Here is a 57,671-nt window from a genome sequence, read left to right on the forward strand (position 1 = left end):
GTGAATATTCATAATCGGCTGGCGGAAGCAACGACACTGCACTGGCACGGTCTGGAAATTCCCGGCGATGTCGATGGTGGGCCGCAAGCACTGATTGCGCCCGGTGCTTCACGTCAGGTGACCTTTACGCCCGATCAACCGGCTGCCACCTGTTGGTTCCATCCGCATCAGCATGGCAAAACCGGCTATCAGGTGGCGCAGGGGCTGGCGGGATTGGTGCTGTTAGAGGACGAGGATTCCGGCAAATTGCGTCTGCCGATGCAGTGGGGCGAAGATGACGTGCCGCTGATCTTCCAGGATAAACAGCTGACCCAGGACGGCACAAAAATCGATTACCAACTCGACATCATGCGCGCGGCGGTGGGCTGGTTTGGTGACATGATGTTAACCAACGGCGTGCAGTATCCGCAGCAAGCGGTGCCACGCGGTTGGCTGCGACTGCGTCTGTTGAACGGCTGCAATGCCCGCTCGCTGGATATCGCCACCAGTGATAAGCGCCCGATGTACGTGATTGCCAGCGATGGCGGTTTGCTGGCCGAGCCGGTAAAAGTGGATAGCCTGCCGCTGCTGCCTGGCGAGCGTTTCGAAGTGATGATTGATACCTCAGACGGCAAAACCTTCGACATGGTGACGCTGCCAGTCACGCAGATGGGCATGACGCTGGCCCCCTTTGATCAACCCTTGCCGCTGGTGCAAATTCTGCCACTGCGCGTGATGGCGAGTGGTTCTATGCCGGATAAGCTGGTGGATCTGCCGCCGTTACCATCAGTGGAAGGCGTGCAAAGCCGCTGGCTACAACTGATGATGGATCCGCAACTGGATCAACAAGGCATGCAGGTGCTGATGGATCGTTACGGTCATCAAGCCATGGCCGAGATGAAAATGGATCACGGCAGCATGGACTCGAAGGACGGGGCGATGCAGATGGATCATGGCAGCATGAAAATGAGCGGCGGCGCCATGACGATGGACCATGGCAGCATGCCGATGGTTCACGGAAAAACGGCGGCTTATGATTTCCATAACGGCAATAAAATCAACGGCCAGGCGTTTAATATGACTAAGCCAATGTTCAATGCCGAACTGGGTAAGCTGGAAAAATGGACCATTTCTGGTGAGGGTGACGCCATGCTGCATCCGTTCCACATTCATGGCACCCAGTTCCGCATCCTGTCAGAAAACGGCAAGCCGCCAGCGCCGCATCGTGCTGGCTGGAAAGATATGGTGAGCGTGAACGGCTGGCGCAGTGAAGTGCTGGTGCGCTTTAACTACGTTGCCAATGCGGAGAACGCCTATATGGCGCATTGTCATCTGCTGGAGCATGAAGATACCGGCATGATGCTGGGCTTTACCGTCAGCTAAGTGATTGCCGTACTGCAGCGAAGCGAAAACAGCTTCGCTGCAGGGGATTGAGCAACACAAGGGCATAAGCGGCGTATTTTAATGCTCAGCATCAGGGTGCAAACGTGGACATCGGGCAGCCTTATCCTGCTGTCCGATGTGTAATCAACGCCGCCATTCACTCAATGAGCGTGCCGGGCAAGGGATTAGGCCTGAGCCGCTTCCAGTGCCAGCCGGATATCCTCAATCAAATCATCAGCATGTTCGATACCAATCGATAAACGTACCGTGGCATCGGTAATGCCAATACGCTGGCGTACCTCCTGCGGCACGCCGGAATGGGTGGTGCTGCCCGGATGGCTGGCGAGTGATTCGGTACCGCCCAGGCTCACGGCCAGTTTAAACAACGCAAGGGCATTGAGAAAACGAAACGCTGCCGGCTGGCCACCTTTGATATCAAAAGAGAACGTGGAACCTGCGCCGCTGCATTGTCGCTGGAAGGTTTCTCCCGCGGAGCTGTCCGCATCGAGATAGGGCAGCCAGTGCAGTTTTTCCACCTGCGGGTTATCGCGTAAAAACGCGGCGACTTTTTCTGCATTGCTGGCGGCTTTCTCCATCCTCAACGACAGCGTTTCCAGCGATCGTCCAATCATCCAACTGGAGTGCGGATCAAGCTGGGTGCCGATGGCACTGCGCAGCGATCGCACCTTGCTCACCAGCGCTTTGCTACCCAGCACCGCACCGGCAATCAGATCCGAATGGCCGCCGACATATTTGGTGAGCGAGTAGAGCGACAAGTCTGCACCGTGCTGCAAAGGGCGTTGAAACAGCGGGCCGAGCAAGGTGTTATCGCAGGCGAGAATTGGGCGCGAACCTTGCTGCTGGGTGATCACATCTGCCACCTGCTTCATCAGCTGAATATCCACCAGGCTGTTGGTCGGGTTGGCCGGCGTCTCAATCAGAATCAGGGCTACACGACCGCGCTGCCACGCCAGTTTGGCTGCTTCATACACTTTGTCTTCATCGGTGCCATCGCTGAAGCCCACGGCTTTAATCTCTAAATCGTGCAGCGTTTTGCTTAGCAACGTTTCAGTGCCGCCGTACAGCGGTTGCGAATGCAAAATCACTTCACCTGGCCGCGCAAACGCCAGCAGCGTGGTCGCAATGGCCGACATTCCGGAGGAGAACAGCGCGGCACTTTCTGCCTGTTCATAGATGGCCAATCGATCTTCCACAATCTCGCTGTTGGGATGGTTAAAGCGTGAGTAAACCAGCCCACCGCTCTTGCCCTCCGGCGGCTGCTTGCGTCCGGCAACGAAATCAAAAAAGTCCTGTCCCTCTTCGGCGCTGTTGAACACAAAGGTCGAAGTCAGGAATACAGGAGGTTTGACTGCGCCCTCCGATAGCCGCGGATCGTAACCGTAGTTAAGCATCTGCGTTTCCGGATGCAGATCGTGGGTGCCGATCTGTGTTTTTTTACTGGATGAAGCGGCCATAGGATCTCCAGAGATTACCGGTGAGAGTGCGGGAGGGTTTTCTGTAGTTAAGGTCAGCGCAATAAATTTTGCCACGGTATCGTTTGCGTTCTGTGCGCGGCGTTAGAGGTTGGTTCGACTATGATAGACTTCGTGGCTTTCTGAAAACCTTAACCAGGCGAATGCAATGAAACACACCGTCGACGTGATGATCTCTGAGCAGGAGATTGCAACCCGTATTGCCGAACTGGGCAAGCAGATTAGCGAACACTACCGCAGCAGCGGCAGCGAAATGGTGTTGGTGGGTCTGCTGCGTGGCTCCTTTATGTTTATGGCCGATCTTTGCCGTGCCATCGATGTCCCGCATGAAGTCGACTTTATGACCGCCTCCAGCTATGGCAGCGGTATGTCATCGACCCGCGACGTGAAAATCCTGAAAGATCTGGATGAGGACATTCGCGGCAAAGACGTGCTGATCGTGGAAGACATCATCGATTCCGGCAATACGCTGAGCAAAGTGCGCGAGATCCTGCGCCTGCGCGAGCCAAAATCACTGGCCATCTGCACCTTGCTGGATAAGCCAGAGCGCCGTGAAGTGGACGTCACCGTGGAATACGTTGGCTTCACCATTCCCGATGAGTTCGTGGTCGGCTTTGGTATCGACTACGCGCAGCGCTATCGTCATCTGCCGTATATTGGCAAAGTTATCCCGACCGGTGAATAACCGCACAATCTTCCAAGGCTAATCCCGCCAGCCTGCGATAAGATGCGCAGCCCGCGAGTCATTGACTAACGGGCTGCGCTTGCGTTCCCCTGCCGCATGCAGAGTGGTAAAGTGTCGCGGGTTATCGCTCAGCGCTTCATCTTTGATTTTTCACTCGTTATCTCTGAATAACCCCGCATGCTCGGCGTGAGCGCACTATCATTTCATAGGGCTTTGATGTCACTACAACAGGGTATGGATTCGCAATGACTTATGCACTGGAACTTTCCGGGCTCACCAAAACCTATCCCGGCGGCGTTCAGGCGCTGAAGAAGCTTGATCTCAACGTTGAGGCAGGCGATTTTTACGCACTGCTCGGGCCAAACGGCGCGGGTAAATCGACCACTATCGGCATCATCAGTTCGCTGGTGAATAAATCCGGCGGCAGCGTGCGGGTGTTTGGCTATGACCTGGAAAAAGACGTGGTCAATGCGAAACGCCAGCTGGGTCTGGTTCCGCAAGAGTTCAACTTTAACCCGTTTGAAACCGTGATGCAGATTGTGGTCAATCAGGCAGGTTATTACGGCGTGGAGCGAGCTGAAGCCAACAAGCGCGCGGAAAAATACCTTAACCAGCTCGACCTATGGGGCAAACGCAACGAGCGTGCACGCATGCTGTCGGGCGGGATGAAACGCCGTTTGATGATCGCCCGTGCGCTGATGCACGAGCCAAAACTGCTGATTCTGGATGAACCGACCGCAGGCGTCGATATCGAACTACGTCGTTCAATGTGGACCTTCCTAAAAGATCTCAACATCAAAGGCACCACCATTATTCTCACCACGCACTACCTGGAAGAGGCAGAAATGCTGTGCCGCAATATCGGCATTATTCAGAGCGGTGAGCTGGTGGAAAACACCTCGATGAAAGGCCTGCTGTCGAAGCTGCAATCGGAAACCTTCATCCTCGATCTGGCGCCGCGCAGCCCGCTGCCGCAGCTGGAAGGCTTCCAGTATCGTCTGGTGGATACCTCTACGCTGGAAGTGGAAGTGATGCGTGAGCAGGGGCTCAACAGCGTGTTCAGCCAGCTGAGTGCGCAGGGCGTGCAGGTGCTGAGTATGCGTAACAAAGCGAACCGCCTTGAAGAGCTGTTCGTCAGCCTGACCCAGGGTAAAGGAGTGAAAGCATGACACATTTATACTGGGTGGCGCTCAAGAGTATCTGGGCCAAGGAGATCAACCGTTTTGCCCGCATCTGGATTCAGACGCTGGTGCCACCGGTGATCACCATGACGCTCTATTTCATCATCTTCGGTAATCTGATTGGTTCACGCATCGGCGATATGCATGGCTTCAGCTATATGCAGTTCATCGTGCCGGGCCTGATCATGATGGCGGTGATCACTAACGCTTACGCCAACGTGGCCTCTTCGTTCTTCAGCGCTAAATTCCAGCGTAATATTGAAGAGCTGCTGGTGGCGCCGGTGCCCACGCACATCATTATCGCTGGTTATGTCGGTGGTGGTGTGGCGCGTGGTGTGTGCGTCGGCATTCTGGTGACGGCAATTTCACTGTTCTTTGTGCCGTTCCACGTGCATTCCTGGTCAATGGTGGCCCTGACGCTGTTGCTGACTGCGATTCTGTTCTCGCTGGCTGGCCTGCTGAATGCGGTGTTTGCGCGTACCTTTGACGATATCAGCTTGATCCCCACCTTCGTGCTGACGCCGTTAACCTATCTCGGAGGCGTGTTCTATTCGCTGACGCTGCTGCCGCCGTTCTGGCAGGCGGTGTCGAAATTGAACCCGGTGGTATATATGATCAGTGGATTCCGCTACGGTTTCCTCGGCATCAATGATGTGCCGCTGGTGTTTACCCTGTCAGTGCTGATTGCCTTTATCGTGGTGTTTTACGTACTGGTGTATGCGTTGATTCAGCGCGGTCGCGGATTGCGTACTTAAGTTTTACGGGGGCGGCTAATGGCCGCCCCCGTTGTATCAAGCCACCTGAACCGGCAACGCTTTGGCGATGCGTTTCATGTCGTTGTCGCCTTCGAAATAAGCGACTTTCGGCTGCCAGCTACGGGCGACTTCATCTTCCACCTGCACATACGAGCAGATGATCATGATGTCACCTTCACAGGCACAACGGGCGGCGGCACCGTTGACGGAGATGATCTTCGACCCACGCTCAGCGGCAATCGCGTAGGTCGAGAAGCGCTGACCGTTGGTGACGTTATAAATGTCGATGGCTTCGTATTGCAGAATGCCGGACGCATCAAGAAAATCCTGGTCGATGGCGCAGGAGCCTTCGTAGTGCAAATCTGCCTGAGTGACTTTCACGCGGTGCAGTTTGCCCTGTAACACGGTACGAATCATAACGAATAACCTTGTTAAGCTGCGATTAAACGACGGAGATTACTCCGTCAGATCCACTTGCTGATTATCGATCAGGCGCGCATTGCCCAGCCAGGCGGCCATCAGAATGACGGCGCGCTGGCTATCAACCGTCAGCGGCTGCAGATTGTCGGCATCGCAAATGGCCAGGCCATCAGGGCGGAAACCTTTCTCACGCAATGCGGCCTCGGCCGTTTCGATAATCTCTTCAACATGGCGCTCGCCGTTATTCAGACGCTCGGCCATGCTGTTCATCACCTGGCTCAGACCGGCGGCGATCGCGCGCTCTTCGCTGGTGAGGTAGCCGTTACGTGAACTCAATGCCAAACCATCTTGCGCGCGCACGGTCGGTACACCAACAATCTCGATATCGAAGCCCATATCAGCCACCATCTTGCGAATAATGGCTAGCTGCTGGAAATCCTTCTCGCCAAAACAGGCGATATCGGGCTGCACCAAATTGAACAGTTTACTCACGATGGTGGAAACACCGCGGAAGTGACCAGGGCGGCTGGCACCTTCCAGCAGTGATGATAACCCGGGGACTTCAACGAAGGTTTGGCTATCCAGCCCTTTGGGATAAACATCCGCTGGCGCTGGGGCAAATACCAAATCGACGCTGTGGCGATTAAGCTTTTCGCAATCATCCTGCAAGGTGCGAGGATAGCGCGCCAGGTCATCGGCGCGTTCAAACTGCATCGGGTTGACGAAAATCGAGACCACCACGATATCGGCTCGCTCGCGCGCTTCATCCACCAACGTCAAGTGGCCGTCATGCAGGTTACCCATGGTGGGCACCAGCGCGATACGTTTGCCTTCCTGCCGCCAGCGACGAATTTCTCGGCGCAGCATCGGCAGCGATTCAATAATCAGCACTGCAAATCTCCTGATTTACTGGAAACTGTGTTCGGCGGCAGGGTAGATGCCCGCCTCAACGTCGGCAATATACTGGCGAATTGCCGCGCGAATGTCGCCGGTTTCCGCGAGGAAATTTTTGGCAAATTTTGGAATATGACCGCCGGTAATACCAAAGGCATCGTGCATCACCAGAATCTGTCCATCGGTGACGTTGCCCGCACCAATACCGATGACCGGAATGCTCAACGCTTTGGTGATACGCTCTGCCAGCGCCACCGGCACACACTCCAGCACCATCAATTGTGCTCCAGCGGCTTCCAGCGCCAGTGCATCGGCCAGCAAACGCTCAGCGCCCGCTTCATCACGGCCCTGCACCTTGTAGCCGCCAAAGATGTTCACTGACTGCGGCGTCAGGCCCAGATGACCACAGACCGGCACGGCGCGCTCGGTGAGCATACGCACGGTGTCTGCCAGCCATTCACCGCCTTCCAGCTTCACCATGTTGGCACCGGCACGCATCAGTTGAGCGGCGTTATCGAAGGTTTGCTGCGGAGTGGCGTAACTCATAAACGGCAGGTCAGCCATCACCAGCGCATTCGGCGCGCCACGGCGCACGGCAGCGGTGTGATAAGCGATATCCGCCACGGTGACAGGTAATGTGGATTCATGGCCTTGCACGGTCATGCCAAGGGAGTCGCCAATCAGCATCACCTGAATGCCTTCATCGGCAAACAGGCGGGCAAAGCTAAAATCGTAGGCCGTCAGGGTGGCAAATTTGCGGCCACTGGCTTTGAGCTGGCGTAGATGGGTGATGGTTGTCGGTTTCATCGCACACTCCAGAGTTTTCTGATGCGCGCAGTGTACTGGATTGATTGAAAAGGCGATACGACCGTAGTGCGATTATTGCCGCCTACTCAGACCACAAGCGGATGGTGCTGCGATCCAGCGTGGCGAGGATGCCGGTCAGTGGCTGACCGTTGGGCAAGCGCAGGCCTGGCGCGATTTCCAGCAGCGGTACCAGCATAAACGCGCGGTTGTGCATGTCGTAGTGCGGCACGGTGAGGCGTGGGGTGTGAATCGTCTGCTGACCAAACAGCATGATGTCGATATCGAGGGTGCGTGGTCCCCAGCGCTCCGCTTTGCGCACGCGCCCATGCTCCAGCTCGATACGTTGCGTATGATCGAGCAAGGCTTCAGCTTCCAGCGTGGTGTCCAGTGCGACCACCGCATTCAGGTAATCAGGCTGGTCTGGCGGGCCATACGGTGGCGTGCGGTACAGTGAAGACGTTGCAACGCGCGAGGTGTGTGGTATCGCATCAAGTGCGGCCAGCGCTGCATCAACTTGATGCAGCGGATCGGCCAGATTACTGCCTAATGCGAGGTAAACACGAATCATGATGCGCTATTGGTATCGCGGCGTGGGCCGGTTGGACGACGGCGCGGGCGACGCGGTTTGCGACGCGGTGCCACTGGATCATCGCCCAGCGTGTTCATCATGGTTTTCTGCTCGACCGGAGCCGCCGCCTGGAACTCGCCCCACCAATGGGTCAGGCTTTGCAGTTCGCGGTTGTTTTCCACATCGGCTCGCAGCGCCAGCAGATCATAAGCGGCACGGAATTTAGGATGCTCCATCAGCTTCCAGGCGCGTTTGCCATGACGACGCGACATGCGCAGCTGCAGCTGCCAGATATCGCGAATCAGGGTAGTGATACGCTTAGGAATCGCCAGCGCACGGCAGGCTTCATCCAGCGTTTCATTCATCGAGAGCGCAAAGGCGTCGTAATAGGTCAGTCCGCTTTCCTGCGCAATGCGTTGGGCCGATTCCAGCTGCGGATACCAGAACATCGCGGCAAACAGGAAGGCCGGATTGACGCGCATATCGTTCTGAATGCGGTTGTCGGTGTTCTTCAGCACCTGCGCCAGCATTTTCTCCATCAGGCTGTCGCTCTCGGCAGTGAAGCCACGCGTCAGGGTAGGGAACAGCGGCTGGAACAGATGGTACTCGCGCATCATCTGATAGGTACGGAATCCGTAACCGGCTTGCAGTAGTTTGAGGGATTCTTCGAACAGACGCGCAGGCGGGATGTCATTAAGCAGCGTCGCCAGGCGCGGAATCGGCTCGGCAGTTTCCGCGGCAATGCGCATCTCCAGCTTGGCGGCAAAACGCACCACGCGCAGCATACGTACCGGATCTTCGCGGTAACGCGTTTCCGGATCGCCAATCAGTCGGATCACGCCGTCTTCCAGATCCTGCAACCCACCCACGTAATCACGTACGGAGAAATCCGCCACGCTGTAATACAGACTATTGATGGTGAGATCGCGGCGCTGCGCATCATCTTCGATGCTGCCAAAAATGTTATCACGCAGCAGCATGCCGTTCTGGCCGCGCTGTGAATTGTTGCGATCGTCTTCCGCTTCTTCCTGGTGATGACCACGGAAGGTCGCGACTTCGATCACTTCAGGACCGAACATCACATGCGCCAGGCGGAAACGACGGCCCACGAGGCGGCAGTTGCGGAATAGTTTACGCATCTGCTCAGGCGTGGCGTTAGTGGTGATATCAAAGTCTTTTGGCTTCTTACCCAGCAGCAAATCGCGCACGCCGCCGCCTACCAGGTAAGCTTCGAAACCGGCTTTATTCAGGCGATACAGCACTTTAAGGGCGTTTTCGCTGATATCTTTGCGTGAGATGTTATGGCTTTCACGGGGAATGACGGTCATCAGACTTTCAGTTTCCACCTCTTCAGGCGCTTCCTCGTCACGCTTGAGGACTCTCCGGCAAAAATTTGCGACTCGGGTAAAAATGGGACACCTCGACAGTGATAAAAAGGGTGTTAATAAATCAGCGGCTAATCATAGCCTGTTGCGAACCATTTAGGAATGGCGATGTCGCCTCATCCGCTATTCGCGCGTTCTGTTGTGGGATCAGTTGGATACTCCACCGAGCCACTGCGTGCTTCAGTAATTGCTCCGTGGTGGCATCTTGCCAACCCTCCAGTACCGGTTGACCCAACAAACGCAACGCGTGCACCAGCAATGGACGTGCATCCCCCGCGGGTAAAGCGGGCGCATGATTCTGTTTTGAGAGTTTATTACCGTCGTCATTGATGGCCAGCGGCAGGTGCAGATAAGCCGGCACCGGCCAGCCGAACTGCTGGTAGAGCGCGATTTGACGCACCGTGGGTTCGATCAAATCTGCCCCACGAACGATTTCCGTTACACCCTGAAAATGGTCATCCACCACCACCGCCAGGTTGTAAGCAAACAGCCCATCCCGACGATGGATAATAGAGTCCTCTTCCGCCAGCGAGGGTTCGGCGGCTAAGTGACCACGCAGGCGATCGTCAAAGCCATACACCGGCCGATGCTGACGCAAACGCAGCGCGGCGTTTTCTGCGGGGAGATGCAATTCCCGGCAGTGGCCGTCATAGAATCCCCCGAGCTGCTGAATACGACTGCGCGTGCAGGTGCAGAAGTAGCTTTGACGATGCTGTTGCAGCCAGCTCAGCGCTTCCCGGTAGGCATCATGGCGCTGCGACTGCCATAACACGTCGCCATCCCAATGCAGGCCATAGTGTTCCAGCTGTTGCAGGATGCGCGTGGCTGCGCCTGCCACTTCCCGTGGTGGATCGATATCTTCAATGCGCACCAGCCAGCGGCCTTGTTGCGCACGTGCGCTCAGATAGCTGCCTAATGCGGCTATCAGCGAACCAAAATGCAGATCACCAGAAGGAGAGGGGGCGAAGCGCCCAACACAGGAGGAGAGGAGTGCGGTCATTTTGAGGTGCACCGCACGTCGGGAAAACAGTGGTTTTCCCGGCAGTGCGGCGACAGTCTGCTCACGGCCATTAGCCTGCCATCTGCTTCTCGCGGATTTCAGCCAGCGTTTTGCAGTCAATGCAGAGATCGGCGGTCGGACGCGCTTCAAGGCGACGAATACCAATTTCTACACCACAAGAATCACAGTAGCCGAAATCGTCGTCATCCACTTTCTTCAGCGTTTTTTCGATCTTTTTGATCAGTTTACGCTCACGATCGCGGTTACGTAATTCCAGGCTGAACTCTTCTTCCTGTGCGGCACGGTCTACCGGATCCGGGAAGTTAGCAGCTTCGTCCTGCATATGTGACACAGTGCGGTCTACTTCATCCCGAAGTTGGTTGCGCCAGGCTTCCAGAATCTTGCGGAAATGGCTCAGTTGGGCGTCGTTCATATACTCTTCGCCCGGTTTCACCTGATACGGCTCCACACCAGCGATGGCGAGGATACTCAGGGACGATGTTTTACGGTTTTGCCCTTCTTGCATGTTGTTTCTCCTGGATAACACGCCCTTCCCGTCATACTTCAGGTTGCATGTGCATTGGCTAAATGACCACCGACTGCCTGCAACGCGAATTATTAAGGGGTATATCGATTCCCATCAGGGAAAAAACAGGCCGCTATAAATAGCAGAAGCAGTCAAGGTTGGCAATTATTCATATTCGCACCTTGACAAGCCTGTGAGGAACAGCGTATTTAGCGCACCGCCCAGAACATTCCTATCACAGCAAATTGCTATAAATATTACAACTCTGCGTTAATCGTCACGGCGACGGGCTGAGTGAGTAACATTTGAGCAGGTGAAATCTGAGCCTGATACGCCAACACTTCCACTCCACAGCGTTGAGCCTGTCCCAGTAGTTCTGCGTAGTGTGCGTCGATATGGCGCGCCGGGGAGACGTCCTCAATCCCCGTATGCAGAACGGCGAACAACAAAACAGCTCGATGACCCTCTGCCGCGATAGTACTGAGTTCGCGCAGATGCTTCTGTCCCCGAGCCGTCACCGCATCCGGAAAAAAGCCTTTACCCTGCTGTAAAAGGGTGACGGACTTGACTTCAATATAGCAGTTTGATCTGCCCTCCGCTTGCAGCAGGAAGTCAATTCGGCTTTTTTCCGTACCGTATTTCACTTCAGGTTGGCAGTGGCTGTAAGCGGACAATTCTGGAATCGCGTCAAGGGTTAAGGCTTCACGCACCAGTTGATTGGCTCTGAGGGTGTTCACACAGATCCAGTGGCCTTGTTGCGTCTCGGTCAGTTCCCAGCTGTGCGGATACTTGCGCGTGGTGCTGTCTGAAGTGGAATACCACACGGTATCACCCGGTGTGGCGCAGCCGGTCATCGCGCCGGTGTTGGCGCAGTGAATGGTCAGTGTCTCACCCTCTGGTGTCACGACATCGGCAAGAAAGCGCTTATAGCGCGCGATAAGACGAGCGGGTTTTAGCGGTGGATCAAACTGCATTCAGGCTCCTGACGAAGGGGGCAATGGCCAGCGCGCCAGCCGCCGATAGCGGGTGCGTCCCTGACTAAAAGTCGATGAGAACAGCGCAAAGTCACTGACATCGTAGCGCCAGTGAAAGCCGCGCGGTGGTAAGGCCACTTTTTGTGTGGCGTGGCGCAACAGGGTGATATGCGGATGAAAAGGCTGCGCACTCTGCGCGCAGCCGTGTCGTGCCGCCTGAGCACGCAGCAAGCTGGCTAACTGCAACAAGCCACGCGGCGCACGTTGGCAGCCAAGCCACACGACGCCAGGACGCGGCCAGTGTCCCGCATCATCCAAATCCAGGCTAAAACCGGGCTGGACAATGCGCGAAGCTAACTGCTGTAACTGCTGCGAGGTCTCAGCACTGACATCCCCCAGAAACGCCAGCGTCAGATGTAGATTGGCGGCGGCCACCGGTTTTCCTGCCTCCTCTGCAAAGTGATCTGCGCGCCACTGTACCAGCTGTTGCTGGAGCGGCGCGGGCAGTTCGAGGGCAAAAAACAGACGTTGTATCGACATGGTGACGTGGCCGTTGAGTGCTACAATGCGCGCCATGTTAGCACAGGCAGAGTGGGAGTTAAGTGTGAGTGAATTACCGGTAAGTGAGGTGCTGCCTGCATTGATCGATGCATTGTCTCAGTCATCACAAGTTTTACTGGCGGCACCCACCGGCGCGGGAAAATCGACCTGGCTGCCGCTGCAATTGCTACAGCAGTCGGTGCTGCCGGGGCGCATCATTATGCTTGAGCCGCGTCGTCTGGCGGCACGTAATGTGGCGCAGCGCCTGGCGGATCAGTTGGGTGAACAGCCCGGAGCCACCGTGGGATATCGTATGCGCGGCGAAAACTGCTGCGGCCCCCATACGCGACTGGAAGTGGTGACCGAAGGCATTCTGACACGCATGCTGCAGCGCGATCCCATGCTTGAAGGCGTGTCGCTGGTGATCCTCGATGAGTTTCATGAGCGTAGTCTGCAGGCCGATTTAGCACTGGCGCTGCTGCTGGATGTCCAACAGGGGCTGCGCGATGACCTGAAAATTCTGCTGATGTCCGCAACGCTGGATAACGATCGGTTGCGTCAGCTGCTGCCTGCTGCGCCTTTTATTGTCTCTGAAGGACGCAGCTTTCCGGTGACACGCCGTTATGCCTCTCTCAACCCGCAACAGCGTTTTGACGAAGCGGTGGCGCGAGAAGTGGCGCAGTTGCTGCGTGAGGAGTCGGGCTCGCTGCTGTTGTTCCTGCCTGGCGTGGCAGAGATTGAGCGCGTGAAGCGCGAGCTGGAATCCCGCGTCGGTGAAGACGTGGATCTCTCTCCTTTATATGGTGCGCTCTCATTGGATGCGCAGCGTCGCGCGATTCTGCCTGCGCCCGCCGGTCGCCGCAAAGTGGTGCTCGCCACTAACATTGCCGAAACCAGTCTCACCATTGAAGGTATCCGCTTAGTGGTGGATAGCGCACTGGAGCGTTCGGCACAGTTTGATGTGCGTAGCGGCGTAACGCGCCTGCAAACGCAACGCATCAGCCAGGCTTCCATGACCCAGCGTGCAGGGCGAGCCGGGCGTCTTGAACCCGGCATTTGCCTGCATTTGCTGCCGCAGGAGCAGGCGATGCGTGCAGCGGCGCAAAGTGAACCCGAAATCCTCAATAGCGATTTGGCCGCGCTGCAGATCGATTTGCTGCAATGGGGTTGCCAGGATGCGTCACAGCTCTGCTGGCTGGACGCGCCACCGCCACGCAGCTTGCGAGCGGCACAGGCTTTGCTCACGCGCTTAGGCGCATTAGAAAACGGCAGGCTTAACGCGCGCGGCCGTAAAATGGCGACGCTTGGCAGCGATCCGCGTTTGACGGCGATTCTGTGTGCGGCACAGAGCCACGATGCCATCGCCAGTGCCGCTCTGCTGGTGGCGATACTGGAAGATCCACCGCGCAACGGTAGTGCAGATTTGCGCGACGCCCTTAATCGACCACAGCCGCATTGGCAAAGGCGCGCGCGTCAATGGCAGCAACGGTTGAATGCCAGCGATGGCCGCGTCAATCCCGATCTCTTCCCCGCATTATTGGTGGCAGGCTTTGCCGATCGTCTGGCGCAGCGGCGAGGCGACAGCGCACGCTATCAGCTGGCTAACGGTATTGGCGCCATGCTGGATGAACAGGATGGCCTGAGCCGCTATGAGTGGTTAATCGCGCCGACCCTGTTACAGGGCGCCAGTGCCGCCGAAGCCCGCATGTTACTGGCGCTGCCGGTAGAGATAAGTGCGTTACGCCAGCAATGTCCTGAACTGGTGTCGCAGCGCATTGATGTGGAATGGGATGAAGAGAAAGGGACATTGCGCGCCTGGAAACGGGAACTCGTGGGTGCGCTGGTCCTAAAAGCACAGCCGCAGGCGCGGCCGGAACCGGAGATTTTACACCCGGCGATGTTGCGCTGGATCCGCGAAAAAGGGCTCTCGGTACTCGGCTGGACCCCCGAAGCCGAACAGCTGCGCTTGCGCTTGCACTGTGCCGCGGCCTGGCTGCCGGAAGAGGCGTGGCCAGCGCTGGATGATGAGAGTTTGCTCGATTCGCTTGAACGCTGGCTGTTACCCGAGATGGGATCCGTGCGCGATCTCAGGAGTCTGCAGGGCGTCAATCTTGTCAGCGCATTATTACATTTGCTGACATGGTCACAACGTCAGCGGCTGGATACTGTGCTGCCAACTCATTACACTGTGCCGACCGGAAGTCGCCTGCCTATTCGTTACGATGCTGAAAAGCCTCCGGCGTTGGCAGTGCGTATGCAGGAGATGTTTGGGGAAGCGCAAAATCCCGCGGTGGCCGAAGGCCGCATTCCGCTGGTGCTGGAGTTGCTCTCACCCGCGCACCGGCCGTTGCAGATCACCCGTGACCTTGCAGCGTTCTGGCGGGGAGCGTATCCAGAAGTGCAAAAAGAGATGAAAGGACGCTATCCCAAACATCCCTGGCCCGACGATCCGGCCAGCGCCTTACCGACAGGCGCACCAAGAAATTTTCATCGTGACACGCTGTGGATCGAATTCAGAGGGTTCTGCCATGCGCAGCACGAGAAAGCAGTTAGAGTAACGGCCGCAGCCGTAGCTATGCCTGGAGAATAAAAGCATGTCTGGGAACGATCGCGAACCTATTGGGCGTAAAGGAAAAGCGCCAAAGCCGCCGCGCACCACTGCGCGCCGGGGTCGCCGCAGGGAGCTTGATGATGATATCGATCAGGACGATTTTGACGAAGATGATGAGGAGAGCACACCGGTGCCACCAAAAGGGAAAGGGAAAGGAAAACGTCCGCCACGCGGCAAACGTCGTTGGTTAGGCTGGTTAATTAAGCTTTTCCTGGTCTTTGTGTTAGTGATGGTTGCCTGGGGCATCTATCTCGACTCTGAAATCCGCAGCCGCATCGACGGTAAAGTGTGGCAGTTGCCTGCCGCTGTTTACGGCCGCATGGTGAGCCTTGAGCCGGGGATGTCGTACGACAAAAAAGAGATGATTGCGCTGCTGGAAGGCACGCAGTATCGCGAAGTGTCGCGCATTACCCGTCCGGGCGAATTTAGCGTCAAAGGCAACACCATCGATCTGCTGCGTCGTCCGTTTGATTTCCCGGACAGCAAAGAGGGGCAGATCAACGCCCGTCTGACGTTTAGCAACAACGAACTGAGCGAGATCAAAAACCTCGATACCGGGCGTGATTTTGGCTTCTTCCGCCTCGATCCACGCTTGATCACCATGCTGCAATCGCCGAACGGTGAGCAGCGTCTGTTCGTGCCGCGCGCGGGCTTCCCGGATCTGCTGGTCAGCACGCTGATCGCGACCGAAGACCGCCACTTCTACGAACACGACGGCATAAGCCCGTACTCGATTGGTCGTGCATTCCTTGCCAATATCACCGCCGGTAAAGCGGTGCAGGGCGGCAGTACCTTGACCCAGCAGCTGGTGAAAAACCTGTTCCTGACCAACGAGCGTTCACTCTGGCGTAAAGCGCGTGAAGCTTACATGGCGGTGATCATGGATGCGCGCTACAGCAAAGATCGCATCCTTGAGCTGTATCTCAACGAGGTGTACCTCGGTCAGGCAGGCAACGATCAGATCCGTGGCTTCCCGCTGGCGAGTTTGTATTACTTCGGTCGTCCGGTGGATGAGCTGAGCCTCGATCAGCAGGCGATGTTGGTCGGCATGGTGAAAGGGGCGTCACTCTATAACCCATGGCGCAACCCGAAACTGGCGCTGGAGCGTCGTAACCTGGTCCTGCGTCTGCTGCAACAGCAGAATGTCATCGATCAGGAGCTGTACGACATGCTGTCAGCGCGTCCGTTGGGCGTGCAGCCGAAAGGCGGGGTGATTACGCCGCAGCCTGCCTTTATGCAGATGGTGCGTAACGAATTGCAGGCCAAACTGGGCGACAAGGTGAAAGATCTCTCTGGCGTGAAGATCTTCACTACGCTGGATCCGATTTCGCAGGATGCTGCAGAAAAAGCGGTGGAAGATGGCATTCCGGCACTGAAGAAACAGCGCGGTCTGAAGGATTTGGAAACCGCGATGGTGGTGGTTGACCGCTTCAGCGGCGAAGTGCGTGCGATGGTGGGCGGTGCCGATCCGCAGTTTGCCGGTTACAACCGTGCGCTGCAGGCGCGTCGTTCCATCGGCTCACTGGCTAAACCGGCGACTTATCTCACGGCCTTAGGCCAACCCAATACCTATCGTCTGAACAGTTGGATTGCTGACGAACCGATTGCGCTGAAACAGCCTAATGGATCGATCTGGAAACCGATGAATGACGACAAGCGCTTCAGTGGCAAAGTGATGTTAGTGGATGCGCTGACCAACTCAATGAACGTGCCAACGGTTAATCTGGGTATGACGTTAGGGCTGAATTCCGTGGTTGATACCTGGACGAAACTCGGCGTACCGAAGGATCAGCTGAATCCGGTGCCAGCGATGCTGCTGGGTGCCCTGAACCTGACACCGATTGAAGTCGCTCAGGCATTCCAGTCGATTGCCAGTGGCGGTAACCGCGCAGATCTCTCTGCGGTGCGCTCGGTGATTGCGGAAGATGGGACTGTGCTGTATCAGAGCTTCCCGCAGGCGCAGCGTGTCGAACCGGCACAGGCGGCTTATCTGACGTTGTACAGCATGCAGCAGGTCGCCGATCACGGTACGGCGCGCGCGCTGGGCGCGCGTTATCCTAATGCCCATCTGGCAGGTAAAACGGGTACCACCAATGACCTGATTGACAGCTGGTTTGCGGGCGTTGATGGCAAAGAAGTGGCTATCACCTGGGTGGGCCGAGACAATAACCAAACCTCGAAGCTGTATGGTGCGAGCGGGGCGATGCAAATTTATCGTCGCTATCTCGATAACCAGGCCCCGATGCCGCTGCAGTTGACACCGCCGGAAGATATTACGCAGATGAATGTCGATTCTGCCGGTAACTTCGTCTGTGGTTCGGGCAGCAGCACCTGGCGTTCGCTGCCAGTGTGGACGTTGGATCCAGCCTCGCTGTGCCAGCAACAGCAGCAGATCCAGCAGCAGCAGCAGATCCAACAGCAGCAAGAGTCGCAACCGCAGCAGCAGTCACCTCAGCAGCAACAGGGTGAGCAGAAAGATGCTGACGGCGTGGCGGGCTGGATTAAGGATATGTTTGGCAGCAAATAGTTAGCTTCAGAAAACAGAGGGCGCTACGGCGCCCTTTTTCATGCCTGTGATTTATTAATCGCGATCATGGACATGCACGATCTGGTCGCAAACGCACCGCCATCAGGCATTACATCTTGCGGATCTCGCCAAACTTCGCCTAAAATTCGTGCGTCTAATAATCATTCTCGTTTTCATTCGCCTGCATCGTTTCCTTTTTGAGAGATCCTTTTTTATGAATGCGCGAAATTTCAATCCTTGTTCTGCGCGTGCTGCGACCTCCCGTCGTCCGCTCGCTTTATTGATTTCTTTAACACTGGGTACGCTGAGCGCGCAGGCGCTGGCAGAAGATACCGTGGTGGTGACCGCCAATGGCGGTAACACCGTTGCGCAGGAAAGCGCCTGGGGCCCGGCTCCTACCATTGCCGCCAAGCACAGTGCCACCGGCACGAAAACGGATACGCCCATTGAGAAAAACCCGCAGTCGGTATCGGTGGTGACGCAGGAAGAGATGGCGATGCACGCGGTGACCAGCGTGAAAGGGGCGTTCAATTACACGGCGGGTGTGCTGACCGGTAACCGCGGTAGCTCCAGTGTGATCGATGCGCTGTCGATTCGTGGCTTTAGTGAAACCAACACCAACCAGTATCTCGATGGTTTGAAACTGCAGGGTGACAACTACTCCGAGTTTGCCATCGATCCTTACTTCCTTGAGCGTGCTGAACTGCTGCGTGGCCCGGTTTCAGTGTTGTACGGCAAGAGCAACCCAGGCGGCGTGGTGTCACTGGTCAGCAAGCGCCCGACGCAGGAAACACTGCGTGAAGTGCAGTTCCAGATGGGCACCGATAACCTGTTCTCTACCGGCTTCGATTTCGGCGGATCGCTGGATGATGACGGCGTGTACAGCTATCGCCTGACCGGTCTGGCTCGCAGTGCAGACGCGCAGCAGGATATGAACAAAGAGAAGCGTTATACCATCGCGCCTTCGTTCAGCTGGCGTCCGGATGCCAATACCCGCTTTGATTTGCTGACCTACTTCCAGAACGAGCCGGAAACCGGTTATTACGGCTGGTTGCCGCGTCAGGGCACCGTGGTCGGCATTACCCGCCCGGACGGCAGCAGCTACAAACTGCCCACCAACTTTGATGAGGGCGAAGACAGCAATAAGATTTCGCGTAACACCAAAATGGTGGGCTACAACTTCGAACACAGCTTCAACGATACCTGGACGGTGCGCCAGAATCTGCGTTATGCGGATATGCGTACCGGATATCGCAGTATTTACGGTAATGGCTTCAGCGCGGCCGCCAATGAAATTACCCGTGGTTCTGCAGTTTCAGATGAGAAGTTGAATGAGTTCGCCGTAGATACCCAAGCGCAGGCGAAATTCGCGACGGGTGCACTGGATCACACCTTGCTGATGGGTGTGGATTATCAGCAGATGCGTAATGATGTTAATGCGCAGTTTGGCTCAGCCAGCAATTTGAGTGCCACCAACCCGCAATACGGCAACGATTTGGTCACACCGTTTGACTCTCCTTATCAGCACCTGAATAAACAGCGTCAAACGGGTCTGTATGCACAGGACCAAATGGAGTGGGATCGCTGGGTACTCACCTTAGGGGGTCGCTACGACTACGCGATGACCTCGGTGTATGACCGTGTCGCCAGTTCACTGGATCGTCAAAACGATCAAGCTTTTACCTGGCGTGGCGGCCTGAACTATGTGTTCGATAACGGCATCGCACCTTATTTCAGTTACAGCGAAGCCTTTATTCCAAACTCAGGCTCAACGTTTGAAGGGCAGGCTTTCGATCCTTCGCGCGCCAAACAGTATGAAGCGGGCGTGAAATACGTACCGAAAGATCGTCCAATTGTGATGACGGCTGCCGTTTATCAATTGACCAAAACCAAAAACCTGACCGCAGATCCTGATACGGTAAACCATCCATTCGCCAGCATTCAGAGCGGTGAAATCCGTTCACGTGGTGTTGAACTGGAGGCCAAAGCGGCGCTGAATGCCAACATCAATATGACGGCGTCGTATACCTACACTGATGCGGAATACACCGAAGATACCACGCTGAAAGGCAGAACGCCGGTGCAAGTACCTAAGCATATGGCCACGTTGTGGGGCGATTACACCTTCCACGAGACCGCATTGTCCGGCGTTACGCTGGGAGCGGGTGTGCGCTATATCGGCGAGAGCAAAGGTTTGTATTCAACAGGCGACAACAACAACCAAAACTTCGACGTAGCGGGTTACACCACCGTCGACGCAGCGCTGAAGTATGACCTCGGCCGTTTCGGTCTGCCAGGCTCTTCTGTGGGTGTTAATATCAACAACCTGTTCGATCGTGAATACGTGGCCAGCTGCTACCGTGATTACGCTTGCTACTGGGGCGCTGAACGTCAAATCGTTGGTACTGCCACCTTCCGCTTCTGATTCGTCAGGACGAAGATGTTGTGATTTTGGGCGGCCTCAGGGCCGCCCCTTCAGAATCAAATCGGTTTTGTGCTTATTAACCAGGAATCACCATGCAGCATCCGCACCACGAAGAAACCACCTTCACGCTGGATAATGTCAGCTTTCGCGTGCCTGGGCGCACGTTGCTGCATCCACTTTCACTCACCTTTGCACCGGGTAAAGTGACGGCGCTGATTGGCCACAACGGCTCGGGTAAATCCACCTTGCTGAAAATGCTGGGGCGTCACCATGCGGCGAGTGAAGGCCAGGTGCTGTTGAACCGCGATGCGGTGGAGAACTGGGGCAGCAAAGATTTTGCCCGCCAGGTGGCGTATTTGCCGCAGCAGTTACCGGCGGCAGAAGGGATGACGGTGCGTGAGCTGGTGGCGATTGGTCGTTATCCCTGGCACGGTGCGCTAGGGCGCTATGGCCAGGAAGATCGCGACCGCGTAGAGGAAGCGATTACGCTGGTGGGACTGAAACCGTTTGCCGGGCGTCTGGTCGATAGCCTGTCCGGCGGCGAACGTCAGCGAGCGTGGTTGGCGATGCTGGTGGCGCAAAATAGCCGCTGCCTGCTGCTGGATGAACCCACTTCAGCGCTGGATATCGCCCATCAGGTTGATGTGCTGGCACTGATTCAACGCCTCAGCCGTGAGCGCGGGTTAACGGTGATTGCCGTGCTGCATGACATCAATATGGCGGCGCGTTATTGCGACCGTCTGGTGGCGCTGCGAGGCGGCGAAATGATTGCGGAAGGCGGGCCTGACGTCATCATGCAGGCCGATGTGCTGGGCAATATCTACGGTATTCCGATGGGCATCTTACCCCATCCACAAGGCGGTGCTCCCGTCAGTTTTGTTTACTGAGGCCTCGCCATGTTCGACATTTCACGCCGTCGCTTGCTGACGACGCTGGCACTGACGCCACTGATGAACGTTGCCCCATTGCGTGCGGCAACGCCCGATCTGCAGCGCATCCTGGCGCTGGAATGGCTACCCGTTGAGCTACTGATGGCGCTCGGTGTATCGCCGCTCGGTGTGGCTGATTTGCGTAACTACAACATCTGGGTTGGCGAGCCGATGCTATCCGCCAGCACCATCGATCTCGGCCTGCGCACCGAACCCAATCTGGAACTGATGACGCAGCTCGAACCTTCCTTAATTCTGCACTCCAACGGCTACGGTCCGGGATTGGATAAACTCGAACGCATCGCGCCGACCATGGGCTTTGATCTGAATAGCGGGGACGGCAAACCGTTAAGTACTGCTCGCAAATCACTGCATGCGCTTGGTGCCCGACTGGGACGGGAAGCGCAGGCGGTACAGCATCTGCAATTCCTGGATGAGCAGCTCGCGGCAGCGCGCGAGCGTCTTAAACCCTGGGCAGATCGTCCGGTGCTGCTGATGTCATTGATGGACAGCCGTCACGCCATCACGTTTGGCACCAACAGTCTGTTCCTCGAAGTGATGGAAATCCTTGGCCTGAGTAACGCCTGGCAGGGTGAAACCAATTTCTGGGGCAGTGCCGTGGTTGGGCTTGAGCGGTTAGCCGATGTCGGCGATGTGCAGGTGATCTGTTTTGATCACGATAACGATCGTGACATGCAGCAGGTGATGAAAACTGCGCTGTGGCAGGCGCTGCCGTTTATCCGCGCGGGCCGCTTCCAGCGTGTGCCTGCCGTCTGGTATTACGGCGCGACCTATTCAGCGCTGAAATTTGTCCGCGTGCTGGAACACGCGCTGGAGTCGCACTGATGCGCCATCGTCTCTTTCCTGTGATGCTGCTAAGCAGCATGTTTTTACTGGCGCTGGCGCTGACTTTTATCAATCTGCGTGACGCGCTGCCAACCGCGCAGTGGTCACAAGCCTTCTTTGCGCCGGACATCAACAGTATCCAACAGGTGGTGTTCCATCACAGCCTGTTATCGCGTCTGGCTCTGGCGCTGTTGGTGGGGGCAGGTCTCGGATTGGCCGGTTTACTGTTTCAGCAGGTGCTGCGCAATCCGCTGGCGGAACCGACCACGTTGGGTGTGTCATCCGGCGCACAGCTCGGCATCACGGTCGCCACGCTCTGGCACTTGCCGGGCGGTGAGCTGACGCAGCAATTTGCTGCGATGGCGGGCGCAGTGCTGGTGGGCATCCTGGTATTTGGCGTGGCCTGGGGCAAACGGCTGTCACCCGTGACGCTGATCCTCGCCGGGCTGGTCCTGAGCCTGTATGCCGGCTCGGTGAATCAAATATTTGCCATCTTTAATCACGACCAACTGCTGAATATGTTCCTGTGGAGCACCGGCGCACTGAATCAGATGGATGGGCACAACGTCGCCATGCTGTGGCCGCGTCTGCTGCTGGCTTTTGTCGTGGCGCTGGCATTGCTGCGTCCCCTGACGCTCATGGGGCTTGATGACGGCGTAGCAAAAAACCTCGGTCTGGCACTGTCTGCTGCGCGCGTCGGCGCACTCGCTCTGGCGATTCTGCTGAGTGCGCAGTTGGTGAACGTCGCCGGGATTATCGGTTTTATCGGGCTGTTTGCACCACTGCTGGCGAAAATGCTCGGAGGGCGTCGCTTACTCAGCCGCATGCTGCTGGCTCCGCTGATTGGTGCCTTACTGCTGTGGCTGGCCGATCAGTGCGTATTGTGGCTGACCAGCCACTGGCGCGAGGTTTCCACCGGCACAGCGACCGCATTGATTGGCGTACCGATTCTGCTGTGGCTATTGCCGCGTTTACGCACCGGCTCGGTTCCACCGGCGATGAATATGGGTGACAAGGTGCCGGCAGAACGCCAAAAGGTGGTGCTGTGGTGTGTCATTGGCCTTGGGGTGCTGGCGCTGCTGAGCGTTATCGGCATCTCCTTTGGTCGTGATGCACACAGCTGGACCTGGGTGAGTGGCGAGATGCTGCATCAACTGCTGCCGTGGCGTGCACCACGCGTGCTGGCGGCGTTAGTCGTGGGGATGATGCTGGGTGTTGCAGGTGCGTTGATTCAGCGCCTCACTGGCAACCCGATGGCAAGTCCGGAGGTGTTAGGCATCAGTTCCGGCGCGGCCTGTGGTGTGGTCGTGATGATGTTCTTTGTACCGGGTGACGCCGTGGCGTGGTTGCTGCCCGCTGGCGCATTAGGCGCGGCGCTGACGCTGCTGGTGATTATGCTGGTCGCCAGTCGCGGAGGTTTCTCACCGGAGCGTATGTTGCTCGCGGGCATGGCGCTCAACAGTGCCTTTGTCACCTTGCTGATGGTGCTAATGGCGAGTGGCGATCCGCGCATGGGCGGCCTGCTGAGCTGGATTTCCGGTTCAACTTACAACATCAATATGCCGCAGGCAGTGCAAAGCGCCGTGGTGGGTATCTTATTCATTGCGCTCGCACCACTGGCGAGCCGCTGGCTCACACTGCTGCCGCTGGGTAGTGCGACGGCACGTTCAGCAGGGATGGCATTAACGGGTTCGCGTCTGGCCCTGCTGCTGCTGGCGGCGGCGTTAACGGCCACGGCGACCTTGACCATCGGCCCGTTGAGTTTTGTCGGTTTGATGGCGCCGCATATCGTGCGCATGCTGGGGTTCAGGCGCGCATTACCGCAGGTGTTGATGGCGGGATTACTAGGTGGCGGATTGATGGTGTTTGCAGACTGGTGCGGCAGGATGCTGGCGTTCCCGGATCAGATCCCTGCAGGTTTAATGGCGACTTTCTTCGGCGCGCCGTATTTTATCTGGCTGTTGCGTCGCGCATAAATGCGCAAGCTACGGCATTCGGTGCCTGTAAAGCGGCTGCGGATAAATGCGCAAACTACGGCATTCTGTGTCGGTAAGGTGGCTGCGGATAAATGCGCAAATTACGGCAATAGGTGTATGCGGAGCAGCAGCGCCTAAGGGACAGACGTGCACATCAATGTAGGGGCGCCATTCATGGCGCCCGCTAATGGCTTACAGCTTCGCAAAGCTGCGGCGTGCCGCATCAATGGTGCGCTGAATATCTTCCTGGCTGTGTGCCAGTGACATAAAGCCTGCTTCAAAAGCAGAAGGTGCGAGGTAAACGCCTTCTTCCAGCATCAGGTGGAAGAAGCGCTTGAAGCGCTCAACGTCGCATTTTGTCACGTCGGCATAGCAGGTTACGCTCTCGGCATCGGTGAAGAAAATGCCGAACATGCCGCCAACGTGGTTGATCACCAGCGGAATGTTTTCTGCTTTTGCTGCTGCCAGCAAGCCTTCAGACAGTTGAGTGGTGAGGTCGGTCAGGGTGCTGTGCGTGCCTGGTTGAGCAATCTGCGTCAGACAAGCAAAACCGGCCGCCATGGCAATCGGGTTACCGGAAAGCGTACCCGCCTGGTAAACCGGACCCGTTGGCGCCAGTGCAGCCATCACATCACGACGACCACCAAATGCGCCCACCGGCATGCCGCCACCGATGATTTTGCCGAGGCAGGTCAGATCCGGCGTCACATCGTAATAAGCCTGAGCACCACCCAGCGCCACGCGGAAACCGGTCATCACTTCATCGATAATTAGCAGTGCGCCAAATTCATCACAGAGTGCGCGCAGGCCCGGCAGGAAGTCTGGCTGCGGAGGGATGCAGTTCATGTTGCCGGCAACCGGCTCAACGATGATACAGGCGATATCGTCAGGATACTGCTCGAAGGCTTCGCGCACGGACGCCAAATCGTTATAAGTGCAGGTCAGGGTGTGTTTAGCGAAATCAGCGGGAACACCCGGAGAATTTGGCTGGCCCAGGGTCAACGCGCCGGAACCGGCTTTCACCAGCAGGCAATCTGCGTGGCCGTGGTAGCAGCCTTCAAATTTGATGATTTTATCGCGATGGGTGAAGCCACGGGCCAGACGGATGGCGCTCATGGTGGCTTCGGTGCCGGAGTTCACCATACGCACCATGTCCATACTTGGCACCAGCTCACACACCAGCTCGGCCATTTTCACTTCCATTTCGGTTGGGGCACCGAAACTTAAACCACGAGATGCCGCTTCAATCACCGCATTGCGGATATTGGCGTTGTTATGCCCCAGCACCATTGGGCCCCATGAACCGACATAGTCGATGTAGGCTTTGCCATCGGCGTCATACAGATAAGCGCCGTCGGCGCGTTCGATGAACAGCGGCACACCGCCCACACCGGTAAAAGCACGTACCGGGGAGTTCACACCGCCAGGGATCAGGCGTTGCGCTTCGGCATACAGGTTTTCTGACTTACTCATTGCTCGGCTCCTGCTGTTCTGGAAAAAAATTCTGGCGCCATTCTAAGGGAAGAGTCGCCTGATTAGAAAGGCAAGCGGGTGCGAAAGCCTTTTAAAGCTATACTTTAGCGCAGCGCAGGCGGCACACAGTGTCAAGCGCAGTACTTGATTGCACTGGGCGGCTGGCAGATAATAGCGGAATTAAGGTCGTTTTCTGACCTGGACGTTTACCCGGAGTAAAACATGAGTGACGACGTAGCAGCGCTGCCTTTGCAATTCACTGAAGCAGCAGCGAAAAAAGTAAAAAATTTGATCGCGGATGAAGAAAATCCAGAGCTGAAACTGCGCGTGTACATCACCGGTGGCGGTTGCAGTGGATTCCAGTACGGTTTTACGTTTGACGATCAAATGAATGACGGCGACATGACCATTGAAAAGCAGGGCGTGGCGCTGGTTGTTGATCCAATGAGCCTGCAGTATCTGGTGGGCGGTTCGGTTGATTACACCGAAGGTCTTGAGGGTTCACGTTTTATCGTGACAAACCCGAACGCGAAAACCACTTGCGGTTGCGGCTCTTCCTTCAGCATCTGATCCCTTTTCTGACCGCCGTTCTGGCGGTCAGAACTTTACCACTCAACAGTCACTAGTCGTGACGTCTCACGACGCTTCGCATCGCGTTTTAGCACGCTTTCGGTCACGCGCGGCTGTGCACTGAAGTGACGTCCACAATCAATCGATGGCAATGTTTGTTCGCTTTGGCGTGAGATATCGCAGCGGGAAAAGAGTGTCAGCGTGACGGCAATAGAGCCGGTGGAGGTCGCCGCGCCAATTGGCGCAGCCATCGCGAGCCCTATGGCCAGGAGCAGTGCTCTGGTCATTGATAATTCCTGGTGAAGTCAAAAGTTGCGCGTTGCGCAAAAAGGGCACCGAGCATACGTGGCCGCAGTGCCTTGTATTTTGATTTTCGACAATTTTTGCCGAATCTTTAATCTTTTTTGGTGCTATTTTTCGCCGGATGTAAATCTGCACACAGCTGTTTGGCTGCCAGCAGGATACGCGGACCCGGTCGGCTCAGCCAGTCATCGTTAATGGCAATCACCGGCACCGCCAGTTGTGGCTGCCAGAATTTCACAATATTCGCGGCTTGCGTACGGTCACCGCCAATCACAATCGCCTGGGGATGACGCGCCAGCACTTGCTCACGGCTCACCTGTGGCCAGCTTACGCGACTGTCAGCAAAGATATTTTTACCGCCACACAGCGTGATCACTTCGTTTTGCAACGTATTACGCGATGCAGTAAACAGCGGCTGTTGACCAAACTGCAAAAACAGGGGGATCGGCGTGCGTTGTTGATACTGTTGACGCAACTCATCCTCTTGCTGGCGCAGCGCCTGTGCGGCAGCCGCCGCTTGCTGAGGCTGTGGACTCCACGGTTTGAGCGCTGCTAGCGCATCAATCATCTGATCAATGGTCTGCGGATCAATCCATTCGACTTTAATGCCCAGACGTTGCAGTTGATCGATCTGCCGCTGCGGATTGCCGCCGCGCCAGGCCAGCACCACATCCGGTTTCAGCTGCAGGATGCGTTCAACGTTGATGCCCTGCCAGTTTGCCACCTGCTCTAGCTGTTGGGCCTGCGCCGGAAAATCTGAATAGGCGCTGACCGCTACCGGCGTAATGCCTGCAGCGAAAGCCAGTTCGGTGAGATGGGGCGATAGCGTGATAACGCGCGGGGCAGCGGCAAACAGGCTATTGCCGATCAGCAATAGCCCCAGTAGCCAATATTTAGCCACGCGCCAGTTGTGCCAGCAGGTTTTCAACCATCAGCGACGATTGCTTAGCGGCAACAACCAGGAACTCATCAAAGCTCAGGTGGGATTCTTTGTCCGCGACATCGGAAATTGCACGCACCACTACAAACGGCACCTTGAACTGGTGGCAAACGTGACCGATGGCGGTGGCCTCCATCTCCACGGCGATCGCCTGTGGGAAGGTGGTGCGAATGCGTGCCAGTGGCTCAGCACCGTTGATGAAGGCATCACCGCTGACCACTAAACCGCGCACCGCGTTGAGATCCAGCTGCTTAATCACCTGCTCTGCAGCGGCGATCAGTTTTTCATCCGCCACAAAGGCTGCCGGGCAACCGGCCATCTGACCCGGTTCGTAACCAAATGCGGTAACGTCGGCATCGTGATAACGCACTTCATCGGAGACCACGATATCGCCCACTTTCAGTGAAGCGGCCAGACCACCCGCAGAGCCGGTATTGATCACCAGGTCGGGTTTGCACAGCTCCAGCAGCAGGGCCGTGCCGAGCGCCGCCGCGGTTTTACCGATGCCTGATTTCAGCAGAGCAACCTCAACACCGTTCAGCGTGCCGGTATAAATTTCACAACCAGCCAGCGTCAGCGTCTGACGGTTTTCGATTTTGTCACGCAGCAGGGTGACTTCCTGCTCCATCGCGCCAATAATGCCTGCTTTCATAAAGAATCTCGCTGTAGTTATGGATGTAAAGCTTAAAAGTGAGGCATAGTCTACCATGGCTGGCAGAGGATGAATTCACCAAAAAATAAGGGGTAATGATGGCGCCGATCAATTTCAGAAATAAGATCAGTTTCACCCGCCCTTATACCAGCCGCAAAGATCCTGAGGGCGAATACTTTATTACACGGCACTTTGAGAGTGACCGTGGCCGCATCATCAATTCTGCCGCGATCCGCCGTCTGCAACAAAAGACTCAGGTATTTCCACTGGAGCGTAATGCAGCGGTGCGTTCGCGTTTGACCCACTCGCTGGAAGTGCAGCAAACCGGGCGCTATATCACCAAAGAGATCCTGCAATACCTGAAAACGCAGGGCGGCGGACTGGCACATTACGGGCTGGATGAGTTTGAAGGCGCGTTTGAGAGTCTGATTGAGATGGCCTGCCTGCTGCATGACGTGGGTAATCCGCCGTTTGGTCACTTTGGTGAAGCCGCCATCAATGACTGGTTTGACGACAATCTGCCTCTTGAACTCGTGGACCCGCTGGTGGCGGGCGTGGCAGATGAGCATCAGCGCGCCGATTTTAACCAGCTAAATGCAATGATTCGTCAGGATTTGTGCCACTTCGAAGGCAATGCACAGGCGATTCGCCTGGTGCATACGCTGCTGCAGCTCAATCTTAGCTATGCGCAGGTAGCCTGTATTTTAAAATATACCGCCCCCGCATGGTGGCAGGGCGATAAGCCGGCAGAATTTAGCGTACTGATGAAAAAGCCGGGTTTTTATTTGTCCGAGCGTGAATATGTGGCTGATTTACGCGCAGCCACCCATATTAAAGAGCATCATCGCTATCCACTCACCTGGATTATGGAAGCCGCTGACGATATCTCATACTGTATTGCCGATTTAGATGACGCGGTCGAAAAAGACATTTTTGATGTTGAGACCTTGTATAAGTCTCTGCTTAAAGCCTGGGGGACGGTAAATAGTGGTGATGCGTTCAGTCGCACAGTGAGCGAGGCATGGAAAGAAGCCAACCAGAAAAAACGCCGTAGCCTGAGCGATCAATTTTTCATGTCATTACGAGTTAACGTGCAAAATGTGTTGGTTAGCCATGCCGTGCGCCGTTTTGTCGATAACCTTCCGGCTATTTTTGAAGGGAACTTCAATCATGCGCTGCTGGAAGATGACGGTGATGAAGGCCGTCTGTTGAAATTATTTAAAACCGTGGCGCGCCAGCAGGTATTTAATCATCCAGAAGTTGAACAGCTCGAATTACAAGGCTATCGGGTGATAAAAGGGCTGCTGGAAATCTATCAGTCATTAATGTTGCTGGATTATGAACAATTTACTACGCTGATAAACGACGATTTTCTGCCGAAATATCCGATTGAAACGCGACTTTTTCATAAGCTTTCAGGAAAACATCGAAAAGCTTATCAGCAGCAGATGCGGGCACTGATTGTCGAGCATAAATATCAACGCTTTTTGTGGGAGCGTTATTATCGTTCGCGGTTGATTCAGGACTATATCAGCGGGATGACAGACAATTATGCGTGGGATGAGTATCGTCGTTTGATGGCCGTGGAATAAGCTGAGTTTTGTAAAGATGAAGAATAAATTTTTACCTTTGCCCAAAACTTCATTAGGAACTTCGCGCTAAAAACTTAATCTCACCATCACGACCACAGCAATGGTCTGGCCGTAAATCTTAGAGAGACACAGACAAATGAAAAAAAGCACATTAATGTTAAGTGCGCTGGCGCTTAGTCTGGGCATGGCATTGAGCCCTGTCAGTTTCGCGGCGGAAAGTGCTTCCTCCTCGAACCAACAGTTGCCAAGCCTGGCGCCGATGCTGGAAAAAGTGATGCCTTCCGTGGTGAGTATTAGCGTTGAAGGCAGCACCACGGTGAAAACCCCACGCATGCCGCAGCAATTCCAGCAATTTTTTGGTGATAACTCGCCATTCTGCCAGGACGGTTCGCCATTCCAAAGCTCGCCAATGTGCCAGGGTGGCGGTGAGGGTAGCCAGGGCGGTGACAACGGCGGCGCCAACACCCAACAGCAAAAATTCCGTGCGCTCGGTTCGGGTGTCGTGATTAATGCCGATAAAGGCTATGTCGTCACCAACAACCATGTGGTGGATAACGCCACCAAAATTCAGGTGCAGCTGAGCGATGGCCGTCGCTATGACGCCAAAGTGATTGGTAAAGATCCGCAGTCTGATATCGCTCTGATTCAACTGCAGGACGCGAAGAACCTGACGGCGATTAAGATCGCTGACTCCGATGACTTACGCGTCGGTGATTACACGGTCGCGATCGGTAACCCGTATGGCCTCGGTGAAACGGTGACCTCCGGTATTGTTTCTGCACTGGGTCGTAGCGGCCTCAACGTCGAGAACTACGAGAACTTCATCCAGACCGATGCCGCCATCAACCGTGGTAACTCTGGTGGTGCGCTGGTGAACCTGAACGGTGAGCTGATCGGGATTAACACCGCGATTCTGGCACCAGACGGCGGCAACATCGGTATCGGCTTTGCTATCCCAAGTGCGATGGTGAAAAACCTGACGGCGCAGATGATCGAGTATGGCCAGGTTAAGCGCGGCGAGCTGGGCATTATGGGTACCGAGTTAAACTCGGAGCTGGCGAAAGCGATGAAAGTCGATGCCCAGCGTGGTGCCTTTGTTAGCCAGGTTCTGCCTAACTCAGCAGCGGCAAAAGCGGGTGTGAAAGCCGGCGATGTCGTGGTGTCGATGAATGGCAAACCGTTGACCAGTTTTGCCGCGCTGCGTGCAGAAGTGGGCTCACTGCCAGTGGGCACCAAACTGCAGCTGGGTCTTTTACGTGACGGTAAACCGGTGACTATCACGGTTGAACTGCAGCAGAGTTCGCAGGAAAAAGTGCAGTCCGCCACTATCTACACTGGCATTGAAGGTGCCGACCTGAGCAACATCGACAGCAACGGCCAGAAAGGCGTGCGCGTGGATAATGTGAAGGCGGGCAGTGCTGCAGCGCGTATTGGTTTGAAGAAAGGTGACGTGATTATGGGCGTTAACCAGCAGGCGATTGCCAACCTTGGTGAACTGCGCAAAATTCTCGACACCAAACCGTCCGTGCTGGCCCTGAACGTGCAGCGTGGTGACAGCAGCCTTTATCTGCTGATGCAGTAAGTCTTAGATAATTGAGTACAGGCGAGCTTCGGCTCGCCTTTTTTGTTTTTGTCAGCAGAACTGCGCCATTGGCTAGCATCAACACCATTTTAGTGTGGTCCACATTGTGCAGATGTCCGTTTCGCAATGTGACGCCTACCGCAATTCCCGTATTCTCTATCCGGCTATGTGCAGTTGCACAATGCCAGGCGTGCGTGGGATGCGTATTCTGTCAATTCTTCCCTTTCTCTGGAGTGATTGATGGCCACCTATCATCTCGATGCGCGACTGGCTCAGGATATTGTTGCCCGCACCATGCAAATTATTGACAGTAATGTCAACGTGATGGATGCACGCGGCCGCATTATTGGCAGCGGCGATCGTGAGCGTATTGGCGAATTGCACGAAGGTGCGCTGCTGGTGTTATCGCAGGGAAGGGTAGTGGACATTGATGAGGCCGTGGCGAAACATCTGCACGGCGTGCGTCCTGGCATCAACCTGCCGTTGCGTATTGATGGTGAGATTGTCGGTGTAATTGGCCTGACCGGCCAGCCGGCAGCGCTGCGTCACTACGGTGAACTGGTGTGTATGACCGCCGAAATGATGCTGGAACAAGCGCGGCTGTTGCACATGCTGGCGCAGGATAGCCGTTTGCGCGAAGAGCTGGTGCTGAACCTGATTCGTAGCGATACGCTTTCACCGGCGTTGAGCGAGTGGGCGCAGCGCCTGGGCATCGATCTCAATCAACCGCGCGTGGTGGCGGTGGTGGAAGTCGACAGCGGCCAGCTTGGCGTTGACAGTGCGATGTCGGAATTGCAGCAGTTACAAACACTGCTGACAACGCCGGATCGTGACAACCTGATTGCTATCGTCTCACTCACTGAAATGGTGGTGTTGAAACCGGCGCTCAACGCCCACGGCCGTTACGATCAAGACGATCACCGCCGTCGCGTGGATCAGTTATTACAGCGTATGAAAGAGAGTGGGCAGGTGCGAATGCGCATCGCGCTGGGTAATTTCTTTACCGGTCCCGGCAGTATTGCGCGTTCCTACCGTACGGCGCGCACCACCATGATGGTGGGTAAACAGCGCATGCCGGAACAGCGCAGCTTCTTCTATCAGGATTTGGTGCTACCCGTACTGCTGGATAGCCTGCGCGGTGGCTGGCAAGCGAATGAACTGGCGCGTCCGTTGGCGAAACTCAAAGCCAATGATAATAATGGATTATTGCGGCGTACGCTGGTGGCGTGGTTCAGTCATAACGTGCAGCCAAGCGCCACGGCACGCGCACTGTTTATCCATCGTAATACGCTCGAGTATCGCCTGAACCGCATTTCCGAGCTGACCGGATTGAACCTCGGCAATTTTGACGATCGATTGCTGCTGTATGTGGCGCTGCAACTGGATGAACAGAGCTAGCCCTTAGCATGGCCAGGAGAGGAAGATGTCCCGATTGAATGTGCGCCTGGTCTGGCTGTTGGCCGGCTTGCTGGTGACCGCGACCTGTCATGCCAAAGCCGTTTCGCTGGCCTTTTTATCTGGCGAAGAGATGCAACAGACGCGAACTGCGCTGCAAAATCATCAGGCTGCGCCACAGACTGAGCAGGCGTGGCAGCAACTCAAGCAGGCTGCCGATCGCGCGCTTAAACAGCCCAATCCCAGCGTGACGCAGAAAGGGATGTTACCTCCCAGCGGTTCCCGCCATGATTATCTCAGCCTGAGTGCTTACTGGTGGCCGAATCCCGACAAGCCCAATGGCTTGCCATGGGAACGTCGTGATGGTGCGGTCAATCCGGCGAGTAAAAACGATCAAAGCGATGGTGTGCGTCTGGCTCGTTTCACCGCAGACGTGCAGGCATTGGCGCTTGCCTGGTATTTCTCCGGCGAAACCCGTTATGCAACCAAAGCCCAATCGATGATTCGCACCTGGTTTATCGATCCCGCCACCCGCATGAATCCCAATCTTAATTATGCTCAGGGCGTGCCGGGTAAGGCTGAGGGCCGCCACACCGGTGTGCTGGATGGGCGTTACTTTGCCACGCGTATAGTGGATGCACTGCAGCTACTGCAGGATTCGCCCGGTTGGCGCCAACAGGATCAGGCTGCACTGCAGGCATGGTTTAGCGATTATCTCGACTGGCTATTGCACAGTAAGCTGGCACAAGGCGAGCGTGATGCGCCCAATAACCATGGCAGCTGGTATGCGGCTCAGGTGGCGGGTATCGCGTGGTATTTGCATCAACCTCAGGTCATTCAGCAGATGGTGGTTTTAGCTCAGGATAAAATCGCCGGGCAAATTCGTGCGGACGGAACGCAGCCACTGGAACTGGCGCGCACGCGCTCGTTCCATTATAGCTATTTCAATTTGCAGGCACTGACGAGCCTTGCGCAGTTGTCACAGCGAAGCGGAACAGGCGATCTCTGGCACTATCATCAGCAGGGTGGTTCGCTGTTGAGTGCGCTGGATTACATGGCACCTTTCAGTGATAGCAGCAAAACCTGGCCATGGAAAAATCGCGATCGTGTCAGTCTGCGCTTGATTCCGCTTCTTACGCTCACAGATAACAGCCTGAACAGCGACCGCTATCAGCGTTGGATCCATCGCGCGATCGAAACGCAATCGATGGCCAATACCAGCCCTGCAGCGCGCGGTGCGGAAAGAGAAGCGCTGCGTGATGTGTGGTTGTTATCGCGTCCCCCCACGTATCGGTGATGGGAAGGTTATATCCGAGGCTGCGTGCTGTTAAGCATTAGACTCATCGACGCCCTGTGCGCAGCATCGGCATCGCCAATCATGATCGCTTCATAAATCTTACGGTGTTCGTCCAAAAAAATATCCTGCGCGCTGGAAGGCCAGGTAAAGAAGCATTTAAAGATGGTTTCCAGCAAATTACCTAACGGAATGTAAAAACAGTTGTCCGTTGAGTGAAAGATCAGGCGATGAAAGGCACTGTCTGCCTCCAGCCAGCGAGCAAGATCGAATTTACTCGCCGCGCAAACAGCGATCATTTCGCGAAATAACAGAGAAAGTTCGGTGCGTTGTGCCTGAGTGGCGTGTAGCGCAGCCAGTCTGGCAGCCTGCGGTTCGATAGCCTCACGGAAGGCCAGAAACTGTTGATACATCTCTGCCGTAGATTCGATGCTCTGCATCCATTCCAGCAGTTGCACATCAAGCAGATTCCAGTATGTGCGGTCGCGAACGTGTGTGCCGAGCTTGGGGCGCGATTCTATTAATCCCTTCGAAGAGAGCAGTTTGAGCGCGTCACGCACGGCCGTTCGGCTGACGCCAAAGTGGCTGCACAGTTCCACTTCACTGGGCAGAACATCACCGGCTTTAAGCGTTCCTGAGAGAATTTTTTGCGCGAGGTCACCGGCGATATGAACATCCAGACCGCGCTGTCCTGAGATGATGGCTGCGAATTGCATAGTTTTTGTTATGCCTGAAGTCAGACATAACCCGATACTAGCCAGGGATTATGAATTCAGATAGGTGAAACAGGCCCAGATAAAACTGAAACAAGGCAAAAAAAAGGCCAGCATAAGCTGGCCCTGGGAACGCGGAGGGAAATTAACGACCGTTGCGGGTCAGTTGATCCAGATCGGATTCAATTTCAGCGATCTTATTCGATACCACGTTTTCCAGATGACGCAGATCGGCGAGGATTTTGCGCTTCAGATCGACTTCAACCTGATCGCGCTGGCAGATCTGGTCCAGTTCATCGATCACGTAACGCAGGTTCGGGCTGATTTCCTGTACTTCTTTATAGCCCTGGCTGGTGTGATCGGCCACAACGGTTTTACGTTGACGCGGGTATTTGAATTTCACGCTTTTGGCGAAGAATTCACCTTTGTCTTTGCGGAAATAGATTTTCAGAATGTCGTTGCTGGCTTCCTGACGCAGGCTGTAACGGTCGATGTCTTCAGGAGAGCTGATACCTAAGCTTTTCAGGTTGTCGTACATAGCGTTTATATTCCATCTAAGAGTGGGTGAGCGCGCAGGACTATCATCATCATTCGGGATGCGGCAGATACGCAGCAACCGGAACGCTTACGGCATACTTAATCAACTGTAGACACAAAAACCGGGATGAACAGTGCGCGACCGGAGTTAACTGGCGCGGATTATGAACTGTTTGAAAAATAAACGCACCAGATAATTCGCGGCGCGAAGCAGGTAGTTAAGGCAAGAGTGTAAAGAAAAAATTACGGGCCTGAATACAGGCCCGTTGGCGGGTGTTTTGACTCAAGTCTGACTTAGTCGATGGTACGCAGCAGTTCGTTGATGCCGGTTTTCGCCAGCGTTTTAGCGTCCACTTTCTTCACAATCACGGCGCAGTACAGGCTGTAGCTACCATCTTTAGACGGCAAGTTGCCCGATACCACCACTGAACCCGCTGGCACGCGGCCGTAATGCACTTCACCAGTTTCACGATCGTAGATTTTGGTGCTCTGACCGATGTAAACGCCCATGGAGATCACTGAACCTTCTTCAACGATCACGCCTTCAACGATTTCAGAACGTGCGCCGATGAAGCAGTTGTCTTCGATGATGGTTGGGTTAGCCTGCAGTGGCTCCAGAACACCGCCGATGCCGACGCCGCCTGACAGGTGAACGTTTTTACCGATCTGCGCACAGGAACCTACGGTGGCCCAGGTGTCAACCATGGTGCCTTCATCTACGAAAGCACCGATGTTGACGTAAGAAGGCATCAGCACGGTGTTACGTGCAATGAACGCGCCCTGACGCACGGCAGCGGGTGGGACAACGCGGAAGCCTGCATTTTTGAAGCGTGCTTCATCCCAGTTAGCGAACTTCATTGGGACTTTGTCGTAAAAACGGGTTTCTGCGCCTTCCATCACCTGGTTGTCATTGATGCGGAACGACAGCAGCACTGCTTTCTTCAGCCACTGATGCGTTACCCACTCTCCGTTGATCTTTTCAGACACGCGCAGTTCGCCGCTATCCAGCAGGCCGATAACCTGTTCAATGGCTTCACGGGTCACGCTGTCCACGCTGGCTGGCGTGATATCGGCGCGGCGCTCAAAGGCAGATTCGATAACGCTCTGTAACTGTTGCATATTTTTTTCCTGATTCTGTCATAACGGAATGCACGCAAAAAAGCGTACATAGTAAAATTGCCTGGCAAACATCATTCATGTTGCAGGACAAAACACGATGTGTGTTTTGAACAGCGCTCGCGCTGGCCCCTTCGGGGCGAGGCCCATGGAAGGGTCGAGTAATATAGCCAACGCACCTGCAGCGTTAAGTATGGAAGCCAGGTCACAGTTTATCGTTTGGATTGAGGGCCTCTGTCAACCGTTGTTGCAGCACATTGCGCATTTCTACATCAAGTGCGCGCCGTTCGCTGTCCGCCAGGATGAAAAGATCCTCAACTCGTTCGCCAATCGTACTGATGCGCGCGCCGTGCAGAGAAACGCCGAGGTCGGCAAACACTTCCCCTACACGCGCCAGTAAGCCTGGCTGATCCAGCGCCACCAATTCCAGATAACTGCGACGGTCAGTGTGCGTCGGCAGGAAATTCACTTCGGTATCGACACTGAAGTGCTTAAGTCGTGCAGACTGGCGACGAGTGCGCGGCGGCACCCACTCGGTTTGGGTAATCGCTTGCTCCAGTGCCTGCATAATCATCGGATGACGATCGGCGGCCAGCGGACTGCCATCCGGCTCCAGCACAATGAAGGTATCCATCGCCATGCCGTCGCGGCTGGTAAAGATCTGGGCATCGTGCACGCTCAGGTTTCGGCGGTCCAGTTCACCGGCTACTGCGGCAAACAGGTGAGGGCGGTCCGGGCTCCAGATAAAGATTTCAGTCCCACCGCGTGTGGCCTGCGGGCTGACCAGCACCAGGGGTTTGGTGAGATCGTGGTCGATCAGATGACGCGCGTGCCATGCCAGCTGATTCGGCGTGTGACGCAGGAAATAGTCAGCACGGCAGCGGCTCCAGATATGGTGCAGGCGCTCTTCGTTGAGGTTTTCCATCCGCAACAGCGCGAGGGCCTGTAAGCGATGATGACGCACGCGTTCGCGCAAGTCCGGGCTGTTTTCCATGCCGCGACGCAGCTGTTTTTCGGTCGCGAAGAACAGTTCACGCAGCAGGCTCTGCTTCCAGCTATTCCACAGGCTTTCGTTGGTGGCGCAGATGTCGGCTACGGTGAGACACACCAGATAACGCAGGCGGTTTTCATTCTGCATGACTTCAGCGAACTGCTGAATCACGGTTGGATCCTGAATATCGCGACGCTGGGCGGTGACCGACATCAACAGATGATGGCGCACCAGCCAGGCCACCAACTGCGTTTCCCGCGAGTTGAGCCCATGCAATTCGGCAAAATCAAGCGCGTCCTGCGCCCCCAGAATCGAGTGGTCACCGCCGCGCCCTTTGGCGATATCGTGCAGCAAGGCAGCCATCAGCAGCAGTTCGATCTGTGGCAAACGCGGCCAGAGTTCTACACACAATGGGTGCATCGGACGCGTGGCTTCGTTGGCGAAGCTTTCCAGCTTTTGCAGGACGCGAATGGTGTGCTCATCCACCGTGTAAGCATGGAACAGGTCAAACTGCATCTGGCCGACAATATTGCCCCACAGCGGCGTATACGCCCAAAGGACACTGTGGCGATGCATCGGCACCAGCGCTCGCTTTACCGCGCCCGGATGGCGCAGAATCGCCATAAAGGTGTCACGCGCTTCGGCAATCTGGCACAGCGGCTGCTTCAGATGACGACGCGCATGGCGCAAGTGACGTAGCGTGGTGGAGTAAATGCCGGTGATGTTCTCATTACGGACCATCACATAGAACATGCGCAGAATGGCCTGCGGTTCACGTTCGAACAACGTGGGGTCACGCAGATCGATTAAATTGCCGCGCAGCTGGAAATCGTCATCAATGCTGCGCGGTTTTTCGGTGGTGGAGAGTGCGAGGATCGCTTCATCAAACAGCTGCAGCAGCATCTGATTGAGCTCACCAATGCGGCGCGTCACCCGGTAAAAATCTTTCATCATGCGCTCAACCGGCTCATTGCCTTCGCCGAGATAGTTGAGCCGCTGTGCCACAGTGAGCTGACGATCAAACAATAAGCGGTTGTCGTAGCGTGGTAACGTTAAGTGCAGCGCAAAGCGAATCCGCCAGAGGAACTCCTGGCATTCATTAATTTCATTGCGCTCGGCCTCCGTGATAAAGCCAAACCCCACCATCTCATCCATGGTGGTGGCACCGAAGTGGCGGCGCGCCACCCACTGTAAGGTGTGGATGTCGCGCAGGCCGCCGGGACTGCTTTTGATATCGGGTTCGAGATTGTAGCTGGTGCCGTGGTAGCGCTGATGACGTTCCTGTTGCTCTTCAATCTTTGCCGCAAAAAAGCGAGAGGACGGCCAGAAGCCATCGCTGAAAATGTTCTTCTGCAACTCAAGGAACAGGGCGACATCGCCTGTCAGCATGCGGGATTCAATCAGGTTGGTCGCGACAGTAAGATCGGACAAGCCCTCCAGCAAGCACTCTTCCAACGTGCGCACACTGTGGCCAACTTCGAGTTTTAAATCCCACATCAGCGTCAGGAGTTCGCTGGTGCGTTGCGCGGCCGCATCATCCAGTGGCTGGCGGCTGAGTATCAAGACATCGATATCGGAGAGCGGATGCAGTTCACCACGGCCATAGCCGCCCACCGCAACCAACGCAATCTCTTTCATTCTATCGAAGCCGTAGAAGCGCCACAGTCGGCGCAACAGGCGATCGATAAATAGCGTGCGGGCATCAATCAGTGATTCAACGTCAGTACCGGCATCAAAGGCCATACCGAGATGCTGCTGGAATTGCTCCAGATAGAGTTTTAATTTGTCACGCGTCAGGGCTTCATCGGGCCAGCTGGCGGGGGAATCAGTCAGGCCTTTGTGTACTGCTTCGGTCACGCTACCACTCATCGACATGCCTCGTAAGCGCCATAAAAAAGGCCGGCATTATGCCGGCCTGGTACTGTCTTGAAGAACGTTACGCGTTGTTTTCAAGCACCGCAGTAATGGTGTCATCTTCACGCAGCGTAAGAATCTCACAGCCGTTTTCTGTCACCACAATAGTATGCTCATACTGCGCGGACAAGCTGCGATCTTTGGTTTTTACGGTCCAGCCATCCTTCATGGTGCGGATACGATAATCACCGGCATTGACCATCGGCTCAACGGTGAAAGTCATCCCCGCCTGCAACACCACGCCGCCGTCATCAGCATCATAGTGCAACACCTGTGGCTCTTCGTGGAAACCTTTGCCGATGCCGTGGCCGCAGTATTCACGTACCACAGAGAAATCCTGTGCTTCAACATATTGCTGAATCGCACGGCCCAACTCACGCAGGCGGATGCCCGGTTTAACCAGACGCAGCGCAATGTAGAGGCTTTCCTGGGTGACACGGCACAGGCGCTCGCCTTGAATAGTCGGTTTGCCGACGATGAACATTTTCGAGGTATCGCCGTGATACTCGTCTTTGATCACCGTGACGTCGACGTTGACCACATCGCCATCTTTTAATACGCGATCATCGCTCGGGATGCCGTGGCACACCACTTCGTTAACCGAAATACACACTGATTTCGGAAAGCCGTGATAGCCAAGGCAGGCTGAGATAGCCTGCTGCTTATTCGTGATGTGATCGTGGCAGAGACGGTCGAGTTCACCTGTGGTCACACCCGGCACCACGTGCGGGGCGATCATTTCCAGCACTTCAGCAGCCAGACGGCCCGCCACGCGCATTTTTTCGATTTCTTCAGGGGTTTTGATTGAAATGGCCATTAAATAATCCGCAATTGCCGACATTTTCGACAATAATGAGTTCTGTGGCAGTCATGTTAGCAGTCAGTCATTAGGCTGCCAAATCGGGATGACTCCTCGCTCAAGCTGCTAACAACTGTTGGCGTATTCCTGCGCATTATGGTATAAAGCGCGCCGACGATTCTCTGTCACCTTCGTTTCGTTGGCTGGCAGGAAACGCATAAAACTCATTATGTGTACTAAAACACACATGTATCGACACATACGCCGGGGTGCCTTGAAAGAGGTCGGTTGTATGGGATACATGGAGGCCCAACCCCAATCATACTTTAGAGGTAATCATGGCAACTGTTTCAATGCGCGACATGCTCAAGGCTGGTGTTCACTTTGGTCACCAGACCCGTTACTGGAACCCGAAAATGAAGCCATTCATCTTCGGTGCTCGTAACAAGGTTCACATCATCAACCTTGAGAAAACTGTACCAATGTTCAACGAAGCTCTGGCTGAGTTGCAGAAGATCTCTTCACGTAAAGGCAAAATCCTTTTCGTTGGTACTAAGCGCGCTGCTGCCGAATCTGTAAAAGAGTCAGCTCTGAGCTGCGACCAGTTCTTCGTTAACCACCGCTGGTTGGGTGGTATGCTGACCAACTGGAAAACTGTTCGCCAGTCAATCAAGCGTCTGAAAGATCTGGAAACTCAGTCTCAGGACGGTACTTTCGACAAACTGACCAAAAAAGAAGCACTGATGCGTGCTCGTGAACTGGCCAAGCTGGAAAACAGCCTGGGCGGTATCAAAGATATGGGCGGTCTGCCGGATGCACTGTTCGTTGTTGACGCTGACCACGAACACATCGCAATCAAAGAAGCAAACAACCTGGGTATCCCAGTATTTGCTATCGTTGATACCAACTCTGATCCAGATGGCGTTGATTTCGTTATCCCTGGTAACGACGATGCGATCCGTGCTGTAAGCCTGTACCTGACTGCTGTTGCGACTACCGTGCGCGAAGGCCGTTCACAGGATCTGGCTGAGCAGGCTGAAGAAGCTGCTGAAGCTTAATAAGGTTCGCTCTTTCTAAGAGCCCTTAGACATCAGATGTTATCTGTTAAGGGGGCCGCACAGGCCCCTTTTATTTATCTAAGTTTGTCACGCTTCTTTCGGGTAAGCGGGGCAGAGTAAATTTTCCGCAACAAGTTTCTGACAGTGTTAACGCACACAGAGACGAATCGAGGATTCTGGAATGGCTGAAATTACCGCTGCATTGGTAAAAGAACTGCGTGAGCGTACTGGCGCAGGCATGATGGATTGCAAAAAAGCGCTGACCGAAGCGAACGGCGACATCGAGCTGGCGATCGAGAACATGCGTAAATCTGGCGCGATCAAAGCCGCTAAGAAAGCAGGCAACGTGGCTGCTGACGGCGTGATCAAAACCAAAATCGCTGACGGTTTCGCAGTGATTCTGGAAGTTAACTGCCAGACCGACTTCGTAGCTAAAGATGCTGGTTTCCAGGCTTTCGCTGATAAAGTGCTGGATGCAGCCACTGCAGGTAAAGTGACTGATGTTGAAGCTCTGAAAGCGCAGTTCGAAGAAGAACGCGTAGCGCTGGTTGCTAAAATCGGTGAGAACATCAACATCCGTCGTGTTGCTATCCTGGAAGGTGCTCAGCTGAACAGTTACCAGCACGGCGCACGTATCGGCGTTCTGGTTTCAACCACCGGTGCTGATGAAGAGCTGAGCAAGCAAGTTGCGATGCACGTTGCGGCAAGCAAGCCAGAATTCGTTAAGCCAGAAGACGTGTCTGCTGATGTGGTCGAGAAAGAGTACCAGGTTCAGCTGGACATCGCCATGCAGTCTGGCAAGCCTAAAGAAATCGCAGAGAAAATGGTTGAAGGCCGCATGAAGAAATTCACCGGCGAAGTTTCTCTGACCGGTCAGGCTTTCGTTATTGATCCAAGCAAAACTGTTGGCCAGGCTCTGAAAGAGAAAGGCGCAGACGTGATTAACTTCATCCGCTTCGAAGTGGGCGAAGGCATCGAGAAAGTTGAAGCTGACTTCGCAGCAGAAGTTGCTGCAATGTCCAAACAGTCTTAATGCTCCGAAAGAACCGCCGGAAGGCGGTTCTTTTTTGTCTGCGTTTTGCGTGGACCACTTTTCAGTCTCATCCCAATAGCTTTTTTCGTTCGCTAAGCGGATGATCGATCAGATTTAACTTCTCATTCATCATATCTTCCAGGAAGAATTGACCATGGCGACCAACGCAAAACCTGTATATCAACGTATCCTGCTAAAACTGAGTGGCGAAGCACTGCAAGGTGCCGAAGGTTTTGGTATTGACGCGAGCGTGCTTGACCGTATGGCGCAAGAGGTGAAAGAGCTGGTTGAGCTGGGCATCCAGGTGGGTGTGGTTATTGGTGGCGGTAACCTGTTCCGTGGCGCTGGCCTGGCACAGGCAGGCATGAACCGTGTGGTCGGCGATCATATGGGTATGCTGGCAACCGTGATGAACGGTCTGGCAATGCGAGACGCATTGCACCGTGCGTATGTTAACGCGCGTCTGATGTCCGCGATTCCGCTGAATGGCGTGTGTGATAACTACAGCTGGGCAGAAGCAATCAGCCTGCTGCGCAATAACCGCGTGGTGATTTTCGCCGCCGGTACTGGCAACCCGTTCTTTACCACTGACTCCGCCGCTTGTCTGCGTGGCATCGAAATCGAAGCCGATGTGGTGTTGAAAGCCACCAAAGTTGACGGTGTTTATTCAGATGATCCGGTGAAAAACCCGGACGCGACGCTGTATGAGCAGCTGACCTATGGCGAAGTACTGGATAAAGAGCTGAAAGTGATGGATCTGGCGGCCTTTACATTGGCTCGCGACCATCAATTGCCGATCCGCGTCTTCAACATGAACAAGCCTGGCGCACTGCGTCGCGTAGTGATGGGTGAAAAAGAAGGCACTCTGATTACGCATTAATACCCGACGCAAGATAAAATAAGGTATATTCTGTTGGCGCGATGCGTGGCATCGCGCAGCTTTCAGGATGATCGATGTTTATCGATACCACTTCCGGGTTGCCCGGAAATGGCCAGGTCAAACCGAATCCAAGGGTTTTAACGTGATTAACGACATTAAAAAAGATGCCGACACGCGCATGGAAAAATGCGTGGATGCATTCAAAAACCAAATCAGCAAAGTGCGCACCGGTCGTGCTTCGCCTTCACTGCTCGACGGCATTATGGTGCCTTACTACGGTACACCTACGCCATTGCGTCAGCTGGCTAGCGTCACGGTAGAAGATTCTCGTACGCTGAAAATCAACGTGTTTGACCGCTCACTGAGCCCGGCCGTTGAAAAAGCGATTATGGCATCTGACCTGGGTCTGAACCCAAGCTCAGCAGGTACCGATATTCGTGTGCCACTGCCAGCGCTGACCGAAGAGCGTCGTAAAGATCTGATCAAGGTCGTGCGTGGTGAAGCGGAGCAGGGGCGTGTTTCTGTTCGTAACGTGCGCCGTGATGCTAACGACAAGATCAAAGCACTGCTGAAAGACAAAGAGATCAGCGAAGACGACGAACGTCGCTCGCAGGATGAGATCCAGAAAATGACCGATGGCTACATCAAAAATGTTGATGTCGCATTGGCCGAAAAAGAAAAGGAACTGATGGATTTCTAATTCCATTAGATTACCTATACCCCAAATAATTCAGGGTGCAGGAAGGCGGCAAGAGAATGAATTCCCAGGAGCTTACTCAGTTAAGTGACTGGGGTGAATGAGCGTAGCCAACGCACCTGCAGCTTGAAGTATGACGGGTATAAAACGCCGTTCAGAGACGTTGTGCGACTCTGGCGGCGTTTTACATTGTGCCTGGCGCGGTTGCAGGCACGATCCACGACGTCACAGGGATAGCATGATGAAGCGATTAACTCTGCTGGGTTCCACCGGCTCGATTGGTACCAGCACGCTGGCCGTCATCGCAGCCAATCCAGACCTGTACCAGGTCACCGCGCTGGTGGCGGGTCAAAACGTAGCGCTGATGGTTGAACAGTGTCAGCAATTTACCCCACGCTATGCGGCGATGTCTGATGAAGCCTCCGCACAAGCGCTGCGTGAGCGACTGAGAGCATTGAATCTTCCTACCGAAGTGCTCTCCGGCGTTCAGGCGGCTTGCGAGCTGGCAGCACTCGATGAAGTGGATCAGGTGATGGCGGCTATTGTTGGCGCCTCCGGGCTGCAACCCACGCTTGCCGCGATTCGTGCTGGCAAAACCGTTTTACTCGCGAACAAAGAGTCACTTGTCACGTGCGGCCGCCTGTTTATGGAGGCCGTGCGTCATCACAAGGCGCAGCTGTTGCCGGTTGACAGCGAGCACAACGCCATTTTTCAGAGTTTACCCGCTTCCATACAGCATCAGTTGGGGTACGCTGATCTGCGAGAGAATGGCATTGATTCTATTCTCCTTACGGGATCGGGTGGCCCTTTTCGTGACACGCCATTAGCGGATTTGGCCGCTATGTCGCCAGATCAAGCGTGTGCGCATCCGAACTGGTCAATGGGACGTAAAATCTCCGTTGATTCGGCCACCATGATGAATAAAGGTCTTGAATACATTGAAGCCCGCTGGCTATTTAATGCCACTGACGCACAGATGGAAGTCATCCTGCATCCGCAGTCGGTGATTCACTCCATGGTGCGTTACTGCGATGGCAGTGTGCTGGCGCAGCTGGGATCGCCTGATATGCGAACCCCCATCGCGCACAGCATGGCATGGCCAGCACGTATTTCGGCCGGCGTAACGCCACTCGATTTCACGCGAATGAAGTCACTGACGTTTGCAGAGCCGGACTATGAGCGCTATCCCTGCCTGAAGTTGGCAATCGATGCTTGCTCAACAGGGCAGGCCGCCACCACCACGCTGAATGCGGCAAACGAAGTGGCCGTTGCGGCATTTCTGCAGCATCAGATTCGCTTTACCGACATCGCCGCCATCAACAGCGAAGTGCTGGCGTCCCTGATGTGCCAGGAACCGGGCAGCATTGAGGATGTGATGGAGATCGATCGGTTAGCGCGTATCTGTGCCACAGAATTGCTACCACGCTTTCGTTTAGCAGGTTGATACTTCCCGCTATTTGTTCGCTCAGGGTGAAAATGGTATAGTCGCTCGCTCGCGTTTTTCGGCCCGACATTGTTTCGATGTCATCTGGTAGCGATGCCGGGGTTTGCCGCAGGCGCAATGTATTCAGAAACCACAGCATTTCTGATGAAAGGAATTATTACGCGTTATGTCGTCCAACAATCACAACACAATCGATGACGAGTCGTACTGCACGCCACGTCACGTGGCCATCATTATGGATGGTAATGGTCGCTGGGCAAAAAATCAGGGCAAACTGCGTATTTCAGGCCACAAAGCCGGGGTAAAATCAGTACGCCGGGCCGTCAGCTTTGCGGTCAGCCATAAACTGGAAGCGCTCACGCTCTATGCGTTCAGCAGTGAAAACTGGAGCCGACCGGTACAGGAAGTGACGGCCTTAATGGAATTGTTTGTCTGGGCGCTCGACAGCGAAGTCAAAAGCCTGCACAAACACAACGTGCGTCTGCGCGTGATTGGCGATATCAGTCGTTTCAATAATCGTATTCAGGAACGCATTCGTCGCGCCGAGGAACTGACTCAGCAAAATAATGGACTCACCCTCAACATTGCTGCCAACTATGGCGGCCGTTGGGATATTATCCAGGGTGCCAGAAAACTGGCTGAACAGGTTCAGGAAGGTTTATTACGTCCTGACCAGATAACCGAAGAAAGTCTGGCTCCCTATCTGTGTATGCAGGAGCTGGCGCCGGTGGATTTAGTGATAAGGACCGGGGGAGAGCATCGGATTAGCAACTTCCTGCTGTGGCAGATCGCCTATGCTGAGTTTTGGTTTACCGATGTTCTTTGGCCTGATTTTGATGAACACGTTTTTGAAGGTGCACTGAATGCATTCTCTTCGCGGGAGCGACGCTTTGGCGGCGCGGCACCAGGCGGCGCCTGAGCAATCTGGGGGTAACCTTTGCTGAAGTCTCGTCTGATCACCGCGCTTATTTTGATTCCGCTAGTGATCGCTGCTCTGTTTTGGTTGCCGCTGTCCGGATTTGCGATTACCACCATCATCATCTGTATGCTTGCCGCCTGGGAATGGGGGCAGCTGGCGGGTATGAAGACACGTCAGCAGCGTATCTGGCTCGCCGTGCTATGCGGCCTATTGCTCTCAGTGATGCTGTTCACTCTGCAACCCTATCAACGCAATCTGCACCAGTTCCAGATGGAAGGCTCACTTTGGGCCGCGCTGGGATGGTGGATTGTCGCCCTGTTTCTCGTGCTGTTTTATCCTGCCTCTGCGGCGTTGTGGCGCACTTCGCGCCCACTCCGCGTGCTATTCGGCATCCTGACCGTGATTCCCTTCTTCTGGGGCATGATGGCGCTGCGCCAGTATCATTACGATACCGATCACTTTGCGGGAGCATGGTGGCTGCTGTTTGTGATGCTGCTGGTCTGGGGCGCAGATTCTGGCGCTTACATGTTTGGCCGTTTGTTTGGTAAACATAAGCTGGCGCCAAAAGTGTCACCGGGTAAAACCTGGGAAGGCTTCTTTGGCGGCCTGCTGTCATCCGCGATTATCGCCTGGCTGTTTGCGCTGCTGGCTCCGCTTTCCGTGGCGCCGGGTACGCTGATTATCTGTGCCGTTATTGCTACGCTGGCTTCGGTACTGGGTGATTTGACCGAGAGCATGTTCAAACGTGAAGCGGGCATCAAAGACAGCGGTAACTTGATTCCGGGTCACGGTGGTATCCTCGATCGTATCGACAGCCTGACCGCTGCGGTGCCGGTTTTTGCCTGCCTGCTGCTGCTGGTGTTCCGCACCCTCTGAGGATTAGCGACAATGTTGAGCATACTCTGGAGTTTTGTCGCCTTTATCGTGGCACTTGGCGTACTCATCACCGTGCACGAATTCGGCCACTTTTGGGTCGCCCGCCGCTGCGGTGTCAAAGTCGAACGTTTCTCGATTGGCTTTGGCAAAGCGTTGTGGCGTCGTAGCGACCGTCAGGGCACTGAATACGTCATTGCCCTGATCCCGCTCGGCGGCTACGTCAAAATGCTCGACGAACGCGTAGAGAGCGTTCCCGCTGAACTCCGTCATCAGGCCTTCAACAATAAAACTGTGCTGCAGCGTGCTTCAATCATTGCGGCCGGTCCCATTGCTAACTTCATCTTTGCCGTCTTCGCTTATTGGGTCGTCTTTATCCATGGCGTACCCGGTGTGCGTCCGGTTGTTGGCGAAATTCTGAACGGTTCCGTCGCGGCTGAAGCGCAAATTACCTCCGGCATGGAACTTAAAGCGGTAGATGGTATCGAAACGCCTGATTGGGATGCAGTGCGCATGGCGCTGATCGGAAAAATCGGCGACAGCAGTACCACGCTTACCGTCTCGCAATTCGGTGAAGATGCCACGCAGCAGAAGCAGGTCGATTTGCGCGAATGGCAGTTCGAACCGGATAAACAGGACCCGGTTGTGGCATTAGGGATTCGTCCTCGTGGGCCACAAATCGAAACGACCTTAGCTGAAGTGCAGGCAAATTCGCCGGCCAGCGCTGCCGGTTTGCAAGCAGGCGACAGGATCGTTAAAGTCGATGGTCAGCCGTTAACACAATGGCAGGCTTTTGCGGCGCAGGTACGCGATAATCCGCGCAAAAACATGGCGCTGGATGTGGAACGTAACGGCGAACTCGTGGCGTTGACGTTAACGCCAGAAGCGAAACCGGGCAATGAAGCGGAAGGCTTTGCGGGAGTGATTCCGCGCGTCATTCCGCTGCCGGACGAGTATAAAACGGTTAGGCAGTATGGGCCCTTTGCCGCTATCGGTGAAGCCAGTGTCAAAACCTGGCAACTGATGAAGTTAACGGTCTCAATGCTGGGCAAGTTGATTACCGGGGATGTGAAGCTGAATAATCTGAGCGGGCCAATTTCGATTGCGCAAGGTGCAGGGTTATCAGCGGAATACGGGGTGATTTACTATCTGATGTTCCTGGCGCTGATCAGCGTCAATCTGGGGATCATCAACCTGTTCCCTCTGCCGGTATTAGATGGTGGACATCTGCTCTTTCTGGCGATCGAAAAGATCAAAGGTGGACCGGTGTCCGAGCGAGTTCAGGACTTCAGTTATCGCATTGGCTCAATTCTGCTGGTGTTATTAATGGGGCTTGCACTTTTCAATGATTTCTCACGTCTGTAATAGCTGGACTGCGGACAGGCGCGGGATGTGTTAGGAAAACGCATAACAACGATGGCGATGAAAAAGTTGCTCATAGCGTCGCTGCTGTTTAGCAGCGCCACCGTTTACGGTGCAGACGATTTCGTAGTGAAGGACATTCATTTCGAAGGTCTCCAGCGAGTCGCCGTCGGCGCGGCTCTGCTCAGCATGCCCGTACGTGTCGGTGATACCATTTCTGACGATGACGTCAGAAACACCATTCGCTCTCTGTTCGCCACCGGCAACTTTGAAGATGTTCAGGTTCTGCGTGATGGAACAACCCTGATTGTTCAGGTGAAAGAGCGTCCGACCATTGCCAGCATCACTTTCTCCGGCAACAAAGCGGTGAAAGAAGATCAGCTGAAGCAGAACCTTGAAGCTTCTGGTGTGCGCGTCGGTGAAGCACTCGACCGCACCACGCTTTCTTCGATTGAGAAGGGCCTGGAAGACTTCTACTACAGCGTCGGTAAATACACCGCCAGCGTGAAAGCGATTGCGACACCGCTGCCCCGTAACCGTGTGGATCTGAAATTCGTCTTCCAGGAAGGCGTGTCTGCTCAGATTCAGCAGATCAACATCGTTGGTAACAAAGCCTTTAGCTCTGACGAATTGATCTCGCGCTTCTCACTGCGTGATGAAGTGCCGTGGTGGAACGTGGTAGGCGATCGTAAATACCAGAAACAAAAGCTGGCCGGGGATCTTGAGACTCTGCGTAGCTTCTATCTGGATCGCGGTTATGCGCGCTTCAACATCGATTCCACTCAGGTGAGCCTGACGCCAGATAAAAAAGGCATCTACATCACCGTGAACATCAACGAAGGCGATCAGTATAAGATTGCCGGCGTTATCGTGAACGGCAGCATGGCGGGCCACTCTGCGGAAATCGAAAAGATGACGCGTATTCCATCGGGTGAGCTGTACAACGGCACCAAAGTCACCCAGATGGAAGACGACATCAAAAAACTGCTGGGTCGTTATGGCTATGCCTATCCGCGTGTGGTGACACAGCCGGAAATTAACGATGCAGACAAAACCGTTAAACTGCATATCAATGTGGATGCCGGTAACCGTTATTACGTGCGTAAAGTGCGCTTCGAAGGTAACGATACGTCGAAAGATTCCGTACTGCGCCGTGAGATGCGTCAGATGGAAGGCGCATGGTTGGGCAGCGACCTGGTTGATCAGGGTAAAGAACGCCTGAACCGCACCGGTTACTTTGAAACGGTTGATGTAGACACGCAGCGCGTGCCAGGTTCTCCGGACCAGGTCGATGTGGTTTACAAAGTGAAAGAGCGTAACACCGGTACCTTTAACTTTGGTGTGGGTTACGGCACCGAAAGTGGCGTCAGCTTCCAGGTGGGTGTAACCCAGGATAACTGGCTCGGTACAGGTAATACCGTTGGCATCAGCGGGACTAAAAACGATTATCAGACCTATGCTGAATTCTCACTGACCGATCCGTACTTCACGGTCGACGGTGTCAGCCTGGGTGGTCGTTTGTTCTACAACGACTTTAAAGCGAATGATGCTGACCTGTCCGATTACACCAACAGAAGTTATGGTGTTGATGGCACGTTAGGCTTCCCAGTAAACGAGAACAACACGCTGCGTGTCGGCCTGGGTTACGTACATAACGACCTGTCCAACATGCAACCACAGATTGCGATGTGGCGTTATCTTGACTCGGTTGGCCGTCATCAGGAGTTGAATGATAAAGGTGATTTCTCTGCAGATGACTTCACCTTCAACTACGGTTGGACATACAACACGCTGGACCGCGGTTTCTTCCCGACCAGGGGTAACCGTACCAACCTGAACGGCAAAGTGACCATTCCAGGTTCCGATAACGCCTTCTACAAAGCGACGTTGGATTCTCAGCAGTACGTGCCACTGAACCGTGATGGCACCTGGGTGGTGCTGGGACGTGGCCGTGTCGGATATGGTGACGGGCTCGGTGGAAAAGAGATGCCGTTCTATGAGAACTTCTACGGCGGTGGTTCAAGTACAGTTCGTGGCTTCCAGTCCAATACCATTGGTCCGAAAGCGGCGTATCTGAACGATCACTCCTCCACCTGTAACCTGACGGATGCCAATGGCGTCTGTAAGTCAGATGATGCGGTGGGTGGTAACGCGATGGCAATTGCCAGCCTTGAGCTGATCACGCCAACGCCGTTCCTGAGCGAGAAATACGCTAACTCAGTCCGTACATCGGTGTTCATGGACGCCGGTACTGTCTGGGATACCAAATGGCAGAACACCGCAGAAACACGTGCGGCGGGCATTCCGGACTACAGCGATCCGAATAACATTCGTGTCTCTGCCGGTGTTGCACTGCAATGGATGTCGCCATTAGGTCCGCTGGTATTCTCATATGCTCAGCCGATGAAGAAAGTCGAGGGAGACAAGTCAGAGCAGTTCCAGTTTAACATTGGTAAAACCTGGTAAGGCTCTGAACAAGGAAGTGAAAATACCGTCTTGCATCCGTGTCGCGCTCTGGCGTGACACGCTGCAAACACACACGTTGAGGTAAGGAGTTTATAGTGAAAAAGTTGTTCTGTGCTGCTGCTCTGGGTGTTGCATTAGCTGCTTCTGCGGGTGCCCAGGCGGCCGATAAAATCGCCGTCGTGAACCTGAGCCAGGTATTCCAGCAGTCTCCGCAGCGTGCCGCTGTTGCTAAACAGCTTGAGGGCGAGTTCTCAAGCCGTGCTTCTGACCTCCAGGCGCAGCAGCAGAAAATCCAGGGTGAAATCCAGGATCTGCAGCGCAATGCGTCAACCATGAAGGCCAGCGATCGCACCAAGAAAGAGAAGCAGATTGCTTCTGAGCGTGCTGCTTTTGAACAGAAAGCGCAGGCTTTCGACAAAGACAACCAGACTCGTCAGATGCAGGAGCGTAACAAGCTGCTGGCTAAAATCCAGACCGCTGTTCAGTCTGTAGCGAAAAGCGATGGTTACGATCTGGTGCTGGATTCTCAGGCCGTTCTGTACTCTTCTGCTGATGCTAAAGACATCACTGCTGACGTTGTAAAACAGGTTAAATAATCGATGTCATCAATTCGACTGGCTGATTTAGCCCAGCAGTTGGATGCAGAATTGCACGGAGATGGCGATATCGCCATCTCCGGCATTGCTTCTATGCAATCCGCCACCACTGGTCAAATCACTTTTCTTGCAAACAGCCGCTACCGCGAGCAGCTCGCTCATATCCAGGCTTCAGCCGTGGTGCTGACGGAAGCGGATCTGGAGTGGTGTAAAACCGCTGCCCTGGTGGTGAAAAATCCTTACCTAACGTACGCTCGCATGGCACAACTGCTGGACACAACGCCGCAGCCCGCGCAGAATATCGCGCCCAGTGCGGTGATCGATCCGACAGCGACGCTGGGTAAGAACGTTTCGGTGGGCGCGAATGCGGTGATCGAGTCTGGCGTTGAGCTGGGCGACGACGTTGTGATTGGCGCAGGATGTTTTGTGGGTAAGCAGACGCGTATCGGTCGCGGCTCACGTTTGTGGGCTAACGTTACGATTTACCATGAGATCGAGATTGGTCAGGATTGTCTGATTCAGTCGGGTACCGTGATCGGTGCCGATGGTTTCGGGTATGCTAACGACCGTGGCAATTGGGTGAAAATCCCTCAGCTGGGTACTGTCGTGATTGGGGATCGGGTAGAAATTGGTGCCTGTACCACTATCGATCGCGGTGCACTGGATAACACTCTGATCGGCAATGGTGTTATCATAGACAACCAGTGTCAGATTGCGCACAACGTTGTGATTGGAGATAACACGGCCGTTGCGGGTGGTGTGATCATGGCGGGTAGTCTGAAGATTGGACGTTATTGTATGATTGGCGGCGCCAGCGTCATTAACGGCCATATGGAAATCTGTGACAAAGTGACCGTAACGGGCATGGGCATGGTAATGCGCCCCATCACAGAGCCGGGGGTATACTCATCGGGTATCCCACTGCAACCCAACAAAACCTGGCGTAAAACGGCAGCGCTGGTGATGAATATCGATGAAATAAGCAAACGCTTAAAAGCCATCGAACGTAAGGTCGGCAAAGACGACTAAACGCATCGCTTGCTACCCGCTTTCATAATAAAGCAGCGTGCCTTTTCACAACTTCGGCTTAACCCGAAAGCGTAAGAAGGTCTCTCAGGAAAGCGTTACGCCACCGAACTGATTTGCGGCCTGCGGAGGATCATTTTGATCTGTGCAGGCCGTGTTATTATTGCCATCAGATTTTTTAGGACAGGAAGAGTATTTTGACAACTGAAACGCATACTCTGAAAATCGAAGAGATTTTAGAACTGCTGCCGCACCGCTATCCGTTCTTGCTGGTTGACCGCGTGCTGGAATTTGAAGAGCATAAATATCTGCGTGCGGTGAAGAACGTTTCTGTTAATGAACCGTTTTTCCAGGGACACTTCCCTGGTAAGCCGATTTTCCCAGGCGTTCTGATTCTGGAAGCAATGGCGCAGGCAACCGGTATTCTGGCGTTCAAAAGCGTTGGAAAACTGGAACCCGGCGAGCTGTATTACTTCGCCGGTATCGACGAAGCCCGCTTCAAACGTCCAGTGGTACCGGGCGATCAGATGATTATGGAAGTCACCTTCGAGAAAACTCGTCGTGGTCTGACGCGCTTCAAAGGCGTGGCAACGGTAGACGGCAAGATTGTCTGTGAAGCGACCATGATGTGTGCCCGTAGCCGGGAGGCATAATTAGTGATTGATTCAACCGCCAATATTCATCCCAGTTCCGTCATTGAAGAAGGTGCCGTCATCGGCGCCAATGTTCACATCGGCCCGTTCTGCTTTGTCGGCGCTAACGTGGAAATTGGTGAAGGTACGGTGCTCAAATCGCACGTGGTGGTGAATGGCCACACGCGTATCGGTAAAGATAATCAGATCTATCAGTTTGCTTCGATTGGTGAAGTGAACCAGGACCTGAAATATGCCGGTGAGCCGACCCGTGTTGAAATCGGCGATCGCAACCGCATCCGCGAGAGCGTCACCATTCACCGTGGCACTACGCAGGGTGGCAACCTCACCAAAATCGGCAGTGATAACCTGCTGATGGTTAATGCGCATATCGCGCATGACTGCGTGATCGGTAACCGTTGCATCTTTGCCAACAACGCCACGCTGGGCGGTCATGTCACCGTGGATGATTTCGCGATTATCGGCGGGATGACGGCAGTACACCAGTGGTGCACCATTGGTGCACACGTGATGGTTGGCGGTTGTTCAGGCGTAGCGCAGGATGTCCCACCTTACGTTATCGCGCAGGGCAACCACGCGACACCATTCGGTATCAACATCGAAGGCCTCAAACGCCGTGGCTTTAGCAAAGAAGCACTGCACGCGATTCGCAATGCGTACAAACTGCTGTATCGCAGTGGCAAAACGCTGGATGAAGTGAAACCAGAGATTGAAGAGCTGGCAAAACAACACAGCGAAGTGCAGCCTTTCTATGACTTCTTTGCCCGTTCGACGCGTGGATTGATTCGTTAATCCATGTCAGTGCGTCCCTTAACGATTGCCCTGGTCGCCGGAGAAACCTCCGGCGATATTCTTGGTGCTGGTCTTATCCGTGCGCTCAAAGCGCGTCATCCCGATGCCCGCTTTGTCGGTGTTGCCGGTCCGCTGATGCTGGCCGAAGGCTGTGAAGTCTGGTATGAGATGGAAGAGCTGGCGGTAATGGGCATTGTTGAAGTGCTCGGCCGCTTGCGCCGCTTGCTGAAAATTCGCAAGGATTTGACGCAGCGCTTCACCGAACTCAAGCCTGATGTCTTCGTCGGCATTGATGCGCCAGATTTCAATATCACATTGGAAGGCAGCCTGAAGCGCGCAGGCATTCGCACCATTCATTACGTCAGTCCTTCTGTATGGGCGTGGCGACAAAAACGCGTGTTCAAAATTGGCCGCAACACCAATCTGGTATTGGCGTTTCTGCCGTTTGAAAAAGCGTTTTACGATCGATTCAACGTACCTTGCCGCTTTATTGGCCACACCATGGCGGATGCCATGCCGCTGCAGCCAGATAAATCGGCAGCGCGACGTGAGTTAGGCATCGCGGAGGATGCGATCTGCCTGGGCTTGCTGCCGGGTAGCCGTGGTGCAGAAGTGGAAATGCTGAGCGCGGATTTCTTGCGTGCGGCGCAGTTGTTGCGTCAGCGTTATCCCGCGCTGGAAATTGTGGTGCCGCTGGTCAATGCCAAACGCCGCGAACAGTTTGAACAGATTAAAGCTGAAGTGGCACCCGAGCTGCCGATGCATTTGCTGGATGGCAAAGGCCGTCAGGCGATGATCGCCAGCGATGCGGCGATTCTCGCATCCGGCACTGCTGCGCTGGAGTGCATGCTGGCGAAATGTCCGATGGTGGTCGGTTACCGCATGAAACCCTTTACCTTCTGGCTGGCGAAGCGTTTGGTGAAAACACCGTACGTTTCATTGCCCAATCTGCTGGCGGGTCGGGAGTTGGTCAAAGAACTGTTGCAGGAAGAGTGCCAGCCAGAGGCACTGGCGGCTGCGCTGGAACCTCTGTTGCATGCCGGACCAGAGCGCGATGACCTGCTGAATACCTTCAACGAGTTGCATCAACAGATTCGCTGGAATGCTGATGAGCAAGCCGCGGACGCCGTACTGGAGATTGCCAATGGCTGATTTTATCTACCCAAACGCACAGCGCATTGCTGGCGTGGATGAAGTGGGGCGAGGTCCGCTGGTAGGTGCCGTTGTTACGGCAGCAGTCATCCTCGATCCCGCGAATCCGATTATAGGGCTGGCTGACTCAAAGAAGCTCTCAGAAAAGCGTCGGCTGGCGCTGTATGACGAGATCAAAGAGAAATCGCTGGCCTGGAGTCTGGGCCGTGCGGAGCCTGAAGAGATCGACCAGCTCAACATTCTGCACGCCACTATGCTGGCGATGCAGCGTGCGGTAGCGGGTCTGCCTGTTACGCCTGATTTTGTGTTGATCGATGGCAACCGTTGCCCTGCGTTAGCGATGCCATCGCAAGCGGTTGTGAAGGGCGATAGCCTGGTACAAGAGATCAGTGCAGCCTCGATCATTGCCAAAGTGACACGCGATCGTGAAATGGCCGAGCTGGATCTGTTGTTCCCGGAATATGGATTTGCCCAGCACAAAGGCTACCCAACTGCGTTGCATATGGAAAAATTGACCCAGTTTGGTGCCACGCCACATCATCGCCGCAGCTTTGCACCGGTGCGTAATGCCCTGATTGATGCTGATGTGCTGGCCGCGCGCCAGCCGACTACGCTTTAATAGCCTGACGCTGTTTTAATCGGAAACTGATATGGCTGAACCTCGTTTTATACATCTGCGCGTACACAGCGACTATTCGATGGTCGATGGCCTGGCGAAAACTAAGCCATTGGTCAAGAAAGCGGCTGCGCTTGGTATGCCGGCGATTGCGATTACCGATTACATCAATCTTTGCGGGTTGGTGCGTTTTTACGGCAGTGCGCACGATGCAGGCATCAAACCGATTATTGGTGCGGATTTCCACGTCGCCAGCGAATTGATGGGCGATGAGCTGACACAGCTCACGGTTCTTGCCGCCAACAACACTGGCTATCAGAACCTGACGTTGTTGATTTCGCGAGCGTATCAGCGTGGGTATGGTATTGCCGGGCCAATTATTGACCGTGACTGGCTGGTCGAACTGGGTGAAGGCATCATTCTGCTCTCCGGTGGACGCAAGGGCGATGTTGGCCGCAGTCTACTGCGCGGCAACAGTGCGCTGGTATCGCAGTGCCTCAGTTTCTATCAGGAACACTTCCCTAATCGTTATTACCTCGAACTGACGCGGACCGGACGCGCTGATGAAGAGGCTTATCTGCATGCCGCCGTTGAGTTAGCGATTGCCGAAGGTGTGCCGGTGGTGGCCACTAACGAAGTCTGTTTCCTCAACGAAGAAGATTTTGACGCCCATGAAATTCGCGTGGCGATTCATGATGGCTTCACGCTGGACGATCCAAAACGCCCACGTCATTACAGTCCTCAGCAATATATGCGCAGCGAAGAGGAGATGTGCGAGCTGTTCTCGGACATTCCGGAAGCGCTGGAAAACAGCGTAGAGATTGCTAAGCGTTGTAACGTCACGGTACGCCTGGGTGAGTACTTCCTGCCGCAGTTCCCCACCGGTGAAATGACGACCGAAGATTTCCTCGTTATGAAATCTCGTGAAGGGCTGGAAGAGCGTCTTGAATTCCTGTTCCCGGATGACAAGCTGCGTGCGGAAAAGCGGCCAGAATATGATGAACGTCTTGAGATTGAACTTAACGTTATCAACCAGATGGGCTTCCCCGGTTACTTCCTGATCGTGATGGAGTTTATCCAGTGGTCGAAGGATAACGGTATCCCGGTTGGACCCGGTCGTGGTTCAGGTGCGGGTTCATTAGTGGCGTATGCGCTGAAGATCACCGATCTCGATCCACTGGAATTTGACCTGCTGTTCGAACGCTTCCTTAACCCGGAACGTGTCTCAATGCCTGACTTCGACGTCGATTTCTGCATGGAGAAGCGCGATCAGGTGATCGATCATGTCGCCGAGATGTATGGGCGCGAAGCGGTCTCGCAGATCATCACCTTCGGTACCATGGCGGCGAAAGCGGTTATCCGCGACGTAGGGCGCGTGCTCGGTCATCCGTATGGCTTTGTGGATCGCATCTCCAAGTTGATCCCGCCAGATCCCGGGATGACGCTGGAAAAAGCCTTTGAAGCGGAACCGCAACTGCCCGAAATCTACGAGGCAGATGAAGAGGTCAAAGCGCTGATCGATATGGCGCGCAAGCTGGAAGGTGTCACGCGTAACGCCGGTAAACACGCCGGTGGGGTGGTTATCGCACCGACCAAAATCACTGATTTTGCGCCGCTTTACTGTGACGAAAATGGCCAATTCCCGGTAACCCAGTTTGATAAAAATGATGTGGAATATGCCGGTCTGGTGAAGTTTGACTTCCTCGGCTTGCGTACGCTGACCATCATCGACTGGGCGCTGAAGATGATTAACCCGCGCCGCGCCAAAGAAGGGTTGGAGCCGATTGATATCGCCGCCATCCCGCTGGATGACAAGAAAAGCTTCGATATGCTGCAACGCTCGGAAACCACCGCGGTTTTCCAGCTTGAATCACGCGGCATGAAAGATCTGATTAAGCGTCTGAAGCCGGACTGCTTTGAAGATATGATCGCACTGGTGGCACTGTTCCGTCCGGGACCGCTGCAATCGGGCATGGTTGATAACTTCATTGACCGTAAGCACGGCCGTGAAGAAATTTCGTACCCGGATATTCAGTGGCAGCACGAAACCCTGAAGCCGGTACTGGAACCGACCTACGGCATCATCCTGTATCAGGAACAGGTGATGCAGATCGCTCAGGTGCTGTCGGGTTATACCCTGGGTGGTGCGGATATGCTGCGCCGTGCAATGGGTAAAAAGAAACCCGAAGAGATGGCTAAGCAACGTTCGGTGTTCCAGGACGGTGCAGAAAGCATGGGCGTGGACGGTGAACTCTCGATGAAGATCTTCGATCTGGTAGAGAAGTTTGCCGGTTATGGATTTAACAAGTCGCACTCGGCAGCCTATGCT

50 protein-coding genes (2 of these 50 cut by a window edge) are annotated in these 57,671 nt (G+C 54.8%); 31 read left to right on the forward strand and 19 right to left on the reverse strand.

Annotation, left to right across the window (positions count from 1 at the left end):
* Nucleotides 1-1,362 carry the 3' portion of a multicopper oxidase CueO gene (gene cueO, locus VH86_RS09580; protein ID WP_045832775.1) on the forward strand. Its footprint begins 261 nt before the window's first position, so the window shows 1,362 of its 1,623 coding nt (coding positions 262-1,623); its start codon lies off the left edge, out of view; its stop codon occupies nucleotides 1,360-1,362.
* A 185-nt stretch (nucleotides 1,363-1,547) separates the two neighbouring features.
* Here the strand turns inward: cueO and VH86_RS09585 are convergent, their stop codons facing one another.
* Nucleotides 1,548-2,837 (reverse strand): cystathionine gamma-synthase family protein, encoded by a 1,290-nt coding sequence (locus VH86_RS09585; RefSeq protein WP_045816818.1) that lies wholly within the window; start codon nucleotides 2,835-2,837, stop codon nucleotides 1,548-1,550.
* 166 nt (nucleotides 2,838-3,003) lie between these two features.
* On the opposite strand from VH86_RS09585, the gene hpt reads away from it, so the two are divergent.
* From hpt to VH86_RS09600, 3 genes are all read left to right on the forward strand, one after another.
* Nucleotides 3,004-3,540: a hypoxanthine phosphoribosyltransferase gene (gene hpt / locus VH86_RS09590; protein ID WP_034829567.1), complete on the forward strand. Its 537-nt coding sequence runs from the start codon at nucleotides 3,004-3,006 to the stop codon at nucleotides 3,538-3,540.
* Between the two features lie 245 nt (nucleotides 3,541-3,785).
* Nucleotides 3,786-4,709 (forward strand): ABC transporter ATP-binding protein, encoded by a 924-nt coding sequence (locus VH86_RS09595; RefSeq protein WP_034829565.1) that lies wholly within the window; start codon nucleotides 3,786-3,788, stop codon nucleotides 4,707-4,709.
* Nucleotides 4,706-5,476, forward strand: coding sequence for an ABC transporter permease (locus VH86_RS09600; protein ID WP_034829563.1), 771 nt, complete (start codon nucleotides 4,706-4,708; stop codon nucleotides 5,474-5,476). Before VH86_RS09595 ends, VH86_RS09600 begins: the two co-directional genes overlap by 4 nt.
* Before the next feature lie 36 nt (nucleotides 5,477-5,512).
* Here VH86_RS09600 and panD read toward each other — a convergent pair whose 3' ends face one another.
* From panD to thpR, 9 genes are all read right to left on the reverse strand, one after another.
* Nucleotides 5,513-5,893 (reverse strand): aspartate 1-decarboxylase, encoded by a 381-nt coding sequence (gene panD, locus VH86_RS09605; protein ID WP_038648996.1) that lies wholly within the window; start codon nucleotides 5,891-5,893, stop codon nucleotides 5,513-5,515.
* Between the two features lie 39 nt (nucleotides 5,894-5,932).
* Nucleotides 5,933-6,787, reverse strand: coding sequence for a pantoate--beta-alanine ligase (gene panC, locus VH86_RS09610; protein ID WP_038648994.1), 855 nt, complete (start codon nucleotides 6,785-6,787; stop codon nucleotides 5,933-5,935).
* 15 nt (nucleotides 6,788-6,802) lie between these two features.
* Nucleotides 6,803-7,597 (reverse strand): 3-methyl-2-oxobutanoate hydroxymethyltransferase, encoded by a 795-nt coding sequence (panB, locus tag VH86_RS09615; RefSeq protein ID WP_034829555.1) that lies wholly within the window; start codon nucleotides 7,595-7,597, stop codon nucleotides 6,803-6,805.
* Between the two features lie 82 nt (nucleotides 7,598-7,679).
* A complete protein-coding gene (folK, locus tag VH86_RS09620; protein WP_038648988.1) occupies nucleotides 7,680-8,165 on the reverse strand; it encodes a 2-amino-4-hydroxy-6-hydroxymethyldihydropteridine diphosphokinase in 486 nt (161 codons plus the stop codon).
* Nucleotides 8,162-9,577, reverse strand: coding sequence for a polynucleotide adenylyltransferase PcnB (gene pcnB, locus VH86_RS09625; RefSeq protein ID WP_205625007.1), 1,416 nt, complete (start codon nucleotides 9,575-9,577; stop codon nucleotides 8,162-8,164). Before pcnB ends, folK begins: the two co-directional genes overlap by 4 nt.
* A gap of 37 nt (nucleotides 9,578-9,614) precedes the next feature.
* Nucleotides 9,615-10,550, reverse strand: a complete 936-nt coding sequence (gluQRS, locus tag VH86_RS09630; protein WP_045832776.1) for a tRNA glutamyl-Q(34) synthetase GluQRS — start codon at nucleotides 10,548-10,550, stop codon at nucleotides 9,615-9,617.
* A 70-nt stretch (nucleotides 10,551-10,620) separates the two neighbouring features.
* Complete coding sequence (dksA, locus tag VH86_RS09635) at nucleotides 10,621-11,076, reverse strand: RNA polymerase-binding protein DksA (protein ID WP_034829547.1); 456 nt, start codon at nucleotides 11,074-11,076, stop codon at nucleotides 10,621-10,623.
* Between the two features lie 257 nt (nucleotides 11,077-11,333).
* Complete coding sequence (sfsA, locus tag VH86_RS09640; RefSeq protein ID WP_038648983.1) at nucleotides 11,334-12,050, reverse strand: DNA/RNA nuclease SfsA; 717 nt, start codon at nucleotides 12,048-12,050, stop codon at nucleotides 11,334-11,336.
* The gene (gene thpR, locus VH86_RS09645; RefSeq protein WP_045832777.1) at nucleotides 12,051-12,590 is read right to left on the reverse strand and encodes an RNA 2',3'-cyclic phosphodiesterase; all 540 of its coding nucleotides are present in this window, start codon (nucleotides 12,588-12,590) and stop codon (nucleotides 12,051-12,053) included.
* Nucleotides 12,591-12,615: 25 nt separating this feature from the next.
* On the opposite strand from thpR, the gene hrpB reads away from it, so the two are divergent.
* From hrpB to fhuB, 6 genes are all read left to right on the forward strand, one after another.
* Nucleotides 12,616-15,180: an ATP-dependent helicase HrpB gene (gene hrpB, locus VH86_RS09650; protein WP_156150579.1), complete on the forward strand. Its 2,565-nt coding sequence runs from the start codon at nucleotides 12,616-12,618 to the stop codon at nucleotides 15,178-15,180.
* A gap of 4 nt (nucleotides 15,181-15,184) precedes the next feature.
* Nucleotides 15,185-17,728, forward strand: coding sequence for a bifunctional glycosyl transferase/transpeptidase (gene mrcB, locus VH86_RS09655; protein ID WP_045832778.1), 2,544 nt, complete (start codon nucleotides 15,185-15,187; stop codon nucleotides 17,726-17,728).
* A gap of 214 nt (nucleotides 17,729-17,942) precedes the next feature.
* A complete protein-coding gene (gene fhuA / locus VH86_RS09660; protein WP_045832779.1) occupies nucleotides 17,943-20,153 on the forward strand; it encodes a ferrichrome porin FhuA in 2,211 nt (736 codons plus the stop codon).
* A gap of 92 nt (nucleotides 20,154-20,245) precedes the next feature.
* A complete protein-coding gene (gene fhuC / locus VH86_RS09665) occupies nucleotides 20,246-21,040 on the forward strand; it encodes a Fe3+-hydroxamate ABC transporter ATP-binding protein FhuC (protein WP_038648971.1) in 795 nt (264 codons plus the stop codon).
* 9 nt (nucleotides 21,041-21,049) lie between these two features.
* A complete protein-coding gene (fhuD, locus tag VH86_RS09670) occupies nucleotides 21,050-21,928 on the forward strand; it encodes a Fe(3+)-hydroxamate ABC transporter substrate-binding protein FhuD (protein WP_045832780.1) in 879 nt (292 codons plus the stop codon).
* Nucleotides 21,928-23,904 (forward strand): Fe(3+)-hydroxamate ABC transporter permease FhuB, encoded by a 1,977-nt coding sequence (fhuB, locus tag VH86_RS09675; protein WP_045832781.1) that lies wholly within the window; start codon nucleotides 21,928-21,930, stop codon nucleotides 23,902-23,904. The genes fhuD and fhuB overlap by 1 nt, the downstream gene beginning before the upstream one ends.
* A gap of 192 nt (nucleotides 23,905-24,096) precedes the next feature.
* Here fhuB and hemL read toward each other — a convergent pair whose 3' ends face one another.
* The gene (gene hemL, locus VH86_RS09680; RefSeq protein WP_038648963.1) at nucleotides 24,097-25,377 is read right to left on the reverse strand and encodes a glutamate-1-semialdehyde 2,1-aminomutase; all 1,281 of its coding nucleotides are present in this window, start codon (nucleotides 25,375-25,377) and stop codon (nucleotides 24,097-24,099) included.
* A 222-nt stretch (nucleotides 25,378-25,599) separates the two neighbouring features.
* Here hemL and erpA point away from each other — a divergent pair, with 222 nt between their 5' ends.
* Nucleotides 25,600-25,947, forward strand: coding sequence for an iron-sulfur cluster insertion protein ErpA (gene erpA, locus VH86_RS09685; RefSeq protein ID WP_034829523.1), 348 nt, complete (start codon nucleotides 25,600-25,602; stop codon nucleotides 25,945-25,947).
* Between the two features lie 35 nt (nucleotides 25,948-25,982).
* Here the strand turns inward: erpA and VH86_RS09690 are convergent, their stop codons facing one another.
* The 3 genes from VH86_RS09690 to mtnN form a co-directional block, all read right to left on the reverse strand.
* The gene (locus VH86_RS09690; protein ID WP_038648961.1) at nucleotides 25,983-26,234 is read right to left on the reverse strand and encodes a hypothetical protein; all 252 of its coding nucleotides are present in this window, start codon (nucleotides 26,232-26,234) and stop codon (nucleotides 25,983-25,985) included.
* Between the two features lie 107 nt (nucleotides 26,235-26,341).
* Nucleotides 26,342-27,151: a vitamin B12 ABC transporter substrate-binding protein BtuF gene (gene btuF, locus VH86_RS09695; protein ID WP_045832782.1), complete on the reverse strand. Its 810-nt coding sequence runs from the start codon at nucleotides 27,149-27,151 to the stop codon at nucleotides 26,342-26,344.
* The gene (gene mtnN / locus VH86_RS09700) at nucleotides 27,144-27,842 is read right to left on the reverse strand and encodes a 5'-methylthioadenosine/S-adenosylhomocysteine nucleosidase (RefSeq protein WP_045832783.1); all 699 of its coding nucleotides are present in this window, start codon (nucleotides 27,840-27,842) and stop codon (nucleotides 27,144-27,146) included. The genes btuF and mtnN overlap by 8 nt, the downstream gene beginning before the upstream one ends.
* A 98-nt stretch (nucleotides 27,843-27,940) precedes the next feature.
* On the opposite strand from mtnN, the gene dgt reads away from it, so the two are divergent.
* The 4 genes from dgt (at nucleotide 27,941) to VH86_RS09720 (ending at nucleotide 33,708) form a co-directional block, all read left to right on the forward strand.
* Complete coding sequence (dgt, locus tag VH86_RS09705; protein WP_045832784.1) at nucleotides 27,941-29,434, forward strand: dGTPase; 1,494 nt, start codon at nucleotides 27,941-27,943, stop codon at nucleotides 29,432-29,434.
* A gap of 136 nt (nucleotides 29,435-29,570) precedes the next feature.
* Nucleotides 29,571-31,016 carry a serine endoprotease DegP gene (gene degP / locus VH86_RS09710; protein WP_045832785.1) on the forward strand — a complete coding sequence of 482 codons (1,446 nt, stop codon included), beginning with the start codon at nucleotides 29,571-29,573 and terminating at the stop codon, nucleotides 31,014-31,016.
* Nucleotides 31,017-31,256: 240 nt separating this feature from the next.
* Nucleotides 31,257-32,414, forward strand: coding sequence for a CdaR family transcriptional regulator (locus tag VH86_RS09715; RefSeq protein ID WP_038648948.1), 1,158 nt, complete (start codon nucleotides 31,257-31,259; stop codon nucleotides 32,412-32,414).
* 25 nt (nucleotides 32,415-32,439) lie between these two features.
* Entirely contained in the window at nucleotides 32,440-33,708 is a 1,269-nt protein-coding gene (locus VH86_RS09720; RefSeq protein ID WP_045832786.1) for an alginate lyase family protein, read from the forward strand.
* Between the two features lie 8 nt (nucleotides 33,709-33,716).
* Here the strand turns inward: VH86_RS09720 and VH86_RS09725 are convergent, their stop codons facing one another.
* The 5 genes from VH86_RS09725 to map form a co-directional block, all read right to left on the reverse strand.
* A complete protein-coding gene (locus VH86_RS09725) occupies nucleotides 33,717-34,421 on the reverse strand; it encodes a FadR/GntR family transcriptional regulator (protein WP_045832787.1) in 705 nt (234 codons plus the stop codon).
* A 142-nt stretch (nucleotides 34,422-34,563) separates the two neighbouring features.
* Nucleotides 34,564-34,956, reverse strand: coding sequence for a DUF3461 family protein (locus tag VH86_RS09730; RefSeq protein ID WP_034829501.1), 393 nt, complete (start codon nucleotides 34,954-34,956; stop codon nucleotides 34,564-34,566).
* A gap of 293 nt (nucleotides 34,957-35,249) precedes the next feature.
* Complete coding sequence (gene dapD / locus VH86_RS09735) at nucleotides 35,250-36,074, reverse strand: 2,3,4,5-tetrahydropyridine-2,6-dicarboxylate N-succinyltransferase (RefSeq protein ID WP_045832788.1); 825 nt, start codon at nucleotides 36,072-36,074, stop codon at nucleotides 35,250-35,252.
* A 202-nt stretch (nucleotides 36,075-36,276) separates the two neighbouring features.
* Complete coding sequence (gene glnD / locus VH86_RS09740; protein ID WP_045832789.1) at nucleotides 36,277-38,931, reverse strand: bifunctional uridylyltransferase/uridylyl-removing protein GlnD; 2,655 nt, start codon at nucleotides 38,929-38,931, stop codon at nucleotides 36,277-36,279.
* A gap of 67 nt (nucleotides 38,932-38,998) precedes the next feature.
* Nucleotides 38,999-39,793, reverse strand: a complete 795-nt coding sequence (map, locus tag VH86_RS09745) for a type I methionyl aminopeptidase (protein WP_038648936.1) — start codon at nucleotides 39,791-39,793, stop codon at nucleotides 38,999-39,001.
* Nucleotides 39,794-40,113: 320 nt separating this feature from the next.
* Between map and rpsB the strand changes: the two genes are divergently transcribed.
* The 16 genes from rpsB to dnaE all read left to right on the forward strand — a co-directional run.
* Complete coding sequence (gene rpsB / locus VH86_RS09750) at nucleotides 40,114-40,833, forward strand: 30S ribosomal protein S2 (RefSeq protein WP_038648935.1); 720 nt, start codon at nucleotides 40,114-40,116, stop codon at nucleotides 40,831-40,833.
* A gap of 181 nt (nucleotides 40,834-41,014) precedes the next feature.
* Nucleotides 41,015-41,866 (forward strand): translation elongation factor Ts, encoded by an 852-nt coding sequence (gene tsf, locus VH86_RS09755; protein WP_045813809.1) that lies wholly within the window; start codon nucleotides 41,015-41,017, stop codon nucleotides 41,864-41,866.
* A gap of 154 nt (nucleotides 41,867-42,020) precedes the next feature.
* Complete coding sequence (gene pyrH, locus VH86_RS09760) at nucleotides 42,021-42,746, forward strand: UMP kinase (RefSeq protein ID WP_034829488.1); 726 nt, start codon at nucleotides 42,021-42,023, stop codon at nucleotides 42,744-42,746.
* 142 nt (nucleotides 42,747-42,888) lie between these two features.
* A complete protein-coding gene (gene frr / locus VH86_RS09765; RefSeq protein WP_038648929.1) occupies nucleotides 42,889-43,446 on the forward strand; it encodes a ribosome recycling factor in 558 nt (185 codons plus the stop codon).
* Nucleotides 43,447-43,684: 238 nt separating this feature from the next.
* Nucleotides 43,685-44,887: a 1-deoxy-D-xylulose-5-phosphate reductoisomerase gene (gene ispC / locus VH86_RS09770; RefSeq protein ID WP_197080209.1), complete on the forward strand. Its 1,203-nt coding sequence runs from the start codon at nucleotides 43,685-43,687 to the stop codon at nucleotides 44,885-44,887.
* A gap of 166 nt (nucleotides 44,888-45,053) precedes the next feature.
* Nucleotides 45,054-45,806, forward strand: coding sequence for a (2E,6E)-farnesyl-diphosphate-specific ditrans,polycis-undecaprenyl-diphosphate synthase (ispU, locus tag VH86_RS09775; RefSeq protein ID WP_034829480.1), 753 nt, complete (start codon nucleotides 45,054-45,056; stop codon nucleotides 45,804-45,806).
* 18 nt (nucleotides 45,807-45,824) lie between these two features.
* Nucleotides 45,825-46,682, forward strand: a complete 858-nt coding sequence (gene cdsA / locus VH86_RS09780) for a phosphatidate cytidylyltransferase (RefSeq protein ID WP_038648924.1) — start codon at nucleotides 45,825-45,827, stop codon at nucleotides 46,680-46,682.
* 12 nt (nucleotides 46,683-46,694) lie between these two features.
* On the forward strand, nucleotides 46,695-48,044 hold the full coding sequence (gene rseP / locus VH86_RS09785; RefSeq protein ID WP_038648921.1) for a sigma E protease regulator RseP: 1,350 nt from the start codon (nucleotides 46,695-46,697) through the stop codon (nucleotides 48,042-48,044).
* 51 nt (nucleotides 48,045-48,095) lie between these two features.
* Nucleotides 48,096-50,507, forward strand: a complete 2,412-nt coding sequence (bamA, locus tag VH86_RS09790; RefSeq protein ID WP_045813807.1) for an outer membrane protein assembly factor BamA — start codon at nucleotides 48,096-48,098, stop codon at nucleotides 50,505-50,507.
* A gap of 95 nt (nucleotides 50,508-50,602) precedes the next feature.
* Entirely contained in the window at nucleotides 50,603-51,103 is a 501-nt protein-coding gene (locus VH86_RS09795; RefSeq protein ID WP_034829472.1) for an OmpH family outer membrane protein, read from the forward strand.
* A 3-nt stretch (nucleotides 51,104-51,106) separates the two neighbouring features.
* A complete protein-coding gene (lpxD, locus tag VH86_RS09800; protein ID WP_045813806.1) occupies nucleotides 51,107-52,132 on the forward strand; it encodes a UDP-3-O-(3-hydroxymyristoyl)glucosamine N-acyltransferase in 1,026 nt (341 codons plus the stop codon).
* A gap of 194 nt (nucleotides 52,133-52,326) precedes the next feature.
* Complete coding sequence (gene fabZ, locus VH86_RS09805) at nucleotides 52,327-52,782, forward strand: 3-hydroxyacyl-ACP dehydratase FabZ (RefSeq protein WP_013507953.1); 456 nt, start codon at nucleotides 52,327-52,329, stop codon at nucleotides 52,780-52,782.
* A 3-nt stretch (nucleotides 52,783-52,785) separates the two neighbouring features.
* The gene (gene lpxA / locus VH86_RS09810) at nucleotides 52,786-53,574 is read left to right on the forward strand and encodes an acyl-ACP--UDP-N-acetylglucosamine O-acyltransferase (RefSeq protein WP_045832791.1); all 789 of its coding nucleotides are present in this window, start codon (nucleotides 52,786-52,788) and stop codon (nucleotides 53,572-53,574) included.
* A gap of 3 nt (nucleotides 53,575-53,577) precedes the next feature.
* Nucleotides 53,578-54,726, forward strand: coding sequence for a lipid-A-disaccharide synthase (lpxB, locus tag VH86_RS09815; RefSeq protein ID WP_045832792.1), 1,149 nt, complete (start codon nucleotides 53,578-53,580; stop codon nucleotides 54,724-54,726).
* Nucleotides 54,719-55,345 (forward strand): ribonuclease HII, encoded by a 627-nt coding sequence (gene rnhB, locus VH86_RS09820; RefSeq protein ID WP_045832793.1) that lies wholly within the window; start codon nucleotides 54,719-54,721, stop codon nucleotides 55,343-55,345. The genes lpxB and rnhB overlap by 8 nt, the downstream gene beginning before the upstream one ends.
* A gap of 31 nt (nucleotides 55,346-55,376) precedes the next feature.
* Nucleotides 55,377-57,671: the 5' portion of a DNA polymerase III subunit alpha gene (dnaE, locus tag VH86_RS09825; RefSeq protein WP_038648903.1), read on the forward strand. 1,188 nt of this gene lie beyond the right edge of the window; only the first 2,295 of its 3,483 coding nucleotides appear in the window; the start codon lies at nucleotides 55,377-55,379; its stop codon lies off the right edge, out of view.

Origin of the sequence: Pantoea sp. BL1 (assembly GCF_000963985.1) — a bacterium.
Classification (GTDB): domain Bacteria; phylum Pseudomonadota; class Gammaproteobacteria; order Enterobacterales; family Enterobacteriaceae; genus Pantoea; species Pantoea rwandensis_B.

Bases quoted from the DNA above. Each gene is read 5' to 3' on its own strand.
- fhuC (WP_038648971.1), top strand. From the start codon at position 20,246: ATGCAGCATCCGCACCACGAAGAAACCACCTTCACGCTGGATAATGTC.
- fhuA (WP_045832779.1), top strand. From the start codon at position 17,943: ATGAATGCGCGAAATTTCAATCCTTGTTCTGCGCGTGCTGCGACCTCC.
- hemL (WP_038648963.1), bottom strand. From the start codon at position 25,377: ATGAGTAAGTCAGAAAACCTGTATGCCGAAGCGCAACGCCTGATCCCT.
- panB (WP_034829555.1), bottom strand. From the start codon at position 7,597: ATGAAACCGACAACCATCACCCATCTACGCCAGCTCAAAGCCAGTGGC.
- mrcB (WP_045832778.1), top strand. From the start codon at position 15,185: ATGTCTGGGAACGATCGCGAACCTATTGGGCGTAAAGGAAAAGCGCCA.
- mtnN (WP_045832783.1), bottom strand. From the start codon at position 27,842: ATGAAAGCAGGCATTATTGGCGCGATGGAGCAGGAAGTCACCCTGCTG.
- gluQRS (WP_045832776.1), bottom strand. From the start codon at position 10,550: ATGACCGCACTCCTCTCCTCCTGTGTTGGGCGCTTCGCCCCCTCTCCT.
- map (WP_038648936.1), bottom strand. From the start codon at position 39,793: ATGGCCATTTCAATCAAAACCCCTGAAGAAATCGAAAAAATGCGCGTG.
- glnD (WP_045832789.1), bottom strand. From the start codon at position 38,931: ATGAGTGGTAGCGTGACCGAAGCAGTACACAAAGGCCTGACTGATTCC.
- fhuB (WP_045832781.1), top strand. From the start codon at position 21,928: ATGCGCCATCGTCTCTTTCCTGTGATGCTGCTAAGCAGCATGTTTTTA.
- sfsA (WP_038648983.1), bottom strand. From the start codon at position 12,050: ATGCAGTTTGATCCACCGCTAAAACCCGCTCGTCTTATCGCGCGCTAT.
- tsf (WP_045813809.1), top strand. From the start codon at position 41,015: ATGGCTGAAATTACCGCTGCATTGGTAAAAGAACTGCGTGAGCGTACT.
- VH86_RS09720 (WP_045832786.1), top strand. From the start codon at position 32,440: ATGTCCCGATTGAATGTGCGCCTGGTCTGGCTGTTGGCCGGCTTGCTG.
- degP (WP_045832785.1), top strand. From the start codon at position 29,571: ATGAAAAAAAGCACATTAATGTTAAGTGCGCTGGCGCTTAGTCTGGGC.
- ispU (WP_034829480.1), top strand. From the start codon at position 45,054: ATGTCGTCCAACAATCACAACACAATCGATGACGAGTCGTACTGCACG.
- ispC (WP_197080209.1), top strand. From the start codon at position 43,685: ATGAAGCGATTAACTCTGCTGGGTTCCACCGGCTCGATTGGTACCAGC.
- erpA (WP_034829523.1), top strand. From the start codon at position 25,600: ATGAGTGACGACGTAGCAGCGCTGCCTTTGCAATTCACTGAAGCAGCA.
- rseP (WP_038648921.1), top strand. From the start codon at position 46,695: ATGTTGAGCATACTCTGGAGTTTTGTCGCCTTTATCGTGGCACTTGGC.
- VH86_RS09600 (WP_034829563.1), top strand. From the start codon at position 4,706: ATGACACATTTATACTGGGTGGCGCTCAAGAGTATCTGGGCCAAGGAG.
- dapD (WP_045832788.1), bottom strand. From the start codon at position 36,074: ATGCAACAGTTACAGAGCGTTATCGAATCTGCCTTTGAGCGCCGCGCC.
- hpt (WP_034829567.1), top strand. From the start codon at position 3,004: ATGAAACACACCGTCGACGTGATGATCTCTGAGCAGGAGATTGCAACC.
- VH86_RS09585 (WP_045816818.1), bottom strand. From the start codon at position 2,837: ATGGCCGCTTCATCCAGTAAAAAAACACAGATCGGCACCCACGATCTG.
- VH86_RS09715 (WP_038648948.1), top strand. From the start codon at position 31,257: ATGGCCACCTATCATCTCGATGCGCGACTGGCTCAGGATATTGTTGCC.
- lpxB (WP_045832792.1), top strand. From the start codon at position 53,578: ATGTCAGTGCGTCCCTTAACGATTGCCCTGGTCGCCGGAGAAACCTCC.
- fhuD (WP_045832780.1), top strand. From the start codon at position 21,050: ATGTTCGACATTTCACGCCGTCGCTTGCTGACGACGCTGGCACTGACG.
- panD (WP_038648996.1), bottom strand. From the start codon at position 5,893: ATGATTCGTACCGTGTTACAGGGCAAACTGCACCGCGTGAAAGTCACT.
- lpxD (WP_045813806.1), top strand. From the start codon at position 51,107: ATGTCATCAATTCGACTGGCTGATTTAGCCCAGCAGTTGGATGCAGAA.
- rpsB (WP_038648935.1), top strand. From the start codon at position 40,114: ATGGCAACTGTTTCAATGCGCGACATGCTCAAGGCTGGTGTTCACTTT.
- thpR (WP_045832777.1), bottom strand. From the start codon at position 12,590: ATGTCGATACAACGTCTGTTTTTTGCCCTCGAACTGCCCGCGCCGCTC.
- pyrH (WP_034829488.1), top strand. From the start codon at position 42,021: ATGGCGACCAACGCAAAACCTGTATATCAACGTATCCTGCTAAAACTG.
- VH86_RS09730 (WP_034829501.1), bottom strand. From the start codon at position 34,956: ATGTACGACAACCTGAAAAGCTTAGGTATCAGCTCTCCTGAAGACATC.
- VH86_RS09690 (WP_038648961.1), bottom strand. From the start codon at position 26,234: ATGACCAGAGCACTGCTCCTGGCCATAGGGCTCGCGATGGCTGCGCCA.
- dgt (WP_045832784.1), top strand. From the start codon at position 27,941: ATGGCGCCGATCAATTTCAGAAATAAGATCAGTTTCACCCGCCCTTAT.
- dksA (WP_034829547.1), bottom strand. From the start codon at position 11,076: ATGCAAGAAGGGCAAAACCGTAAAACATCGTCCCTGAGTATCCTCGCC.
- rnhB (WP_045832793.1), top strand. From the start codon at position 54,719: ATGGCTGATTTTATCTACCCAAACGCACAGCGCATTGCTGGCGTGGAT.
- folK (WP_038648988.1), bottom strand. From the start codon at position 8,165: ATGATTCGTGTTTACCTCGCATTAGGCAGTAATCTGGCCGATCCGCTG.
- hrpB (WP_156150579.1), top strand. From the start codon at position 12,616: ATGCGCGCCATGTTAGCACAGGCAGAGTGGGAGTTAAGTGTGAGTGAA.
- bamA (WP_045813807.1), top strand. From the start codon at position 48,096: ATGGCGATGAAAAAGTTGCTCATAGCGTCGCTGCTGTTTAGCAGCGCC.
- VH86_RS09595 (WP_034829565.1), top strand. From the start codon at position 3,786: ATGACTTATGCACTGGAACTTTCCGGGCTCACCAAAACCTATCCCGGC.
- VH86_RS09725 (WP_045832787.1), bottom strand. From the start codon at position 34,421: ATGCAATTCGCAGCCATCATCTCAGGACAGCGCGGTCTGGATGTTCAT.